This window comes from Ruegeria sp. CDSB086 (assembly GCF_059611065.1).
The window spans coordinates 113,385-169,092 of sequence record NZ_JBXWOV010000006.1 but is presented as its reverse complement, the minus strand read 5'-3'; the positions used below and the strand labels follow the sequence as shown (position 1 = coordinate 169,092).

Sequence of the window (55,708 nt, the reverse complement as noted above, 5' to 3'; positions counted from 1 at the left end):
CCCAGCACGCCGGTCACTGTGAAAGGCGCTTCGTCGTGAACATCAAAGGCGACTTCCCCTGAGCCATGGGCATTCACGATTTCAGTGCCTGACGTGTACCCGAAAGCCTGAGCAACTTTTGCTCCAATCACTGCGCCATCTGGAGACTTAAAGGGAACACCTTCAGCAAATATCAGTTGCTGGCCGCCACTATGACGAAAGTGGTCAAAATATTGCTCGGACGTACCAATCACTGGATATCCACGGTGGTTGTCACCCATCATAATCGGCACTGTCCAGCTTACTTGAGGCAAATCTTCGATCATCTCGTAGCTGTCCCAGCTGATACCAGCGCCAGTTGTGCCGACACCAAAAACCGTTGCCATCAGGATCTGCACATCGTTTCCGCGTGCCGCAATGATCAGGTCGATCCCTGATGCAGAATTGGCAAAACCCGCTCGTGCCTCTGTTCGCAGTCGTTCAACCCCAACAATCAAAGCCACGCTCAAGGCAATGCTAAGAACAGTTAACGCAGCGATAAAGCGGCGATTGAGAAGGCTTTTATAACAAAGATTGAACATCACGTTTTGCCCGCGTTCAGCATCGGCAAGTCAACGCTCCGATCGAAGTGTTTTTCTAGGCTGCGATCATGGCTGACAAATAACAAACTCGCCCCTGATGCTTTGCATTCCTTCAACAACAACTGGACAAACGTGTCTTTCGCTTCCTCATCCAAAGCCGAAGTGGGTTCATCCGCCAAAACTACTTCAGGCGCCCCTATCAGAGCACGCGCCGCCGCAACGCGTTGTTGCTGCCCAACACTCAGTGCGCTGGCAGGTCGATTGATCAGCTCAGCATCCTCGAGACCCAGCTCACTTAGCAACCGTGTTGCGGTAGCTTTGGGGTCTGGCCCCGACCGATTGCGCCGTTGCGCTGAAAACCGGCAGGGCAGCAACGTGTTTTCAAGCGCACTGAGCCAAGGCAAGAGATTAAAGACCTGGAAAACAATCCCCAAATGATCCACGCGAAAACAGTCACGATCACCTCCGGCCAAAGCCCCGACATCCGTGCCTGCAACGCGAACCGCGCTTTGCGGTACATCGATCACGCCAGCAATTGCCGAGAGCAACGTGGTCTTTCCGCTGCCACTGGGGCCTCTCATAAACACGCTTTCTCCGGCCTCAAGATCGAAGCTATCGACTGAGAGTACCGGGTCAGGTTGACCGGGCCACCGAAACACCAAGGATTTGAGTTCGACAGTTTTCATTGATGACACAGATGCTTTGGCTTGGTTTTTCAAAGATAATTGAGCTTTTTAGTGATCCAGAAAAGGATCTCTGCCAAAACACCAATGGCTCCGGCTTTGTCTGTCTTGACCAAAGCTGTTCCTGACGTTCCAAATTGCAAGGAATTACTGTCTGCATCTGCAGGTAGTTCAACCAATACGATGTAGCTGGATATCCCGGCTAGTTCGCGCAATGAGGGAAGACCTGATCTTAGATCAACAGTACCTTCGACAGTTCCGACCGGAAAATCGGAAATACGGCCGGTAATTTCTCCACCGGGTTCCGTTCTAAAAGCAAGCCGGATTTCATCACCGACCGAAACATTATCGCGACTAGATTGGGGCAGAGTAGCAATTACTGCATAGTCCTCAGGTTTGACAAAAGTTATTGCCCCTTGTAGCGGAGTGGCGCGGTTACCTGGTCGTAGTGATACAGCCGTGACAACGCCGTTTCCCGGCGCTTTTACAACTGTTTGCTCTAAATCCCAAAGAGCTTGCGCAAGTGTCTGTTCGGCCTCCACAACACCTGCGTCACGCCCGTCGATCTTCGCGGCGATACGCCGCTCAAGGCTTGTCTTCCGGGCTTCTGCTGCGCGGATATTCGCGGTCAACTGGTCGATGGTTGATACAGCTTCTTGCAGTTGGAACGTGGTTGATGCCCCGCGTTCTTCCAAACGGATGATGTCATCACGACGCTGAATTCCGAAAGTCAGCTGAGCAGTCAAGGATTCAATCTCGGCCTCGGCAGCTGATAAATCTGATACCAGTTGGTCGGCAGATGACTTTGCAGTTTCCAAAACAGCTTCGAGCCGGGAAACCTCGGCTTTGAAAACTTCATTATCTATCCGGAATAGGGTCTCGCCCTTTGCGACTTCCTGGTTTGGCTCCACAACGACTTCTGTAACCGTGCCCGCCACGTTCGGAGCAATATTCGTTGAAACACCCTGAATGGATACCGGGCCAGTCGGAGTTGTGTGGTTCAGCGCACCGATGACCACCAGAGCGATAACAGCAGCTACTCCGTAAACCAGAGTTTTCCAGAAACCATTCCAGGGGAGAAGGTGAAACTTGGAAAAGACCAGCCAGACTATTCCAAAGTAGAGGCCAAGTACGATTAACAAGACTTCATTCCTTCGTGATGTTTCCAGAAAGTTCGAACGACCACCCGAACTTACGGGTGATCGCCCTGTTTGTCATGATGGCTTAATTGTCACCTTGCTCTTCCAACACTTTGCGGTTGGCTTCACGATGGCGCCACGCCGCGCCCATACTCTCTTTCAGATTTTCGGGAAGCGCTTCCAAAGGAACAACAAGGTCGTCATCAACTGGCCACTCGGTCAGCAGCTCAGGATGATATCCCTCGGGATAGTACAGCTTAGGATCGATCTCCATATCGCGCACGTAGGGTTCTTGAATGTCTTCGCGCCGATGGGGTGGCTTCGGCACGATCAACTGACCATTGCTAAAGTCAAACTGCGGTGCTCGTGAGTTTGGGAACTCGGGCAATATGCCTTCGCGAACCCATATCTGATCTTTGGTGACGTTCACAACGATCCCGTCAGGCGCTCCAAAGTGATAGGGGCCTTTCCAGTGCTCTCGGATTTCCGCCACGGTTTCCTCGATCTGATAGGGGTCATAGCTCATGTGAGTGTTCATCAAAAGCCTGGGTTGCACCAGGTTGGCAATGTAGCCGGCCGCATAGCTGGGCGTGTGATGGGTATCGACGGTATAACGCCCGAGGAATGGCGGCACGCCTTGAACTCCGGATGAGATTTCGATGATTTCCTGCTGCTGTTCCGTGACGAAGACATCACAGCCTTTGGCAAAAGGAATATCGATCATGTTGGGTCGACCGTCACCTGTCCAGATGAAGCACATGCCATTCCAATCCATCCGGTATCCAGACGCACCGTCCTTGGCATGGCTTCTTTGCCAGTGTGTGACTTTGACCCCGTCTTCATCATAGATCACGCCGCCATTGTCACGGAAATCAAATTCGTTGACTTCGATGTCCCAACCTTTGCCAACTGGAAAGACGCTGAACGCATCCCGGTGCCAGCCGGTCATCATTTTCATGCCTTCTACCATAGTTGCGGTGCCGTACTCCTTGGTGCGGCCGGATGGGCCGTGGACCGTCAACTGCTCGTGCCATCCACCGGCCCAGGTTCCGAACATCCACAGGTACGGCAGCCCACCAAAGTGGTCTACGTGCAGGTGCGTGATGAATACATCGGTAATTTCATTCAGTGCATATCCACTGGCAATGATGTTCGCTGGTGAGCCCTCACCAATGTCAAACATGAAAATCTTACCGTTACCCAGCTCAACAAGAATCGCTGTGTTCATTTGCCCAGGGCGAATGAACGGAGCAGATCCCATGAAGATAATTCTCATCTCGTTGGGCTGTACATCCTCTGTGCGTGGGAACCAGTTTGCCGCGCTTTTCAACCACGGTTGCGGAGAGATGCCCTCAAAGGTCAGACCCTCTTTCCAACGTCCCATTGGGACGCCGCCAGTCAGTGCAGCCTCAATATCTTCTTGGGATGAGGGCTCCTGTACCGGAGGAGCCTGACCGAACGCATTTGTGGCGAACAATGTCGCTGCGACGGCGAGTGCGCTGAGTGACTTAATTGACTTCCTCTGTCTGTTTTGCAGCATATTTTCAGTCCTTTGTTCGAGCCTGGGTGAATATGGGAACCACTTCTGAAATGGCTTTCGGGACAATCTCTGAATTGGTAAATCGAGAGAGATGCTCGGCGATTTCCTCGGCTAGCCCGTCTAGGCTTTCGGTGACAGGATCGATCAGACATGGTGACGTCTGCTCATTGACCTTCCGGGCCCTCTCCAACTCGGCTGAGAGCAACTCGAAGTCACCGCAAAGTGCCTCGAATCCACGATGGTTCCTTCGCATGACGCGGATGCGGCTGATTTGGTCCGGAAAAGCGAGCTCTAGTAAGTTGATGTCCGTCATTGCCCTGGCGCCTAGTCCATCTCTAGTCACCAGGCTGAGGGCACATCGCGCAGCGCGGAAGGGTTACACCGTGAAATTAGGGTGACATTCAAATATTCATTTGACAGTATGGAGTTGAAAATACAGAGAAACTTGAAGTTTCAGATGCCCGACAGAGAATTGACCCTTGATCCGGAACGTCACGCGACCCGTGTGAAGTACGCGCTGGACCAGGTATTGGCGAGTGACATGTTTGGCAAGGCGGAACGCCTTCGGAATTTTCTGAGCTACGTTGTCGAAGAGGCCATTGCGGGTAGATCCGAGGCTATTCTTGGCAAAACAATCGCTCAGGATGTTTACTTCAAGAGTTTTGCCAGTGATGACGGCCACATTAACGTTGTTCGTGTGGATGCGGGGCGGTTACGGCGGAAACTTCAGCAGTACTATGAAACGGCAGGTGCTGAAGACGATCTGCGCATTCACATTGATAGCGGCGGCTACGCGCCTTGGTTCGAGGACCGCTCTGGTACAATTCAGAGCAATGTCGATCACACGCCATTCAGGCCAGGATTACCCTGGCTGATTGGCATCCCTGCTGTCACCATAGCGATCATTGCTCTTGCTTACATCTTGGGCGGGCGCATGGAACAGATTGTTGATCTAAACCCAAAGACATCCGCGCGCTCACTTGAGCGACAGGCTCTATCCGCTAAATCACCCGCTGCAGTACAGGCGTCAAACTACTGCGATCAAGCTCGGGGCCTGCTCTTTCCAATCGCAACTATCGATAACCAGATCCTGGCCAGCGACATATTTAGAATGGCAATAAATGAGGCTCCCGATTTTTACTGTGGATATGCCGGATTGGCCCATAGTCTGGGAACCCAGGCTCTACTAACGCGAAGCGAGGAAGAGCGTGACGCGCTGATACTGAATTCAGGACAAATGGCACAGAAAGCTGTGGACATTGCGCCCTCAAACGGCTGGAGCCAATCGGCAATGGCATGGGTATCTTATGTTTCTCGCGACTATGACAGAGCTTTGGAGTATTCAGCACTCGCCCAGTCGCTTCGACCCAATGACGGAAACGTTCTGGACTTTCGCGGCGTGATACTACTGGTTATGGGTCGCTTTGAAGAAGCGTATGACGTCAGCGACCCAAGCCACCCCAGAGAGATAGGAAGTCATCGGTTTGCCCACAGGAACATTCACGCGGTTGCAAGTTTTCACATCGGTGAGTTTAGGGAAGCAATCGCATCTTTGAAATTTGCGAGTGACAATGGTGACCCCGTCAGTGCACTGTCTTTGGTATTTTTGGCGGCTTCCTATCAAAGGTTGGGCGCGTCCAAAGAGGCACATGCAACCTTGAATAAACTGAAACAGTCGTGGCCAGAGTTCAGGCCAGATCTTGTTCTAGCAGCATTTTATTCCAGTCCAAATCTATCGGACGAAGTGATTTCAGCCTTAACAGATGCGGGATGGCGGTTTTAAGATATTCCTTTTCGAGCCATGGTTGGAGACAGGCCCACGTACGTAAAGTGTGTTTTACCGCCAACACAAGCGAACATACCTTGGTAGTGTTATTGAACGCTGAAAGCGGTCATTGGAATTTGTTGTAGCTAACGGCGGAATTGTCCGCATTGCGGTCTTCGTCGATCCGGATTTCGACTGACGGGTTTCGCGAGCGCTGCATGAATTGCAGCGTCATAACAAACCGCGTACGTCGCAGTATGGGTGTTATGTGAAGCGATCTCTGGTTGAATCTTTACCCACCCTGGCTCTCATCACTCCAACGACCCAAATCATAGATTCCGTGTTTCTTCATACGACGTATGAAAACAAGGTAGTTTCTGCGTTCGCCACGTGGCAGATTAGCGGCAACAGGCAGCTTCGCTGTCTGACTTGCAAATCAGCTCTGATTTTCCGAAAGGGAAGTCAGATCAAACCAAACTGTCTGCGGGAGTATGAAATGGTGCGGCGTGTTAGTTGATGACGCAAAGATCAAATTCAACTGATGTCCAACTTTGGGGGCGCCATCCGATGTCGAAAGTTCACTGCTTTTCTGGTCCAACTGTGGCGGTTGGGTCTGGTTCGTGCGACGTTCAACAGATATGTGGAACATCACTGATCTTTGACTCAATCGGCCGCCAAAACCTCAAGAAACGAACAAATCGCGTCATTCAATTCTAACCCAAACGTCAAGCATTTCTGACCCAGCACGAAGAGCGGCCACTCATCAACGCTGCGGCTTAGGCCTCAATTGAGCCCAAAGTGCAACTTGCTGCACTGTGCATCAATCTCGGCAGTGCACAGAAAGCTGACCTTTCAAACCTCGGCGGACGATCATAGCAAACATTTGCCGAGACCTTTTGGAGCAATCGCTATTAGGAACTGGCTGGACAAGCTATTGATCACAATTTGCTGTTCTGCCGAAATCTCGCGCCTGTTGCGGGTCGCTTTGATTGCAAAGTCAGGCGATGGTCACTGTCCCGAATTGGTTTTCGCGATACTGCAAAGCAGATCAACATGTCGATCCAACCATTCTTCGTCCAATGCCTCGTGACGTATGAGCTTGCGGAAATAGGGGGCAGCAACTGCTAGTTCTATGAGCTGGTCAACCGGAACGTCGGCGGCGATCTCACCGCGGTCTATTGCGGCTGCAAATACTGCTTCAACACTTGCGAACCTGTCTTTCATAAATTCAGTGATCACCAACCGCGCTTCTGCATCGTTGGACGCAGCAGCGACCACCTGGGGCGCGATTTGGCCCCATGGTGTGTCATTCAAAGCTCCCATCAGTACTCCGAGTAACCAGCGCAGGTCAGATCGCAACGGGCCATCGGTTTTGGGTGGTATGTTCGGCGGTGTTGCGATGCGCCTGAACGCTGCATCACGCAGACTGCGCGCATCTGGCCAGTGCCTGTAAAGCGTACTGCGGGAAATGCCCGTTGCCTTTGAAACTGCGCCATGTGTTACGTGTAGCACGCCTTCATCCATCAGTATCTTTTGCGCCGCATCAAGTGCGGCCTGTCGTGTGGCGATCAGCCTGGGATCTTCTTTCAACCACCCCTCCTATAGAACAATTTGTTGCACAATAGAACACTTTGTCCTAAAAGCATGGTCGACCAACACCTAAATCCCAATACTCAATTCCACAAACACGTCTTGTCAAAATGGGAGCGTATCAATGTTCAAAGTAGCAGCAACCCCGCTGGCGGTACTTTTATCGATGGGCGCGACACCCGCATTGTCCGAGAGTGGCACCTACGAGCTGGATCCTGGACACAGCCAGGTATTGTTCAGCTACAACCACATCGGATTCTCAGAAACATATGGAATGTTCTCAGGTTTTAGCGGTGAGATAGAGTTCAACGAAGATGATCCGTCTGCCTCGTCTGTCACAGTTTCTATGCCTGTAAAATCCATGATCACGGGCTGGGATGCCCGTTTGCAACACTTCATGTCCGATGACTTTTTTAGCGCGAGTGACGGTGACGTGGTCACATTCGCCTCAACCAGCATTGAAGTGACCGGGGACAATTCCGCGAATATTTCTGGCGACCTGACCATGAATGGCGTCACCAAACCTGTTGTTCTGGAAACAACGCTTAACAAGTCAGCGCCATACCCTTTTGGCGAAAAGGAGGGCACGCCGACCGTGGGGCTGGCAGCGACGGCGACTATCGTGCGGTCTGAATTCGGACTTGGGGCCTTTGCACCAGCGGTCAGCGACGAAATAGAGCTCTTGATCAATATCGAAGCGTTAAAAGCTGAATGATGTGTGCAGGGGCACCGATACGGCGCTGAGCACTCAATCTTTACTTTTGACGGGCTGACAACAAAATGAATGTGTTCCTGAGGCAACTGGCGGTTGCAACGACAGCACTGGCTTTAACGTGCCCTTTGGTATTCGCACAAGAGCGCTCCTTGCCGGAGCGCACCTCGCCCCGTCCCGAAACGACAAGCGGCGTACCGCATACTCAGATTGGTGTCGAAATTAATGCCGATTTGGCCCAGCTATTGCTGGAGCGTGTTGGACAATTCCCAGGGGTCACACTTGGACCGACACGCATTTCGCTACCTGGCGCGATTGGCTTTCAGCTTGATCCCGACATGTTGTTGTCTCAACCGAACTCTATCGTCGGTGGGTTTGAATTTGCGCATATGCATCCTGATGGCAGCTTGCACGCTTCGCTGCACCCCGCAATGGCGCTACAGGCAATTGAGGCTGGTTGGGCCGTTGCACACCCTTGGGCCAAGCAACGTCCTGGGTGGAGCGGCTTTGTGATGATATATACACCGACCACACCAGAAGAGTTGGATGTCGTCATCGATCTGGTCGAAAGTTCGTACACCTTCGTCACCGGCAACACCTTGGGTTAAGCCCGTTTTGCCCGAAAGTGTGCGGTGACGCCTGCTTCCTTTATGAGTGCTGTTTCAGCCGCCTTGCTATTAGCGGTCAAATTCTCTCTTACATTGTCGCCGTGGTGCAGCGCTCGATACGTTCAAGCCATTCGCATCAATGGTAGCTCCCGTCCCGCGCAGTTGAATTAGCAAAGCTCAGAGTCGAAGATCCGCTTCGGGCTGTACTGCTGACCTACGGACCAAAAATGCGAATGGCCGCAAAGTTTGCTTCTTGCTTGTTCATGCGGCGTTCAGCGAAAGTCGATCCATATCAGAGCCCCCCTTGGCGCAGATCGCGGCGAAGGTGCCAGGAGAGCCCAAAATACCTCATGCTGCGCAAGCGCTGAATGACGGGTTTCTCGCGATCATTTACCGGGGCTGCAGTTGGGCAAATTGTCGAAATTCTCTGGTGACAAATTCACCTAGCGAGCAACACGACACACTATCCGCAGCAGCCATCGCCCAGTTGAATTGGTGGGCAGGGAATGGTGGCAAAGGAACAGTAGACACAACAGTCGCCTTCCAACGGCTTCAAGACTGTTCTGCATGACTTGCATTCATAGAACCACTGGCAGGCATCCGTAGGCATTTCTTCAGTTTCGCTGTGCCCACAGTTTGGGCAAGTCAGCGTGCTTTCAAGCACAACAGTTTGTTCCGTCATTGTCTCACATCTGCATAATCAGAAAATCGTTGATCCGAGCCTCATAGAATACGACGACCCAAGCCAAGCCGGTCATCACGGTCGTCCCCAAAAGCCACCATTTCAACTGCTTTTGGGAACCGTGTTGGTAAGATACCAGCCAAGATACCGCGACGAGCGCGGTCGAAATTGCCAACACGTAGTAGCTAGCCGCTGCGACCTTCCCAAAGATTGCCAGCCAACTGCCGCCCAATCCCAGCAGCATCATCGTTATGGGTAATACACAGCAAGTCGCCACGCCAAGTGCTGACAACGATCCTATGTAACTAAGTTTGAGCACCCTCTGCATTTTCGTTTTCAACAGTCCTTTTGCGCGGAGTTGTCTAAGCGACCCTGTCTCGTATAACTTCTGTAGCCACTACAGGATCAAGGTGGGAAGTCTCACATGTTTGCGATTGGGGAAGCATCCCGGCAAAGCGGTGTCGGCATTGAAACGATCCGCTACTACGAACGCGAAGGGATCGTTCCTAAACCGGAGCGCGCTTCAAATAATCGGCGGATGTACTCCAGGCAGGATATTGGACGGCTTCGGTTCCTAAAGAAATGCCGTGAACTGGGCTTTCCGCTTGCCGATGCGAGGACGCTCCTCGAGCTATCTGAAAGCGATGGCGATGATTGCCAATCTGTTAAGGACTTGGCTGAACAGCACGTCCTGAATGTTCGCGAAAAGATAAAGGAACTTGAGCGTTTGGAAGCGGCGTTGACTGAACTCACAGCCAATTGCGACAGCGGGAATGTTTCCTGCCCTTTGCTTTCTCAATTGCGTACCGGGTAGTGGAACATCGGGTGTTGCGCGACCCTTTGGTACGCGCATTGTCTTCGCTCAGCATCCGGGGTAGCCTCGCCACGTGAAGTACCTTCGGCCAATAACCACGACACTTCTTACGGTTTGTCTGATCCTTGTTATGGGGCTTGGGAACGTCGCGCATGCGCTAGCTAGTGAGTGCGTTGGCGGGCATTGTATTGATCACATGGCCACAAGTGTTGAGGTGCAACACGCTAACCACGAGTTGGTCGCTCCTAGCGAAGACAGACAGCATGAATCGGACAGTACAGCACATGAAGGATGCAATCCTTTCCTGTGCAATGTTCTCGCGCTCATGGCGCAGGATTTCCAAACCACACCTAACCGATCCGTGATTGTAGCGGTATGGCAGGCCTCAAACCTCTCCACGCTTAATGAACCGGGCAACCCGGACAGACCACCTAACTCTTGAAACAGGTTTCCGACGTTGTTCACGGCAGTGAAAACGTTCCGGTGTGCTGCGATTTGTTTGCGGCACCACTCTGTTACATAAGGTTAGGACCAGTATATGAACCGAAAATATCTCCTGATTGGCACATGCGCCGTGGTAGCCATCGCTGCCTATATCACTCTTCGACCCGCCCCTGTTGAGGACGCAGCGCAATCGGCACCTACCGAGGGCAAAGCAATGGTGGCAATTCAGATGCCGCCTATCGAAGGAAATGCGGCCATCGGGCAGCGCATATTCGAAAACGCGTGTTCCGCATGCCACGGCAGCAACGCGGTAGGCGTTGAAGGCGCAGGGCCACCGCTGATCCATGTAATCTATGAACCCAGCCATCATGCAGACGAGTCCTTTCAACGCGCGGTCGCAATGGGCGTCAGAAGCCACCACTGGCAGTTTGGCAACATGCCTCCGGTTGAAGGCTTAACCCGCGGTGACGTGGCTATGGTCATCGACTATCTCCGCGAAATCCAGCGCGCTAATGGAATAAACTGAGGAATACCCCAATGAAAACGCTCAGCATAGTTGCATTGATCTCCACGCTTGTCACAAGCGCTTTTGCCCATTCGAGCGTGGACACCACCACACCCGAAAACGGCGCGACAGTTGCCGAAGTGCCCTCTGAGATCAGTTTCAATTTCGCGGATGATATTCGCCTGACAAAAGTCAACATGATCCACCAAGAGGCACATACCGTCGCACTCGATCTTGGAGGCCAGACAAGTTTTGGCCGCGCATTCGCGCTCCCGCTTCAAGGCATGGGCGAAGGCACGTATCGCATTGAATGGCGGGGCTTGGGTGCGGATGGGCACGCCATGCAGGGCGAATTCACCTTCACAGTGGACTGAGCATGCCCGATATCTGGGGAATAGGCGCGATTTTGTCCAAGCTGATGCTGTATGTCGGCATTAGTGGTGCGACCGGTCTTTTGATCATTCGGGCTGCTTTTGCCGAATTGGTGTCGCCTCTGGGTGATAGAATGCGTGGTCAGATTGCTCTGTTGGCGGGGCTTGCGCTTGCGGGCTCTTTCCTGGGGTTTATGCTGCGCGGTGCAGCCTTGACGGGCGGAGCTGATGGTATGACCGATCCAGAAATGCTCGGTCTGCTGTGGCAGACCTCGGTTGGCGACGTTCTCTTCTACCGGGTTGTCGGGACGGTATTGATGATCTTCGGGATATTCACACCCCTAGTCGGCCAATGGATCGCGCTTGCCGGTGGAATGATCGCCCTGTGGTCATTCGCCCAGATCGGGCATGTCCCCGAATTAGAGATAACTGGCGTCCGTTTGCTATTGCTTTTGCACCTTCTGGGAGTTGCGTTTTGGGTCGGTATCCTTGGACCGTTGCGTACCCTGTCGCAACGGCAAGAGTATTTGAACAACGCGGCCATGTTGGGGCATCGGTTTGGACAGGTAGCTTCGATCATTGTCCCTGCGTTGATTTTGGCGGGACTGCTGATGGCCTGGATGTTGCTGGGCGATATGCGGGCGTTAATGACAACGAGTTATGGGCAAACCCTGCTGATCAAACTTGCACTTGTGGGCGTGGCCCTGACGTTGGCAGCCGCAAATAAGCTCCGCTTCGTTCCGGCCATGCAGTCCGGGGATAATAATGCCGCCCGCCACTTGGCGCGCTCCATTGAAATCGAAACTGTGATCATTCTGATGGTACTTGCAGCAACCGCAACACTCACCAGCGTTTTGACCCTACCGAACTGAGGTATCCCATGAACGTGCGGGACTTTTTGATCATCCCATTTTTCAGCTTAGCAACGGGTGCAACTGCTGGTCACGAAATGGACGACCGGGACTTGACCAATGGGCAGACCCTCTACGCCGAACAGTGCGCTTCTTGTCATGGCGTCAATCTCGAAGGGCAGCCGGATTGGCAGACGCCTGACAACAACGGCATTCTGCCTGCGCCGCCCCATGACGAGACTGGGCATACATGGCACCACGACAACCAGCTTCTGTTCGAGTACACCCAGTTGGGTGGCGAGGCGGCGCTGGCAGCGCGTGGCGTCGACGGCTTTGCAAGTGGCATGCCCGGCTTTGGTGATACCCTCACCGATGACGATATTTGGGATATTCTTGCCTATATCCGTTCCACTTGGCCTGAACGTGTTCAGGAAATTCAAGCAGGCCGCAACCCACCGCATGACTAAGAAAGGCAACCTTCGCCACGTGGCGGTAAGGACATTGCGCCCATGTCGGGTTTTCGTGAAAAAGCCTTGCGCGCAAGTCTTTGAGTGAAGGTCGGTGATGCGCGATGCAATCGAAAGCGATACTGACAAGACCACTAACCTGCACATCTGGCAGGTCGGCCCGAGATATTATTCAGTCATCGTCTAGGTCGCTTCAACAGCTCCAAGATCACCAGACGAATGCAAGAGCCTGATAGGTGGATTTGACCACGTGGCAAACACTACGGTAGAAGTGAACAAATTCGTGGCAGCCGCATAGAGGCTGCAATCACCGGGCTGACAGATGTGATGAAACAGGCTTACGTGCACATTCAAAGAGTTGGCTTGGCTGCCCTCTTTCTGGCGTTGGTCGTTTGGTCCGTAACACCATCATTCTCGCATGCTCCGGCGATTATTGAGACGATCCAAGACCATCTTGAAATGGTCGAGGATCATGGCCATTCGCACGGGTTCAAAAAAGACCTCTTTTGGGCGATGCACGGCCATAGCCACGACGTGGCGGATCATGACCACAAGCAGCCGTTTCTCGCCAGTGTTTCAGGCACCGCACCTGAATGGCACAGGGACGAGGCATGGCGAAGGCTTAACTCAGACCGCGGCCCTAATCGTCAGTTCCGAATAGATCGACCTCCGCGAACTTGATCGGCACCGCGCGGCTCACGCGCATCACCGATCAATCCAAATATTTAGCGGAGTTACTCCATGAGAACCTTCCATAAAGGCGTCAGACGCAATTCTAAACGTCTCGCGTTCTTCGTCCTGTCCATGTTGCTGCTATCGCCCAGCGCAGCATTGGCGCATGATGTTACGCCCGGCGATGCTGGATACATCCAAGAAATCTGGGGCGTGCACATCATCCCCTTCATGTATCTCGGGGCTAAACATATGGTCACGGGCTACGACCACATCTTGTTCCTCCTTGGTGTCGTCTTCTTCCTCTATCGGTCGAAAGACGTTGCAGTCTACGTGAGCCTCTTTGCTATTGGCCACTCTATAACGATGCTCGCGGGAGTATGGTTCGGCTGGGGTATCAGCTCCTACATTGTGGATGCCATCATCGGGCTGTCCGTTGTCTACAAGGCGCTCGACAACCTAGGGGCCTATCAACGGTGGTTCGGCTTCCAGCCTACCACCAAGGCAGCGACTTTCATCTTCGGCCTGTTTCACGGCACCGGCTTAGCCACGAAAATACTGGACTACCAGATCGCACCAGACGGGCTGCTACCCAACCTCCTGGCCTTCAATGTTGGCGTCGAGATCGGCCAACTTCTGGCACTCGCAGCGATCCTCATCGTCATGGGGTACTGGCGAAAGAGCGCCAAATTTTTCGAACAAGCCTACACCGTCAATGTCGTCATGATGACCATCGGTTTTGTGCTGATGGGATACCAACTGACCGGCTATTTCGTGGCCGCATAAGGAAAACCTCAAATGTTTAACGCAAAGAAACCGAGCCTCGAAGAATTACCGAGCTCAGCCCAGCTTCTTCGATCCACGACAATCGCTGCTATCAGCGCCGTGGCGATACTCGTTGTGGTCGTTTTGCCTGCTGAATACGGGATTGACCCAACGGGCGCAGGCCGCGTGCTTGGCCTGACTGAGATGGGCGAAATCAAGCAGGAACTGGCAGATGAAGCCGAGCAGGATCAGCAAGTTCACGGGGCGGATCAGTCATCGAACTTACTCGATGACATCTTCGGTCAGTTCGTTGGCACAGCACACGCTCAGGAGGCGTGGCAGGATACAATCACGTTCACGCTCGAACCGGGTGAGTTCACCGAGATCAAGGCAACCATGGAAGAGGGAGCGACCCTATTCTACGCGTGGGTGGCCGAAGGTGGTCGGGTCAACTTCGACCTCCATGCACACGCGGGCGACCAAAACGTGACCTATGAGAAAGGGCGCGGTCAAACCGAAGGCGAAGGTAGTCTTGAAACTCCTTTCGCCGGAGATCACGGCTGGTTCTGGCGCAACAGGGACGATGAGGCGGTAACGGTGACGCTTCAATTGCGCGGCGACTACAGTGCTATAGTCCGGTAGGATTAGGTCGGAGAACTGGGCGCGCCTAAAACTCTAGGCGCGCTGGTGAAAGCCGACCTTGGCGCAAGCGCAGCGAATTGGTGCTTTGTCCGCATTGCGGTCTTCGTCGATCCGGATTTCGATTGGCGGGTTTCGCGAGCGCCGCATGAATTGCAGCGTCATAACAAACCGCGTACGTCGCAGTAGGGGTGTTATGTGAAGCGATCTCTGGTTGTATTATTGCCCATCTGAGTCCTCATCACTCCAGTGCCCCAATTCATAAATGCCCTGTTTTTTCATACGACGTATAAAAGCAAGGTAGTTTATCACCTGATCGACCTTATCCATGTCTCCGGTGGCATAGGCGACTGCAATCATCTTGAACTGAGCTTCAGGATCCTCCGCTACTTTTTCGTCACACCGATCCGCACTATTTTCAGTCCCAAATGAAGCGGTCCGTGCTTTGTACACTTCACCCCTCATCTCATTGAGGTAGGCCTTCTTACTGAGTTCGGGGGTGTTCTCGCCCAACTTAACCACGGCCTCCCAAATTGGATTGAGGCGTTCAAAAAGATCATTTCGACCATCAGTCATGTCTCTTCACCTCGCAGTTTAACAAATGCTTGTAGTTTGCCTTTAGGAAAAACTGACAGCGGCCTCCCGCGTTCGCCACGTGGCAGATCAGCACGAACAGGCGCCTTCGGCTTCTGATCTGCAAATCAGCCCTGATTTTCCCAATAGGGAAGTCAGGATCATTGAAATCGGTCTAGGTGCTTGGTGAAGGAAGTGAGGCAAAAATGGCAAGGTTCTGTAGCTGGTGGCGGAACTATGTGTCGTTTCACAAAAGCACTGTGGAACGTCACTGATCTTTGACTCTATCGACAGCCAAAACCTCAATAAATCGGTCAATCACGTCATTCAATTCTGACCCAAACATCAAGCATTTCTGTCCCAGCTATAACGGCATCCATCGATGGACGATACCGACAAGAACAATGACAGGCATAATTAACTACCGCTACGCTTACAAACCAGTGCTAGTTATTGGATTGATATTCCCGGCATAATGTTTCCAATTTTTAGGCGCTTGATGCGAAACTATTTTGGAAACTATCGATTGTTTCCAACGGCTATTATTAGGTCATCTGGTCGTCCACGGCGTTGCGAAACCGTCGCGCCAGATAGTCTACGAACGCTCGAGTTTTCGGTGCTAAATTGCGCCTTTCGGCAAACATTACGACAATATCTGTGCTGGGTGGCGCGTATTTCGGCATGACATGGATGAGTTCCCCGGATTCGAACTTCCGGTTTGCAATGTAGCTAGGTAGTCGCGCGATACCGATGCCAGCCAGTGCCGCTCGAAAAACGACATCAGTGCTGTTCCCCTCAAAACTTCCCGTTGCTTCAAATTTTTCGCCCACCTTCGGTTTGATGCTGTTCCAAGCGTTCCGTTGGCTTCTCCCGGCAACCCGCAAGCAATTGTGCTCAGCCAATTCGGCAAAATTCGACGGTGTTCCAGAACGCTCAAGGTATTCAGGTGAGGCACATAGCACCCTTCGACTCTGCATAATTCGCCTGATGACCATATCTGGGTTTTTGCGTTGTTCAGCAAAGCAGATCGCCACGTCAAACCCTTCACTGCGAAGATCAATCTCCCGGTCGGTTAAATCCAACGATACTTGAACTTCAGGATTCTCCTCCATGAATTCAGGCAAGGCGGGGATCAGCTGTGACTTTCCAAAGGCAACCGTGGATGCGACTCTGAGCACTCCGCGCGGGACACCATCAAAGCTAAGGATCATCGCCTCGGCTTCTTTGAATTTGTCAGCCATCGCTTTGCATTTTTCGTAGAATGCTAGGCCTTCCAGTGTTGGAGAGATACCCGTTCTGGTGCGATTCAGAAGGCGGTAGTGAACCTGATCTTCAAGCAACCCGATCTGCTTGCTCACAGCCGACGGGGTTTGCCCCATTGATCGTGCAGCCGCAGATATGCTTCCTTGCTCGACCACTGTCGCAAAAATTAACATTTGCGCAGAAATATCCATGTCATGACCCTTGCTGTTCCAATCTGGCATGGGGCCTATGCCAGATTGCCAAATTGTGAGCGCTACCAAACAGACGTATCTCTGCAGTGCAGCATAAATACTGCACTGCAGCAACGGACGAGGCAATATCATGGCAATTACACGATCAAACAGCGCGCTGGATGTCGTATTCGAAGCTGGCCGCACATTCTTTCATCAAAAACTGGACGCGATGCGAAAGGCACAGGCCAAACGCAGGGTTTATCGCGCAACGTATTATGAGCTCTCGGTGCTATCTGACCGCGACCTAACAGATCTGGGCATTCCGCGCAGTAGCATCAAAAGACTTGCTATGGAGGCTGCATATGGCTGCTAACGCCCAAACGGCTGGTACAGATCGTGTTCACGCCATCGCCCTATCAATCAGCTTCCTGGCGAGGATCGGAGCCACGGCAAATGCGGCCTTTAAGGCGCTTCAAACGGCCCGGATGCTCTCCACACTTTCGAATATGAACGACCATCAGCTCGCTCAGATCGGAATCTCGCGATCCGATATCCCAGAATATGCCGCAAAATTGATGGCTAACGAATAGAGAAATAGACCCTCAGAACAAACGATTGAACGGAATTTGCTGGTCCTCGCTCCTCCCAGAGTAAGCCAGCAAGAGCGGCGGCGAAAAAGCCAACAGGGAGCGCCAACGCAAAGGGCCAGCATTTTCATCTCCTCCCGAAAATGCTGGCCCAAACCAATCTGCCAAGCAGGAGCTCCGAAAAATGAGAGGTAGGAGAGACATCATAACAGTCTGGATTACCGTCACCATCGAGATGAAGATGTGAAGCTGGAATGCGTATGTGACGCCGCAAAAGATCCCGCTGCGTGCCCACAATTTGTTAAATTCAGTGGTTGTCTCGAGGCAGTGACTTGCGCGCGATGTCGCGATAGGCGTCAGCATTGCGTAGGTTCATACCCTTGTCAAAAGGTTGCACGAGATCACGGAAATACTGTTGCCAAGGAGATTGGCTTTCGGGCACGGGATATCCACCGTTTTGGATTAATTGGTCTTTGCGCCATTCAAGTTCCGCGTCGGAAATCAGAATGTTGACTGTGCAGGTGTTAAGATCAACGCGGATCCGATCCCCTGTTTGCAGGACTGCTAGGCCACCATTGTCGGCGGCCTCTGGTGCAGCGTTCAGAATTGAGGGCGAGCCAGAAGTGCCAGATTGGCGCCCATCACCTATGCAGGGTAACTCCTGAACGCCTTGCTTCAAGAGATAGGATGGCGCACGCATATTCACGACTTCTGCACCGCCGGGATACCCTTTGGGGCCGGTTCCTCGCATTACGAGAATACAACTGGTGTCGATATCCTGAGAAGGGTCGTCAATGCGCTTGTGAAAATCTTCGGGTCCATCAAAAACAACCGCACGACCCTCAAACGCGTTGGGATCATCGGGATTGGTAAGATAGGCTTTTGCAAATTCTGACCCGATGACACTGGTTTTCATCAACGCGCTGTCAAATAGATTGCCCTTTAGGTTGATGAACCCTGCCTTGTCTTTCAGCGGGGCATCAACGGATTTAATGACGTTGGAATTTGTGCTGCGCCAGCACGTGCAGTTGTTGGCTATGCTATGCCCGTTGACAGTTTTGGCCTCTTCATGAGGTAGGCGACCAGCTGCAATCAGCTCTGCGATCACGGCAGGAACACCGCCGGCTCGGTGGTAATCTTCGCCGAGATATTCTCCTGCGGGCTGTAGATTGACCAAAAGTGGTACATTGTGCCCCAAAGCCTGCCAGTCATCATTGTCAAGCGGCACACCTAGATGGCGCGCAATAGCATTTAGGTGAATAGGCGCATTGGTGGATCCACCAATGGCGGAGTTAACCACGATAGCATTCTCAAAAGCCGCGCGCGTCATGATGTCAGACGGGCGCAGGTCCTCCCACACCATTTCAATGATGCGTTGTCCGGTCTCATAGCTGATCTGACCGCGTTCGCGGTACGGGGCCGGAATGGCCGCCGCGCCTGGCAGCTGCATACCGAGTGCTTCGGCCAAGCTGTTCATGGTGGTGGCGGTTCCCATGGTGTTGCAGTACCCCACCGAGGGAGCAGATGCTGCGGCGGCTTCCATGAATTCATCAGCGGAAATTTCCCCAGCAGCAAGGCGTTCGCGAGCTTTCCAAATCACAGTGCCAGACCCTGCACGCTTCCCCTCGTGCCAACCATTGAGCATCGGCCCCACAGACAGAGCGATGGCTGGAATGTTGACCGTTGAAGCTGCCATCAGAAGTGCCGGTGTCGTCTTGTCACAGCCAATCATCAATACCACGCCATCAATCGGGTAGCCGTACAGCGTTTCAACCAAACTGAGATACGCCAGATTGCGGTCGAGCATGGCTGTGGGTCGTTTGCCAGTTTCCTGAATGGGATGGACCGGCACTTCGATGGCTGTGCCTCCTGCTGCGATGATTCCGTCGCGTACCCGTTTGGCGAGCTCCAGATGGTGGCGGTTGCAGGGGCTTAGGTCGCTGCCCGTCTGTGCAATTGCGATGATAGGTTTACCGGATTGCAGTTCTTCGCGCGTGAGCCCGTAGTTGAGATAACGTTCCAAATAGAGCGCGGTCATTTCCGGATCGCTCGGATTGGCGAACCATTGACGTGATCTGAGGTTCTCGGGCTTCATACGCGACATGCGTGCCTCCTAAGTCTTGGTCGTGTGTCGGTTAGATCTTTCGACTTTTGAACATACCAAACAGCGCAAAGGCGGATCCTGATATTGGAGCCGCGCACAGTAGCGGAAATTTGTCTGGCTCCACGTTTTTGAAACGCGCTTCCCAAAATTCACCGCCAACAGACTATGACAGTCCACCACGCACCTGGGCCAAAGCGTCTTTCGAAGCAGCAGCCATCAAACGGGCATCCGACGCGATTGTGACGAACTGGAACCCCATTTCGATGCGCTTCAAAGCGTATTCCGGTGTTCCGTTATGGCAGCCAGCGAATTTCCCATACTCTTTTGCCTTGGCGGCTATCAGTTCAATGGCCTCGGCCACGGGGGGCTCGACCTCATCGAATGCCGGGCGGCAACCTAAAGCCAGGGAAAGATCGGAAGGTCCGATGTACACGGCGTCAAGACCCGGAACCGACAGTATTTCTTCAAGGTTGTCGAGACCTTCCAGCGTCTCGATCATTGCGAAGACGACAATCGTGTCATTGGCATGCTCTGGGTAGTCTGAACCACCGTACAAGAGGCCCCGGATCGGCCCAAAGCTCCTTGTTCCTTTGGGAGGGTAGTGCGTCCAGGCCACAAGGTTCTCAGCATCTTCGCGGCTATTGATCATTGGACAAATAACACCGTACGCTCCGGCATCTAGCACTTTCATCAAAATACCGGGCTCGAGCCACGGCACGCGCGTTACTGGGACGGTATCGGTTGTCGAAATCGCAGTGAACATCTCGACCGCCTTCTGGTAGTCGATTACGCCATGTTGGATATCAACAGTAAGTGTGTCCCATCCTTGATGCGCCATGGTTTCGGCTGAAAAACCGCTTGGGATCGACAGCCATCCGTTGACTACAGGCCGCCCAGCGGCCCAATGCTCTCTAATTTTGTTTGGTCGCATCGGTTTACCTTTTCAGAGTATCCACACATATGGCCTGATCGTATCTGTTCTATTCCTCAAGAATGCCCTGACCACAAAAATCCCCGCCCTGAAAAACTACGGATACGTGGTCGATTGCAGGTTGGATGCATTCGGCATCGATACGGGCGCGAAACGCCTCAGAGTTGTCTTTTGGCTTCCATCCCAAAAAGCCTGTCTCTCGATTGTCCCACCAGGATGCATCGTTGTTCGAGGCACCGTAGATAATCGGACATCCCAAACGCGGAATAGCGAAAACACTCTCGATAAGAGATTTCAGATCATCGTAACTCAACCACGTTGCAAGCATGCGATGGTTCTTTGGTTCCGGAAACGATGAACCAATGCGGACAATTGCTGTCTCTATATTAAATTTCTCGAAGTAAAGCCGTGCGAGAGCTTCTCCGAAGACTTTTGACACTCCATAAAGACTATCGGGCCTTACCTGTGCATTGGCATCAAGCCGTGTTGTCTGTTCATGAAAGCCAATCGCGTGATTTGAACTGGCAAAAAATATCCTCGGCGTTACCGACGATTTTCGGGCCGCTTCGTAGAGATTGAATACACCGTCGATATTGGATTGTTTTATAGTTTCCCAGGGTGCTTCAATCGATTGCCCCCCCATGTGAACAATCCCATCGCACCCTTCAACCATGGCCTCAACCGCATCTTTGTCGCCCAAGTCACAATACACAATTTCTTCATTTTCACCGGCAGGGCCCACATCCTCTCGCGCGCCAAGGCGAATGGTTGTGGCAAGGCCCTGCAAGCGAGACCGACAAACCGACCCAAGGTTGCCATCAGCACCCGTTATCAAAAGTTTGTTTAGCATTTTGTATATCTCACTTTTTGCAGGCAGCGTTTAATTCGCTATAGATTGGAAGCCGTAGAGTTTTTCGGCGTTTTCTACGAGAGCGAGGTGACGCGCGCGGTCATCAGGAAACCAGTTTAGAACAGTATCGAGCAATGCGGCGTCGTTGGGGTAGTCTGTGGTTCTAGTCGCTGTGTTGTGAGGAAAATTTGTCCCCCATACAATGCGTTCGGGGGCATGGGTTGCCATGACCTTCGAAACCTCGGCTACGTCTGAATAATCAGATCCACCTTCAAAGGAAGACTCATAGCAACCGGCAAACTTGAACCAGCATCTACCGCCGTCGACAAGGCGTTTGAGCATGGCGACTTCATCGCCATCAGGCACGACGCCCCTTAAGAATTTGCCATGGTGGTCAAGCACCCATCTGGATCGCAGTTTTGAGAGCCTATCGACATGGTCCGAAATGTCCGAGCCATCGAACTGAATTGCAATCATCCAGCCCGCGGCAAAAGCACGGGCGTCGACCTCTTCGAGCTGACTGAGCCCAACCGCGCCCCCTGGCAGATCCACGATACGTGTTCCAACGACCCCTCCATCCTTGAGGATTTCAAGTTCTGCGTCAGAGGTTTCACCGTCAATGGCGGCCACGCCACGTGCCACGTCCCTGGTTTCTTTGAGCGCCGCCAGCAAATTCGCATGGTTGGCGTGATGTGCATTTCCTTGTGTGATGACAAACCTGTCAATGCCAAGCCAGCCCATGACTTGTCTGTACTCTGATAACCCAGGCTGGCCCTCTGGCAGATCAGGACCTCCTGGCAGTGCTGGAAACCCGGAAAGATAGACGTGAAGGTGTGTATCAATGGCGCCTGCAGGCAGCTTGGTCTCAGGGGCACGGCCAGAGAAGCTGCGTTCGATCATTCGGGTTCTCCCATGGCGAACTCTGCCAATGCATCACGATTGATCTCAATACCCAGACCCGGTTTGTTTGGAATTGCGATCACGCCGTTTTCATGTTCGATCGGGTGGGTGATTATCGCCTGCCTGAATGGGTTATGCGTCCGATCAAACTCAAAAATCGGTTCGATTGGATCACGCCGTGGTGGGTCTGGTAACAGGGCCGAAACAAACTGGAGGCTCGCAGCGATTTGCACTGCCGTTCCCCAAACATGCGGAACAACACGTACGCCGTGAAGAGCCGCCATATCAACGACCCGGCGCATCTCCGAAAAACCGCCAGTGCCACACAAGTCTGGCTGGGCGATATCGATACATCCTGTTTCCAGGGGCTCGCGGAACGCGAACCTGCCATGCCAAGTCTCGCCACCAGCAACCGGAATAGGTTGACCGTCGCGTACACGACGGTACGCGTCAAGTTGTTCCGGAATGACCGGTTCCTCGAACCAATCGATATCGAACTCTGCCGCTCGGTTGCCCAGAGTGATCGCTTCTTGGATCGAGTACCCGTGATTTGCGTCTATCATCAGACGAGTATGCGTTCCGATCGCTTCACGCACCGCCTTGATGACTGCAACATCCTCTTCCACCCCAAAGCCAATCTTGATTTTAACTGCGTGGAACCCTGCAGCGACATGGGCTGCGCATTCCTCGGCATTGTCCGAAATACGATCGACCCCGTCGCGCCGGAAAGACCCGGTGGCATATGCCTTTACTTTGTCCCGAACACGTCCTCCGAGAAGCACCGAAACCGGAACGCCAAAGTGGTGACCCTTGATATCCCACAAAGCGACATCAATTCCTGAAAGTGCGGTCATTGTGAGACCGCGCTGCCCTTGGTCTCGAAGGAGATTATACAGGCCTTGCCAGAGAACTTCCGTATCCAGCGGATTGCGGCCAATCAAATAGGGCGCATAGGCCTTTACGATCGCAGCGTTTGGCTGAGCTGGCCCCAGGCATTCTCCCCAACCCGTTGTTCCGTCGTCACAGATAATCTCGACCAAAACATGTTGGCGTCGCGTGAAACGAGTTGCTGCGCTCTCGAAGGCGGTCTCAAGCTTGTAGTCAAGAAGATGTGTATGGACCTCGGAAATCTTCATTTACACACCTCCAACTGGGCAGCGTCCCGAGCAAGGGTCTCGATACCCGCCCAATCGGTCGCTGCGATAAGATCTTTGGGCGCCACCCAACTGCCTCCAGCGCAAACCACATTCTGCTGCGCCAGATATGAGCCTGCATTGGCCGCGCTGACCCCACCTGTAGGACAGAAGGAAACCTGCGGCAAAGGCGCGCCAATAGCCTTGAGTGCCGATACTCCGCCCGAGGCCTCGGCTGGAAAGAACTTGAGCATATCATAGCCGCGCGCCAAAAGACGCATCGCCTCAGACGCAGTCGCGGCCCCGGGCAGGAGCGGCAATCCTTCGGCTTCACAAGCCGCCAGCAGTTCATCGGTTGCCCCCGGAGAGACACCGAAGGTAGCGCCCGCCTCTTTGGCAGCCCGAACATCTTCGGGGGTTATCAGTGTGCCAGCCCCCACATGCCCACCCGGGACGCCGCTCATGACCCGAATAACCTCGAGAGCGGCAGGAGTGCGCAATGTGACCTCCAGCGTGGGTAAACCGCCTGCGATAAGCGCCTCGGCCAATGGTCGGGCTGTTGTGACATCATCAACCATCAAAACCGGCACAATTGGCGCGAGCGCACAGATTTCTCGGGCCCGTAAACTCGCTGCCTTTGGAGAAATAGTCATCTGGATCGATCATCCTTTTGGTGGGTACATCGTTTTTCCGATCCGGTTGTGATGCGGAAAGACTTGAAAAGCGCGTTTTCTAAACGGGACGAAGTATTAAAAAGTTTGACGGTGGTAGCCGGGTTGTCAAGCAAGCCGGTTTCCATAGCGTTAAATGCTCCCAAAGCTGTCATGCGCGGCGGTTTGATTTGTCTGTCGATCCGTTTCTGTGCTAGTTCCCTGCTGTTCTTTAAACCCAAGGCGATAGTCCTCTTAGTGAGTGAGCCCTATAGGGAAATGAGTTCGTCCCAGAATTGGACAAAACATGGCAGCGGTTCAGACATCAGTCAGAGAGCCGTGCGCGCCAGACCTCAAATCGTTTAAGAACGTCTGGGTCGGTTGCAGGATAGAGTCCGATCACTGGGGTGTTTTTGCGCACCTCTTCCAGAACGAAGCGTTCGAACAGCTCCATTGGGCCGGCCTCGATCGCAATATCATCGGCGAGGTGACGTGGGATAATCATGACACCATCGCTGTCACCCAGAACGATGTCACCAGGATAGACCGCCACGCCGCCGCATCCGATTGGCAAACCTATATCAACTGCATGATGTTTCGTAAGGTTGGTTGGGGCAGACGGTTTCGCAGCAAAGACTGGCATCTCAAGTGCTGCGGCACCGTCGGCGTCGCGAATGCCACCATCCGTGACAACGCCCGCCGCTCCGCGCATTTCCAGTCGCGTCAAAAGGATCGAACCGGCCGAGGCCGCCGAGGCATCCTGCCGACAATCCATGACCAATACCGCGCCTTCCGGACATGTCTCCACGGCCACGCGCTGCGGGTGATCTGGCTCACGAAACGCCTCGATTGGGTCGGTATCAGGTCGCGTCGGAATGTAGCGCAGCGTAAAGGCCGGGCCGACAAGAGTGGACTTGCCCTTGCCCAATGGGGCAACGCCTTGAACATAGGCGTTTTGGTAACCGCGTTTGTAAAGCAGCGTGGCCACAGTCGCTGTGCTGACCTTCGACAAGCGATCAAGCGTATCCGGACGCAGTTTGATCGTTTCGGCAGGCTGAGGGTTCGGCATGGACTGGATCCTTCTGCTAAGGCCGTGGGCAACTGTCGAGCAGGCTTTGGTTGATGGGAACAAGTGCACCTTTGCCTTGCACGACATGCCCTGCCAGTTTGCAAGCCAGTGCTATGCTGTCAGGTAAGGGTGTATCTGTTGCCAGCCCCGCCAGAATGCCAGCGTTGAAACTGTCGCCGGCAGCCGTCGTATCCACAACCGAGGCCAGAGGCGGAACATGGACAGAGCCCTCTGCGCCGCGGGTACGATAAAAGACCGTTTCTGCGCCATTCTTGACAACGATCGTTTCCGCACCGGCCCTTGCATAGCGCTGCAAAGTGGCCGCGGGGTTCATGTCGCTGAACCAACGTGCCTCGTCCTCGAACGATGGCAAAGCGATATCGCTAACGGCGGCCGCTTGCATGATGTTCTCGGTCATCTCAGACGGGCTGTCCCAAAGATGCGGGCGCAGATTGGGGTCGAAGGCAATCCGTTTTCCGGCACGCCGCGCAGACCGAGCAACGTCGAGCAAGGCGGCGCGCCCTTCAGGGTCCAAGATTGCCAGAGTGATACCCGAGAAATAGATGAAATCTGATTGCGTCATGGCATGGGCGAGTGCTTGCTTGTCTTGCGCCAACAGACGTGCGGCTGACTGACCACGCCAATAGGTGAAACTGCGCTCCCCGTTGTCCAGCGTGATAAGATACAACCCCACAGAACGGTTTGGCACGATCCGCACCTGCTGGGTATCCACCCCACTTTCGCGCATGGCACCCAGCATCCGGGACGAGATGGCGTCGTCTCCGACGGCGGTAAAATAGGACAAGGGCGTTTCGGGAGTGAGTTGGGCCAGATACCAAGCTGTATTGAACGTGTCTCCGGCGAACCCCATCTGATACGTGCTTGGCGCGTCAGTAGGGGCCATTTCGGCCATACATTCACCAATCGAGAGAATACGCATAGTCCGGTGTCCAGTACTTTGAAGGTTGACGAACAGTAGCGTTTGACACTTACGCCAACTGTGCTGCTGCGATCACGAGAACAGCATCCCACCATTGATATCAACATTGGTCCCGGTCAGATAAGCCGAGTCCTCGCTTGCCAGAAACGCCACGAGGTTCGCAACATCCTGAGACTGGCCTTGCCGCTTGAGCGGCGCAGCAGCTTCTAGCCCGCGACGGCCTGCATCGGGAGTATGGATGTTATGGAAATCCGTGTCGATCATGCCTGGGCAGATTGCATTGACACGGATATCGGGGCCCAGTTCCCTTGCAAGACTACGGGTGAACGTCATGACCCCGCCTTTTGACGTTGCATAAGCCGACGCACCCGGGCCACCACCGTCGCGACCCGCCTGACTGGCGATGTTTACAATGGCCCCGGATTTCATATGCAGCAGTGCCGCTTTGACCATAAGAAACGTGCTGGTCAGGTTGAGATCCATGACAGCCTGCCAATGCTCAAGCGACATCTCGGTGATTTTCTTGCGCGCGATCAAACCTCCGGCATTGTTCACCAGAATGTCCAGGCTGCCATAGGTATCGACCGTCTTGGCGATCAACGCATCGACCTCTTCGGGTTTGTTCAGGTCGCCTTGCATTGCAAACGCCTGTCCACCGATCTTTTTGATCTCGGCTACGGCTTCCTCGGCGCCAGCACTACTGGCGAAGTAGTTCACCGCGACATTCACCCCTTCGGAGGCGAGTTTGACAGCGCAGGCGCGCCCGATATCGCGGCCACCACCCGTGACAATTGCGGTCTTTCCCTGAAGTCTCATGGTTGCTCTTTCCCGTTCAATTGGTGCTGCTATGCGTGACTGATGGATCTGACGCTAAAGCTTGGCAAAATAGTCGAAGATTTCCGGCACGTTGCCGTCGCCCATGCCTGCGTCCGCGGCTGCCTGAAGGTTGTTCGCGGTTCCTTCAGCGATCTCGGCACGAGTGCCCACGTCCTCGGCCAGCTTCAGGAAGTAACCAAGATCCTTGTTGGCGTTGTTAATCGAAAACCCCAAATCGCTGACACCATCAACCGCGTAGTTCTTACAAAACTGCATAAAGGGGGAATTGGACGGTCCAGCTGACATGATGTCAAAAAGCTGCTGTTTGTTTACCCCTGAGCGTTCAGCCACAGCAAAGGCTTGGCTCATGGTGCAAGCTGTCGTCATGCCCATATAATTGTTGATGAGCTTGGTCACATGGCCCGCACCCAGTTCGCCGAGGTGAAAGACATTTTCCCCCAGTACATCCAGGACAGGTTTCACCTTCTCAAAGGCGGCTATATCGCCCGCTGCCATGATGTTCAGCAAACCATCCTTGGCGTGCGCCGGTGTGCGTCCCAGCGGTGCATCAATCATACCAGCACCTTTTGCGGCCAAGTCTGTGCCGATTTTGCGTGTGGACGCTGGGATCGAGGTGCCAAAGTCAATGACCACAGCACTATCTTTGATGCCTGCCAGGATGCCGTCATCGCCGTAGATCAGGCTTTCGACGACATCCGATGTTGTTACACAAAGCATCACGATATCGCTGTTTTCAGCAAGCTCTCGTGGCGTTGTAATCTCTACAGCACCGCGGTTGACTGTTGCTGCGACAGCTTCCTTGTTCCGACCCATAACAACCAGATCAAAACCGTTGTTTTGCAGGCACTCTGCCATGTTGCCGCCCATAAGACCGAGGCCGATGAAACCGATGACGGGTTTTGTCATATCTGACTCCTTAAACTCTTTCTAATTAGGCTTCGCAGAGCGCCGTGACCCCTGCCTGTGCAACTTTGAGATCCTGAGCTGGTGAGCCCGAGCTGACACCAATCCCGCCAACCACCTGTCCGTCGACCGTCACGGGAAGGCCACCTGCAACGGTCACCATTCGTCCGCCGAGCGTTGAGGATATTCCGTGTGCGGCCATGCCAGGCTGATTTGCTTCACCAAGAGCATCGGTTCCTTTTTGGATACCGGTTGCAGTGAAACTCTTGTCGATGGCCAAAATGATGCTGGTAATCTTGCCACCATCCATCCGTTCAAACGCGATGAGGTTGCCGCTTTCATCTGTGACGGCAATACACATCGGCACGCCGATTTCCTGCGCTTTGGCTCGCGCTCCTGCGATCAACTTGCCCGCGTCATCGATGTCCAGGCGTCTTATTGTCAGCATCGCCACATTCTCCTTTGATTTACGGGCCAATGATCAGGTTCGGCAGCGTCAGCGATATTGCCGGTACAAAAGTGATCAGCATGAGCGCGGCAAAGATGGCGAGGTAGAAAGGCCAAATCGTTTTGACCGCTTTCTCCATCGGTAGTTTTCCAACCGCACACCCCACAAAGAGACATGTCCCGACAGGTGGCGTGCAAAGACCAAGACCGAGGTTCACCAAAAGGATCATGCCGAACTGCAGCGGGTCGATACCCAGCATGTTCATCACCGGCAGGAAAATCGGTGTGCAGATCAGGATCAACGCGGCCATGTCCATGATCATCCCCAAAAGCAACAGGACAGCATTGATCATTAACAAGATCAGGATCGGGTTTTCTGTGATACCCAACAGGAATTCGACCGTTTTCGTCGGCACCCGGTTGAACGTCAGCATATAGGCAAAAGCACCGGCACAGGCGATCAGAATCATCACCATAGAAGTTGTGCGTACCGAAGAGATAACGGCAGTTTTAAAGTTTTCCCAGGACAGGCTACGATAGACAACAAGCGTCACGACAAAGGCATACATTGCCCCGAACGCGCCGGATTCAGTCACCGTAAAGACGCCTGACAAGACCCCTCCGACAATAATCACGGCCGTCAATAAACCCGGAATCGAACCCACAAAAGCAATGGCAAGTGCGGTCCAACCTGGAAACTGCTCGGCCTGATAGCCACGCTTGACCGCTACGACGTACGCTGCAATTGCAAGGCAGCAACACATAAGGACGCCGGGCACAACGCCAGCCAGAAACAGTTTTGAGATTGAAACAGCACCGCCCGTTGCAAGGGCAAAGATGATCATGTTGTGGCTGGGCGGAATGATGATCCCGGCAATTGATGACGTCACTGTGACGTTCACGGCATAGTCGGCATCATAACCTTTGTCTTTCATCACCGGGATCAGGATCGACCCAAGGGCCGAGATATCGGCAATCGCCGATCCGGAAATGCCACCAAACAACATGGACGAGAAGACATTGACGATGCCAAGTCCACCGCGCACAGCGCCTACGGCGGCCTGCGCAAACCGAACCAACCGGATCGCGATACCACCGTGAAACATAAGCTCGCCCGCAAAGATGAAGAACGGGATCGCCATTAGGGAAAAGACGTTGATCCCCGACACGATACGCTGGAATCCAACAAACAGCGGTAATCCTTCAAACCAAAAGGAAGCCAATGCAGCGATACCAAGGGCGTATGCCACTGGCGCACCGATGATGACACAAAGGGCAAAAACCCCCAACAGAATCATGAGTCCCATGACTATCCCTGATCTATGTTGTCTTGGCGTTCGTCTCGGCCCAGAAACAGGCGGATCAGATGGCCAGTGGAAAAAAGGAACACCAACGCGCCGCTGATTGTCAGTGGCAAGGAACGCAAGCCCTCTGACCATTGGATGAGCGGGATCAGCGTGTTCCATTTGAATTTGGTCAACTCGATTCCGTACCAAAACATCATGCCACCGAAACCTGCCATCAGGACATCAGAGACCACGACGAAAACCGTTCGCACAGAGGGCGGAACTATATTGCGGAACACGACAACAGAGAGGTGCGTGTGATTGTGCACGCCCGCAGCCGCACCGAGGAACGCGATGACCATGACCAACAGCAGTGAAACCTGCTCGACCCACGTGGGCGTGTTGTTCAGAACGTAGCGGCCAAATACCAGCCAGGCAAAGATCGCCGTCATTACAACAATGGCAACGCCAGACAGCAACATGCAAGCTCGTGCAAGCAGATCAAGAATCCTGTCCATGTTGCGCATGGCGGCAGGTGGGGTATCGGGCTCTTGCATTGGGATTCCTCTGAGACAAAACGCCCGGCATCCAATTGGTGGAGCCGGGCGCTCAAAGTTGGACTGTTACGACAACTTATTCAGTGGCTTGCGCCATTTCTACCAACGCTTTCATGTCAGGATTTGCAGCCAAGTAGTCTGCATAAACCGAATCCATTGCGGACTGGAATGGGCCTTTGTCAGCGATTTCATTGACTGTGATACCAGCCGCTTCGACATCTTTACGCGCTTGCTCAGAGCCGATTGCCCAAAGCTCACGCTGGACCAATGCGGCTTCTTCTGCTGCACCGCGCACAGCGGCCTGCAGTTCAGGAGACAGCGCATTGAATTTGGCCGTGTTCACGCAGATGCACTCGGGAATAATCAGGTGCTCGGATAAAGAATAATTTGTGGTCACTTCAAAGTGGCCGACATTTTTGAATGACGGGAAGTTGTTTTCCGCACCATCAACGACGCCGGTTTTCAGCGCTTGCTGAACTTCGGAGAAAGCCATTGGAGACGGGTTCCCGCCCATAGCTGAAATCATCGATGTATAAAGATCGTTGTTCATCACACGGATTTTCAGACCTTCGACATCTGCGGGAGTATTGATCGGCTTTTGGCTGTAGAATGAACGCGCACCAGCATCAAACCATGCCAGTGGCAGAACACCTGCTTCACCCATCGCAGCTGAAACAACTTCACCGGCGTCGCCATCCAGCACACGGAACATGTGCGGCACATCTTTGAAGATGAAAGGAAGCGATACAAGATTAGCTTCTTTCACCATTGGGCCAATGGGACCGAGGTTGAAGTTACCGACCTCGATTGCGCCGATACGAACCTGTTCAAGGGCATCCGGTTGGGAACCAAGAACACCACCGTGGAACACATCGACGGTAACCTCGCCGTCCGTAGCAGCGTCAACCAGTTCAGCAAACTTGTCCATCGCAGCCGTGTTGGGATGGCCGTCGTTGTGGATGTTCCAGGCCCGCCAGTTTTCGGCTGAAGCTGACGTTGCGATGAATGCCACAGCGGTCGCAGTTGCAAAGAACGATTTCGTGAAAGTCATGGGTTCTCCTCCCCGATTAATTTTGGACAGGATTTGGCTTTCATGGAATTTCAGAGACCGTAAGCTACGTAGCTTTCGATTTCCCCCAAGAACCAGAATCGCTGCTGCCCCTAAAGGGACACTAGTATCCAAGTTATGTCAACTGTAGGCTTTTAGTATGTCAGATTGCTTGACAGTCGAAAGCGCAGGGCATTTGATAGGTGACAGGCCTACATTGGTTCACTCAAGCAAAATAAAGTAGAATAATTATTTTATTTCAATGCTCTAACAGTGGACCATTAAATTGAAACGTGACTAAGATAGAGGGCGCGAGCAACATACCGTGGAAAATATTGTCAGACGAACCACAACCGATGCGGTCTATGAAGCGCTACACGACGAGATCGTTTCGCTTGAAATTCTTCCCGGTACAAAACTATCCGAAACTGAGGTAGCCAGCCGATTCGGCGTATCACGCCAACCTGTTCGCAACGCATTCACAAGGCTCGGCAACGAAGATCTGCTCTTAATACGACCACAAAAGGCAACCGTAGTTCGAGGATTTTCTATGGAGCGTGTGGCTCTCGCTCGATTGGTTCGAATGGCGGTGGAGCTGGAGATCATCCATCGAGCAATGGAAGTCTGGGACGCAACACGTGAAGCAAAGCTTGCAGAAAACCTCGCCTTACAAGAGCAGGCAATCAATGACGGTGATCTATCTGCGTTTCACGCGCTGGACTATGATTTTCACAAACTGATCTACGTGCTCAGCGGCAATCCTATGGCATTTGACGTGATGCTGGAATCAAAGCAAAAGGTTGACCGGCTTTGTATGCTCAGCCTTGAAAAGGGCAGTGCCGCAGACGCCATCCTCGCCGATCACCGAGAGATTGCACAGGCCATGGCGGCAGGAGACCATGACCAAGCGCAAGCCGCTGTCAGAAAACACCTGTCCCGCCTCGACGAAACCATCGACTTCATCCACAAGACGCACCCAGGCTACTTTGAGTAACCGAGGCCATGCGATCTGGTGGTCTCAGGCCGTTCCTCGTTCCGGACGATCATTATCAATATTGAATTTCATGCCGTCCAAAAGCTCTTCCAAATCGGGACGTGCCGCAGGGCCGTTAGAGATATCGGCCAGCATCAGTGTTCCATTCGGACGGATAGCAAACGCGCCAGGTTCGGCGAACAGACCCGTCGTTTCTGCATCAGACAGAGGCGATGACACGTAAAGACCAAGCGCGCGCATTTGCGCTTCAGTCATTCCATAGCAAAGATCAAAATCCCAGCCGAATTCTGCTTTGTCTGCCGCAGCTTTTTCTTTGGTGTCGGCAGAGACAACAATAACGTCCATAACGTCAGCCCATGCCGACAGCGCCGCATTCAACTTGTTCAAAAAACGCTTGCAGCGCGGACAATGCTTGCCTCGATAGACAAACAGCATGGTCCAGCGGTCTTTTTGTTGACCGATCGAAACCTTGTCCTCAGACCCTAGCATTGAAAAGTACATTTGCTCGATTTGCGCGCCGACATTTGGTTTGGCTGAGGTCATAAGTTGTTCCTTTGCTCCGTAAATCATGGCTTGGCGCAGATACCGTTAGTTTATCTCATGTCACGTCAAGGCAACGATTGAAACCCAGATCGCGGTATCATTCGGTGCTTGAAAGGCACGCTCGGTCTAAGATCGCCGTTGGTTAACGAGGAATCAACGATACCTACCCGCCGTCACTCTACGGCCCTCATTGCAGCCGGGCTTCTAATGCCGCAACAGGTGTGAGCGCAACCAGCTACCTGTATAGATTCAACGCGACCTGATCACCTGTAGCCCTCAAGAAACCTTTACAATCGAGACAAGAACGATCAAACGACCAGCCTGGTGAAATCCACCACGTCACCGATACCACTTAACTGCAAGCGCGAAGAACTGCTGCGTAAGCACTACCTGCAACCGAAAAAGTCCGCATAGTCGGCATTGCGGCTGCCGCAGAGCCGCGTTTCGAATGGCAAGTTTTTCGCAACCGTTGGGTGATTGGCGGCAAAATTACAAACCACAAACGTCGCAGTTGGGGTATTATTTGAAGCGATCTCTGGTTGTATCATCGCCCACCTGGGCCCTCATCACTCCAGTGCCCCAATTCATAAATGCCCTGTTTTTCATACGACGTATAAAAGCAAGGTAGTTTATCACCTGATCGACCTTATCCATGTCTCCGGTGGCATAGGCGACTGCAATCATCTTGAACTGAGCTTCAGGATCCTCCGCTACTTTTTCGTCACACCGATCCGCACTATTTTCAGTCCCAAATGAAGCGGTCCGTGCTTTGTACACTTCACCCCTCATCTCATTGAGGTAGGCCTTCTTACTGAGTTCGGGGGTGTTCTCGCCCAACTTAACCACGGCCTCCCAAATTGGAATGAGGCGTTCAAAAAGATCATTTCTACCATCAGTCATGTCTCTGCACCTCGCAGTTTAACAAATGCTTGTAGTTTGCCTTTAGGAAAAACTGGCAACGGCCTACGCACATGAAATACTTGTAACGTTCCGTTGCCTGTAAACTGCCCTGACTAAAGGGCCTCTCCGGTTGCCAGAGCCGATGCACAAATTCTTTTGCAAAGCCGTCCTATTCCCTTCGATTGATTTTGAAGACCCAGTCCGATATCCAGTCCGGCTGCGTGTTCAGTGTCAAAGCAGAGCCCAGCCCAAGACCAGCAAACCAAACGATGGAGGGTGCCATGTAGTTCTGAAACTGCATGAAAGGCCAAAGACATGGCCCACTACAAACGCAAACGTCCCCGCACCGTGCCTGGGAACGGGTACTCGCTCTTGGGTCTGAGCCGTCGTCTCGGAAAAGACCTGGATGATGTCCGGTGGCTCGGCAATTGGTCGCGCGGCCACGACATCATCTTTCACACACGTCCAACAAGACTCAAATCCAAGGCCCTTGCGCTTGGCATCCTGAAAGGCGCTGATCCTAATGACATTGCTTGGCCGGATAGCCGCAAAACCCATCACTACTACTGGTGAGCATGCACGGCGGAGCATCAGCTTGGCTCCGCCACTTGCTTTTCTTGGTTCAAACAGTCGTTGGTATTTTCGGGTTGGTCTGACGTGTAACCCCTCATCGTCAATTCCCGAACAATATCTCGTATCTCTTTCGGATACGCGCGAACAAACCCGGCCTCACAGCGGATAGTCTCGATTTCTCTTCGGTCCAACGCCCGAGCCAGATGGATCGCGGCAAGTTCAAACTGCTCAGCCATTTGACCCAGTGTTACATAACGCGCCTCAAACGCTTGCAGGCTTTGGGCCATGATATAACACCGGTTGTGCTGCGTGTCCGGGTTTCGCACCGTGACCTGACTAAGAAAGCCACCATCCCGCAACCGTCGGATCGATATCACATTCATTTTCAATCGTGCCGCCGCATCCAAGAGCGGCAGGTCACCAGAAAATGCACGCTCCTGCCTCTCTAAGCCTTCAGCTTGATCGATCAGCATCCCAGCCAAACCTTCGACTTCTGGATCACGCGACACGCCGGTCAATCGACCTGCCGCCCAATCGGCGACAACGCGTGCCAAAGGAACCCGGCTCTTTCGGCTGAATTCCTTGAGTGGCAACCTACGACGTGTCGATGATGCTAACTGCAGATTCTCAAGACGGGTCATCTAGGTTTGCACAGAAGACGATGTCACGTAGCGCAGAGACGTTCCGAAACGATGAGCTTTCAAAACGTCCTGCCGGATCAGCGCTTTCACCTGGACCGGATGGATATTCAGCTAGGTCGCGGTGGATTTGATATTCTGCAGTCCAGACCAGAAATCGAGCACGGCGGCCAGATCCTCATGGCTGACATCTTTCATATCTGACAGCTCGCTCGCGTTTTGACCGCGAAAGTGGGCGAGAATGCCTCGCACCCGAACCTCGCCGACCCCATGTAGCTCCCGCGCGCGTTCTAGCGTGATGAGTTTGGGTGCTGAGATTTCCGTACCCAGAACTTTCGCACCGGTCTGCAGCGGATAATTCTCCCGCACAAAATCCTGCACCCAAGCCCTGAGGACTACTGTCGCCGGGTCCTCTTCAGTGTCTTTCAGCCAGGTATAGCATTCGCCCATATCTGTCGTGAAATAAGATCGCTTGGAGGAAGACCGACGCCTGGCACGGTCCAACTCAGATATCAGGGCTTCCGGCCCACTCTTCAAAACCTCGAACCCGGCCGACATGGCAGCACGCTCCTGTTCGAAGTCCAAGTCCAAACGACCGACGCCTCGAACCAGGGCGATTGACATTCCCAGTGTCAAACACGCCTGATGAAGATGCGTCAGGTCCAGTGGGTCCAACCAATCATCCGCGACCTCAAACTCGATACGGCGGCTTAAGTAAGTTTCAAACAAAGAACGTCGAAGCGTCTTTGCGTCTTGTGCGGCCTCAAAGATCAGATCCTTGTGGCGGGCCACCTGTTCAATCACGTCGTAGGTGAGATGCGCATGCGCCGCGTTGGGAAGCAGGAGCAACGGTACGCCATGTTTGGCACAGGTCCCAATCGGCAGCACCAACCACTCAAGAAGTTGAAACGCGTTCTCGGAGCCAGAAGCCTCCATGGTCTCCAAAATACATCGTGGACAAATGCGGATGGCCTCCTATTGCTTTTTGCAGTTTGACAGAATGGTACAATCGCAAATGGCGGCGGGCGCTCTTTCCCCTTACTTTCCCTTCGTGGGCCAGCGGCATTTGGACAAGCCAAACGCCCCTGGCCGTCAGGGTGAGGGCGCTGCCCTCCCCCTCGGGCAACCCTTTTAGTCAGGGCCGTGTCCTCGGCTTTGCCTGCGGGCCGCACCGCCCCTGTCGAATAACGTTGTCTCGCCCCCTCCCGCGTTCGTGTGGAACGTCACTGATTCCTGCCTAAATCGGCGTCAATAACCTCAACAAATGGGTAAATCGCGTCACTCAATTCCGACCCAAACGTCAAGCATTTCAAACCCAAAACGAGGAGCGAAATGACATCGAAGGTGCAGGAATACTCCCAAAGACGCTGTGTGACACGTTCGAACCAGCCCCCGTTACCCGCCTCAAGCATGCGCGCGGTACAAGGCCCACAGAGACTTTAATAGAGACCTGCGACCTTTGCCCTCAGTTTGATCAGTGATGCGACGGTATCGATTGTGGGCGTTGAGATACCCGTAAGGTGCCCCAGTTCTTGCACTGAAGTGACCAAGGCATCAATTTCCATCGGTCGGTGCAACTCCAAATCCTGCCACATAGAGGTTTTGTGCGCACCGACAGCCGCTCCACCGTCGAGGCGTTTTTCAACGTCTATCGGGAACTTTACACCAAGTTTTTCACCGACTTCCTGAGCCTCGAGCATCATTCCGCGTGCCACGGAGCGTGTGCCTTCGTCGGCACACAGGACATCAAGTGTTGAGTGGGTAAGAGCGGAAATCGGGTTGAACGACAAGTTACCCCACAGTTTCAACCAAATTTCATCCCGGATTCTTGGTCTGACGGGCGCACGCAGTCCGGCGGCGGATAGAGCAGCCGAAAGCTTGGCAGCACGGTCTGATTTAGTACCATCGGGCTCGCCCAACGAAAAACGATTGCCTTCGATATGCTTGATTGATCCTGGAGCTATGACCTCGGCGGCAGGATAGACAACACATCCGAGGACGCGATCTGGTCCAAAACCGTCCCACTGCACATTTCCCGGATCGACTGAAGCCAACCTCGTTCCCTCGTACGGGCCGCCCAGTTTGTGGAAGTACCACCAGGGCACGCCGTTCACTCCACTTACCACGGTTGTCTCGTCTGCAATCAACGGCTGCATTGAGTCTACGACCGCTGGGACGGAATGCGCTTTCAGTGTGATGAAGACATAATCTTGTGGGCCGAGATCGGCAGCATTGTCTGAAGCGCGTATTGGAACGCTGACCGGATCCTGCCCTTCCTCAAGAAGGGTCAGTCCTTTTTCCTGCATTGCCGCCAAGTGGGGCCCACGCGCGACGACACTGACTTCGGTATCGGTTTGTGCAAGTTTCGCGGCAACGTAACCTCCGATAGCTCCGGCACCAAAGATACAAACTTTCATGTGTCTAAGCCTTTGCCAGTCCCAATTTAGCAGCTAGTCCGATCCTTTGTATCTTGCCAGTCGCGCCTTTTGGAATTTCTTCAAGAATAACCACTGAATTCGGCACCTTGAATTTTGCGAGCCGCGCGCCAACAAAAGCCCTGACCTCCTGACCTTGGATCGTCGCGCCTTCTGAAAGCACCACAGCGGCCGCTATGTCTTCACCCAGTTTTTCGTGGGGAACAGCAAAACAAACTGCCTGAGCAACGTCTGGGTGGCTTAAGAGTACAGCGTCAACCTCAAGTGGGCTGATTTTCTCTCCACCGCGATTGATAAGCTCTTTAAGTCGACCGGTCAGTCGCAGATAATTCTCTTCGTCGAATGAACCCTGGTCACCAGTGCGAAACCAAGTTTTTCCGTCCACTTCAAAGAAATTGGCGGCATTTGCCTGCGGGTTGCTTTCGTATCCCGGCGTCACGTTCGGACCGCTGATAACGATTTCTCCGACGTCCCGCGAAGAGATCAGATTATTTTCGTTTTCGTCTGCAATTCTGACTTCGGGGCCTGCTGCTATTCCAACAGATCCGGGTTTTTGCGTTTGGGGAGTAAGAGGGTTGCAACACATTTGATGTGTCGCCTCAGTCATGCCGTAGGCTTCGATGACGGGCGCATTAAAAGTTGCCACCAACTCTTCCATTACCGGGCCCGGCAACGAAGCAGAAGAAGACCGAAGAAAGCGCAACCGCGACTGCTCTATGATCGATTGGTTTCGTGCAGCTCGGGCGAGGATAGCTTGGTGCATTGTCGGAACCGCGGTGTACCAGGTCGGGTCGACTTCAGCGACTTGAGAGAAAAAGCTAAGAGCGTTGAATCCGGGGGCGCAGCTAATTTGAGATCCAGCACCTAAAGACGCGGCAACAGCCGCAATCAACCCGTGGATATGAAACAGCGGCATAATACTCAGACAGCGATCGTCGATTGTCAGTTTCAAAGATGAAGCCACATTTCGCGCGGATGCGTAGATATTAGCCTGCGTCAGAGGAACGATTTTGGGACGCGACGTAGTTCCTGACGTGTGCAGTATCAGGGCGACATCGTCTTTACCCGGAGCGGATGTGTCAGCCGGGCCAATTGAGTCACAGGGCAAAATAGAAAACTGACCGGCCGAAAGTAAGCGATCTTGAGATGCCCTCAAGATAACAATGCCAAGGTCCCTAGCAGCTTTTACGGCAGGTCCATCTTCGTCTTCGTTTACGAGAAGGGCCTTGGCATTCAGATCCTTGAGGTAGAAAACGTATTCTTCGTAAGTGTACGCCGGGTTCAAAGGTGCCGTCGTCGCCACTTGGGCGACGGATATGAAGGCCGTCGCCATTTCGGGGCCATTGGGCAACACAATTGCCACTCGGTCGCCGCGACCTACTCCGATCTGATGGAGATCTTTTTTGACCTTTGCGCAAAGCTCTCGCAGCCCGAGGTAGTTCAACCAAGATCGACCTGGGGCACCTATAGCATTTGCTGTGCCAGAATGGGGTGCGATCAATTCGGCGACTAAGTGGGGCATCTGGGATCCGTTTACAAAAGCATTGGCCAATTTCGCGGAGAGGGTTCGGTCTGGGTGCTAAGTTACCTTGACAGTTAGGCTACCCAATTTGTCGACCGACAGCACCAATACATCGCCGCGGTTTACTGGACCAACTCCAGAGGGCGTGCCAGACAGGATAATATCGCCGGCAGCAAGTTCGAAGTAATCGCTCAGGTAAGAGATCATTTCAGGGACTTTCCAGATCATCTGGTTCAAATCACCTTCCTGCCGAATTTCTCCGTTCACCGATAGGCGAATTGCGCCTTCGTCGAGCGGTCCAACATCTTCTGCTTTGTGCACCGGTCCACATGGAGCTGAGCGCTCAAATGCCTTCCCGATTTCCCAAGGACGACCCATTTTCTTCATTTCGCCCTGTAAATCTCGTCGGGTCATATCCAGTGAAAGCCCGTAGCCGTAGACGTGATCCAGAGCATCTTCGACAGAAATTTTCGTGCCGCCGGATTTAAGCGCCACATACATTTCAGCTTCATGATGTACGTCCGAGCTGTGAGCCGGATATGGAAATTCTCCGGATGGATCGAGGTTGTCAGGGTTCTTTTGGAAAAAAAATGGCGGTTCACGATTTGGATCGTGGCCCATTTCTATGGCGTGCGCCGCGTAGTTTCGACCAATGCAATAAACCCGACGTACCGGGAATATGCCACCGCCTTCTACCGGTATTTCGTGAACCTTCACCGCGGGAATTACAAGATCGTGCATCGCTATCCTCCTGAACACATCGTTGCCAAAGATCGGTTTGCCAATCTGTGGCCTTGTTCCGATCGATGCTGTGCCACACCCGAAAAGACGTAGCTCTTGTCTCAGTCATCGCCAATGTGACCGTCGATTTGCAAGAGGTTCAGCCGCTGCTTAGCCCAACCATTTCCCAAATTGGTCGGGCGCTAGTTTAGTGGTCGGCCTCAAGACTAGCTGGCAACACGCGGGAGTAAACGGACCTCAGATGCGCCAACATGGCCTGCGCCGCCTGTTCTCCGTCTCCACTCGATATCGCCGACAGGATTAAGTCATGCTCTCGAAAGCTGGAATAATCATCGGGGGGTTTATAGGTTTTACGAGGTTGTCCCCACACAATGGACCTTCGAACGGAATTCAGAGTCTCGAAGAAGTACAGGAAAAGCTGGTTACGAGTTGCCCGGGCTATCGCGTGATGCAAATTATTGTCCCATGCTTCATATGTGCGCCAGTCTTCTGCGGCTCGGCACCTCTCAACGCAGAGCCTCATTTGCTCGCGGTCCGAACGCGTAGAATGAAGCGCGGCAAGGCGGCTAAGCTGCGGCTCGATGGTAAACCGAACACCCACAACCTGTTCAGGCTTAATCTGTGCACCCAAATAGGTCACGTCCGTCAGATTTAGAACCGGTCGGGCACCAACGAACGTGCCTCGACCCACATGCCGCCAGATAAGGCCCTGCGCCTCTAGTTCGGCCAATACGCGCCTCAGCTGATTTCTGGTTGTGCCGAGCCATTGGCACAGTTCCCTTTCAGGTGGAAGTCTATCGTTGTGCCGGTATCCCGCATTGTCGATCAGGTCCCGGACACGTTGCGAAAGTTCTGAAGGCTCACTCACATTGCCACCCAATTTGCTGATTGGTTGATTGATTGAAACGCCAAGTCGGCAAAAACTCAAGGGCAAGTGACAACCAAATCTGAGTCGCCGGCCAAGATCGGTGACCTAAGTGGGCGCCAGAATGTAGGAGGAGAGCCGAGTGCGTTTAGCGACTGTTTCAGTAGATAGCCACGCCGTTTGCGTCGCATTGCTTGCTAACGGAAGCAGGGTGGATATTTCGCGTGCGATTAAGATGCTCATGCCGGATACGTCTATTGATGTAAGCACAATGCAGCTGATTATCGAAGGCGGTCAGACCGCGCTGGAGGCGTTGAGTGCAGTTGTTGCCGCGGGTGAGGCAGGCGAACTCAAGGACTTGCTCGTCCCCGAAGACGCGCCTCTTCTGTCGCCCATTCCCACGCCACGTAAGAACGTTTTCTGCGTGGGCCGAAACTACGCTGAACACATCGCAGAAGGCGAACGGGCACAAAAAGAGAAAATCGGCATCACCGAACATCCGGTTTTCTTTACCAAGCCGCCGACCTCGGTCGTTGCGCCAGACGCCGACATCCTACTTTTCCCTTCGGTGTCGCAGTCCATCGACTACGAAGTCGAGTTGGCAGTCGTGATAGGGAAGCGCGGGCGTAACATCACCAAGGCAGATGCGTTTAATCATGTCTTTGGGTATTCTATTCTGAATGACATAACCGCCCGTGACATACAGCGCCGCCATGGCGGCCAGTACTTCAAAGGCAAAGGGCTTGATGGATCTTGCCCAATTGGTCCCTATATCGTGACCGCCGATGCCATCAGCGATCCGCAGGCTCTGTCGATCGGACTGACAGTTAACGGTGAGCAGCGCCAAAACGGGATGACGTCGGACATGATATTCGACATTCCAACGTTGATCGCATCCTTGTCAGAAGGCCTGACACTAGAACCGGGAGACATCATTGCGACAGGTACGCCATCAGGCGTCGGATACGCAATGGAACCGCCGCAGTTTTTGAAAAACGGGGACGTCGTAGTTTGCGAGGTTTCCGAAATCGGCACGCTAAGGAACACAGTGCGCGCCGTATAATGGCTCCTACGCAGCAATCGCTGTGAGGCGTCAACATTCAAGGGAGGAAGACTACAATGATGAACAGAAGGACTTTCACAGCGTCCCTGCTTACTGCTGTTCCAGTAGCAGGAGCACTAGGAACAATGGGTTTTGCGCAAGACTTGCGTGAAATCACCTTCGTGCAACCAAGCCCTTCGGCAATCAACTCATTTCCTGTGTTTGTCGCCATTGGAGAAGGGTACTTCGCAGATGAAGGATTGAACGTGACCGTCGAGGCTATCAACGGCTCAGGCGCCGTGCTTCAGGCGTTGTCTGCTGGGCAAGCGCATTTCGGTCGCCCTGGACCCGGGCCTCTGATTGCAGCGCGGTCGCGCGATGTGGATGCCGTCCATATCTACAACGTTGCTGCACGCAGCAACTTCGGCATCGCGGTGCCGGAAGACTCTGAAGTCCAAAGCGTTGAGGAACTGCGCGGAAAGGTCATCGGAACCGGCACCGCAGACGGTGCCGAAGTGGGTTTTGCACGAAACGTCTTGACCGGTGCAGGTATGAAAGAAGGTGAGGATTTCACATTTCTTACTGTTGGCGACGGCGGTCCTGCGACTGCAGCTTTCCTGAATGGTGAAATCGACGCTTATTCTGCTTCGACGGCAGATACAGCAATCCTGAACCAGCGCGGAATGAAGGTGCGTGACATTACGCCTGCGGAATTCGGGCGTTTCTTCGGAAACGGTATCGCCACAATGGCTGACACAATCGCCAACGATCGCGAATTGGTCGAGGCCTGGAGCCGCGCGTTCGCACGTGGCCATGCCTTTGCTCTCGATGACGCTAACCGTGAAGCTGTACTGAAGCATCTGGCGGACGGCAACCCGCAGGAAGGCGAAGACAAAGAATTCCAGGCCGCGCTGTTCGATGCCGTACGCTCGAAGACCATAGCAGCGGATCCAAGCAATGGTCTGGGATGGTACCCCGCCGAGGTTTGGCAAGAATGGCAAGACGCACTTGTCGCAGGGGGCGAAATTCCGGGACCGCTTGATGACTTGAGCGCCGCCTGGACCAATGAGTTTGCCGCCATTGGCAACGAGGCCGCCAGCAAATGAACGCTGCAGCCGCACAAGAGTTTTCCGGCGCGCCCTTGGGCACGCCGGTCTACGAATTGACCCATTTAAGCAAGACCTATGCACGCAACCTTGTTGTTGCGCTTGAGGACATTAATCTGACGCTTCGGAAAGGAAGCTTCACATCTGTCATTGGGTCCAGCGGGTGCGGGAAATCCACTCTGCTCAAGATCATGGCGGGTCTGATCCCTCCCACCAAAGGGCGTGTGATCCTACAAGGTCTGCCAGTGACCGGTCCCCGGCGAGACATTGGTATGATGTTCCAGCAGGCGACACTATTTCCCTGGAAAACTGCCGTGGAAAACATCGTGTTGCCAATCGAGATCCGCGATGGCAAGGCAGCCGCCAAGCAAGCAATGGGCAAGGCTCACGAACTTTTGGACATCGTGGGTTTGAAGGGATTCGAAAACGTATACCCGAATGAATTGTCGGGCGGCATGGCACAGCGCGCCTCAATCTGCCGTATGTTGATCACTGAACCAGCTGTGCTTTTGTTAGACGAACCATTCAGCGCGCTGGACGAGCTGTCACGCGACATGATGAATATGGAACTGCAGCGGATTTGCCATGAACAGGATGCGACTGCTTTTCTTGTTACGCACTCTATTCAGGAAGCCGTGATTTTGTCCGACGAAATCGTCGTGTTGAAACCACGCCCGGGCAGGATTGCCGAGATCGTGAAGGTCGACCTGCCACGCCCACGCACGTTGGATATGATGACCACGCCCAAGTTTGGCGCTATTGTAGACTACATTCGCAGCCTCCTGGATAAGGGAGAAGAAATGTGAGCGACGTTCATAACCACTCACCTTCCCTAAAGGATTCTGACGCCGCAGAAGACACTGTATGGGAACAGAAAATTCACTTTATCGACTCGGTTCCACGCTGGCTGGCGATGACCTTTGTCTTCGTGGTTTTCGTGGGCACATGGCAAAGTGTCACGAGCCTTGGGCTGGTTTCCCCAATCATTTTGCCGACACCGATGGAAACCCTAAAAGATATGATCTTCGTGGGACAAAATCTATTGTCTGGCGGCTACATGCTTGGGGCGCTGTGGATCACAATCAAAGAAGTTATCTATGGTTTTGCGCTGGCAATCGCGATCGGTTTTTCGCTGGGCGTATTAGTGGGGGAAACGGCATTTGGTGAAAAGGCAGTGATGCCTTACCTGGTGGCCATAGATACCATGCCAAAGGTGGCGTTTGCCCCACTCTTTGTAGCGTGGTTAGGCTTTGGTATTGAATCAAAGGTCGCACTTGCTGCCTTTATCGCGACATTTCCAATCGTGGTTGGTACTGCGGCTGGGCTTCACGCTGCCGACGAAAACGCGCGTATGCTTTTCAAGACAATGGGCGCAAGTCGGATGCAGACATTGTTCAAGATGAAACTGCCGACTGGCCTGCCGCAGATTTTTACCGGTCTCAAGATCGGAGCAGTCGGCGTAATGGCTGGTGCGATCACAGGAGAATTCCTTGGCGGTGGCAAGGGATTTGGCGAACTTATCCGAGTCGCGGCCTCGCAGCTCAACACGCCGCGCGTCTTCTCGTTGATCCTGTATCTCAGCCTTGTTGGTCTGGTGGTTTTTGCGTCGGTGGTTTGGACACAGCGTAAATTGGTGTTCTGGCACAAGGAACAGGTGGGAAGAGATGACTTCTGAGCCTGTGAAAATAGACTGCCACACCCTGCGTGAATTTGTGGCGACCGCGCTCGAAACTCGAGGTGTGCCAAAAACAGATGCGGACAAGGTGGCCTCGTTGATGGTCGAGGCCGACATTTATGGCTACGGTACGCACGGTGTCTTTCGCCTGCGCCAGTACCTTGCCCGGCTGGCGGGAGGTGGCTCCAATCCTACGCCAAAAGTAACTGTAGAACATGAGACTGTCGCAACCGCTTTGATCGACGGAGACGATGGCCTCGGCCATCTGGCTATGTCGGCGGCGCGGGATCTTGCAATTGAAAAGGCAAAAGCGACCGGTATCGGGTGGGTTGGTGTTCGGCGCGGCAATCACGCGGGACCACTCGCACTTTATGTACGTCCGCAAGCCGAGGCAGGGCTGCTTGGTATGGCCGCGGCAGTGGGCAGCGCGAACCACGTCCCGCCTTATGGCGGTAGCGATTTGCTTCTTGGCACCAATCCCATTGCTTTTTCCGCCCCTGCCGATGGTCCCGACCCGTTTGTGTTTGATATGGCGACGACCGTAGCCGCGATGGGCAAGATCAAAACCCTGTTGCAGCAAGGCAAGCCTATGCCCGAAGGCTGGATGGTTGGGCGTGATGGAAATCCATTGACGGACCCCGCCCTCAAGTCAGAAGGATTTCTGTTGCCGATTGGGGGTCCGAAAGGGTTCGGTCTTTCCGTAGCTATCGGGTTGATGGCCGGGGTCTTAAACCGCGCGGCCTTCGGTTCCGATGTGGTCAATTTCACCTCGGACACAACTTCATCCACAAACACCGGCCAGTTCGTTATGGCGCTCAATCCGGCAGCCTTTGGGATGGGCAATGACTTTGCTTCTAACGCAGCCCGCGTCTTCTCTGAAATGCGCGCATCCGCCCCCCTGCCCGGTCATGACCCGGTGCGCTTGCCCGGAGACGGCAAAACGGCTGCCGCAGAGGCCCGCCGCAAAGACGGTGTGAGGCTGAATCCCGCTCTTTGTCGAGACCTCAACAAACTTGCTGAGGACTGTGGGTTATCCCCTCTGTTTCCTAGTCTCAGCGCCGACTAGCAGCGCATCCGTGGGAAGCTGGTAGGCGCTTTTTACTAGGGTTTAGCGAGGTGTCTCGTCCTCTGCCTCCAGCGCTTTCACAAGAGCAGAAAGTTTGTTCATCATGTGAAGCTTCATGGATTTCCCAAGCCCATCTGCATTACGGGCCCTGAGTAACTCCATCATGGCTTTGTGTTCGTAAATGGCCTGCGCCCAGCGCTCGTCCGACAAGTTGGCCATAAAACGTGCGCGGCGGACCCGTGCGGCCAACAGCTTGTGGTGGCTCGCAAGGATATCGTTTCGCGCGCCACGTATCAGTGCCTGATGAATGTCCTGATTGGCCTTAAAATATGCCTGTCGGTCATGTGACTTATAGGCTTTCAGCATATCGGCGTGGCGACGTTCGATTAGTTCAATTTCAGCGGAATCCAGGTGCTGACATGCCAACTCTCCCGCCAGTTGCTCAAGCGTCGCAAGCACTGGAAATGTATTCTCCAATTCCTCTCGCGTGACACTTGCGACGCGGGCCCCCCGGTTGGCTTGAAGTACCACAAAGCCTTCTGATGCAAGCACCTTTAAAGCTTCTCGCAAAGGTGTCCGCGAGACCCCCAACGAGTCACAAAGCTGCTTCTCGGGCACTTTTTCACCCGGCTTTAGCACATCTTCGACAACCAGGTTACGCAGCCTTTCGACCAGTTCTTCATGAAGGGTCGGGCGATTAATGCTGTCCGTCAGGTTCATTTCCATTTCCTAAACATCAAGAACCAGATCCAACAGGCGCGCGACGTGCATGGGCTTCCGCTGCGTACCTTCGGCGATTTGATGGCGGCAAGATGTCCCATCGGCCACGATAACTGCATCTATAGGTGCTGCTTCCAACGCCGGGAACAAGTCAAGTTGTGCCATCTTTATCGAAACATCGATAGTGTCGGGCGCATACCCAAAAGCCCCGGCCATTCCGCAACAACCGCTTTCTATCATGTGAACCTGTGCCTCCGGAATACGCTTCAAAAGGTTGAGCATCGGTGTGACGGCATCGTGTGCTTTCTGGTGGCAATGCCCATGCACATAGATCGGGCGATCCAACGGCTTCAGGGCCAAGTCCGGCTGATCGGCCAGAAATTCCTCAAAGGTACGCGTTGCATTCGACAACATCTCCGTTTCCGGCCCCGGGCAAAGCGCCAAAAACTCATCCCGGAACGTGAGGATAGAGGAAGGTTCGAGCCCGACTACTGGAACACCTTTTGCAACCGCCTCTCGCGTCGCGTCAATCACGCGTTGTGCCTCGTGACGCGCTTCGTCGACGCAGCCCATAGCTAAAAGAGTACGTCCGCAATCCAATGCCCTGTCGGATTGATCGTCTCGCGCCACGGCCACCCGAAGTCCGTTTGCCCGCAAAACCCGGACAGCGGCGCGTAAATTTTCCGGTTCGAAATACCGGTTGAACACGTCGGCAAACAGCAACACCTGCGGATCATTGTCCTGAGCCTCGGCATCACGGAACGGAGCAGAAGACCACACTGGCAGATCACGTCGCGCTGAAATACCAGTCGGTCCCTCCAATAGCTTACGCGAGGGTGCAATTTTGTTTCGTAGATTCACAAGCCACGCGACTTTCGCGGCTTTTGGCGCATATCGGGGCAGGTAAGCTATCAATTTGTCTGCCAACGTCAGCCCATCTTTTTTACGTTTTGCTGACATTACTTCGATTTTCATTCGCGCCATGTCGACGCCGGTCGGACATTCCCGAGCGCAAGCTTTGCAGGACACGCAGTACTTCATTGTGTCCAACATGGCATCGGACGACAAACCGCCCGGCATCTGCCCGCTGATCGCAAACCGCAGCGTATTTGCCCGTCCACGCGTAACATCACGCTCGTTTCGGGTCGCTCGGAAAGATGGGCACATAACCCCACCCTTGAGCTTGCGGCATGCACCATTGTTGTTGCACATCTCGACGGCGCCCTGAAACCCTCCTCCGGCACCCGGCCAAGCAGACCAGTCCAGCGTCGTTTCGAATTCAGGAACCGAATAGTCCTGGCCGTAGCGGAACAGTCGGCGGTCATCCATGGCGGGCGCGTTCACGATCTTGCCGGGATTCATCACTCCGTCGGGATCAAACCGGTTCTTAACCTGCTCAAACGCAGAAACGATACGCTGACCGAACATCTTTTCATGAAATTCTGATCTTACGATCCCGTCACCATGTTCCCCTGAATGAGATCCTTTGTATTTTTTGACCAGATCAAATGTTTCTTCAGCGATCGCCCTCATTGTCCGGACGTCTTTGTCCTGCCGCATGTTCAGCACAGGTCGCACGTGTAAACACCCCACCGAGGCATGCGCGTACCATGTTCCCTTTGTGCCATGTTTTGCAAAGATTTCGGTCAGGCCAGCGGTGTATTCGGCGAGGTCGGGTAGCGGGACAGCGCAATCTTCGACAAAAGAGATTGGTTTTCCCGCCTCTTTCATCGACATCATGACATTCAACCCGGATTTTCGGTACTCGGCGATAGAATTCTGCAAAGAGTTGTCCGTAACAGAGACAACGCCGCCCCACCGGTTTTCCGCACCGCTGAAAGCAAACCCGAGATCTCCCATCAGTTGCGAAAGCTCGACTAGTTTTGCAGCATTGGCCTCGGCGCTGCCCTCGGCGAATTCCACCAGCAGCAGGGCTTCGGGATTGCCTTCAACAAATGCATTTATCGTTTCGCGAAACATTGGGATTTCACGCCCTAATGCAATCATGGTGTCGTCGACCAACTCTACCGCCAGGGGGTTGAGTGTCACGATGTGCTGAGTGGCCTCCATTGCAGCACGGAATGTCGGGAAATGGCACACACCAGTAACTTTCGCACCCGGCAACTGTGCCAAGCTTAATTCCAGTTCTGTGAAATAGGCCAATGTGCCTTCTGACCCCACCAATAAATGGGACATGTTGATGTCGTTACCGATGAGGGCGTCGATATTGTACCCGCCCACACGGCGTTGGACTTTGGGAAAACGAGCGTCAATTTCAGCAGCCTCGCGACGCCCAAGAGCGCGCATATCACCAACAAGATCCGCATAATCGCCTGATGCGGCCGTATCAGCGCTGAACCGCGCTTCCGGGCCGTCAACCATGATTGCGTTTATCGCACGGACGTTGTCTCGCATGATCCCGTATCGCAGAGATTTTCCACCTGAAGAATTGTTTGCCGCCATCCCCCCAAGAGTGCAACGAGACGCTGTTGAGGGATCCACGGGAAACCAAAGGCCATGCTGCTTCAACGCTTGGTTCAATTGATCCAGAACAACACCGGGCTGAACGCGCGCAATACGTTTCTCAACGTCTACGTCAAGAATACGATTCAAGTGTTTTGTGCTGTCCAGCACAACACCCTGATTGACTGTTTGCCCGCATTGCGACGTGCCGCCGCCGCGAGGCAGAACCGAACATCCTTCGTCCCGCGCAATGGACATTACAGCTTGGACATCTTCTGTGGACCGGGGGATCACCACAGCGTCCGGTATCATCTGATAGATTGAGGCATCGGTCGAGTATCGAGCAAGCGATGCCGGATCTGACATCACTTCCCCCCGTACATCAGACAACAGTCGGCGGTACAACGATCCATTCTCTACCATCAGGTTCGCCTTCCCTTCCCTGTAAGCCTAATTAGACCTTTCACTTCATCGTTGACTGAATAATGAATTCATAATTAACTTTTGCAATAGGTAATAGCGCCACTTTTTTGGCACCAGCGTAAGGATCAGTTCAAATGCGTCAGGCGGGTAGACACTTTTTGCAGATTCCAGGGCCAAGTGCTGTGCCAGATCGAATCCTGAGAGCCATAAGCACGCAGACCATTGATCATCGAGGACCCAATTTTGCAGAAGTCGGGAATAAGGCCCTCAATGGTATGAAGACGATTTTCAGGACAAAACAGAACGTCTTTATCTATCCTTCATCCGGCACCGGTGCGTGGGAAGCCGCACTTGTGAACACGGTTTCGCCTGGCGAAAAAGTTCTGATGTTCGAAACAGGGCATTTCGCCTTCATGTGGTGCAACTTGGCTGGTAAACTAGGGTTGCAACCAGAGCTGATTGAAGGAGATTGGCGCGGCGGCGCGGACCCCAATCAGATTGAAGACCGTCTACGTGCGGACAAGCAGCACGACATCAAGGCGGTTTGCGTCGTTCACAACGAAACGTCCACCGGGTCAGTTTCATCAATTGAGGAAGTGCGCAGGGCCATAGACGCTGCAAAACACCCCGCACTTCTAATCGTGGACTCCATCTCCGGCCTTGCGTCGATTGACTTTCGGTTCGATGACTGGGGGGTAGATGTGTGTGTCTCCGGCTCGCAAAAAGGACTGATGTTACCGCCTGGTCTGAGCTTCAACGCCGTGAGCGATCGGGCGCTAAAACACTCAAAATCCGTGACCACGCCGCGAAGTTACTGGGATTGGCAAGATATGGTCGGACCAAATCAGAAGGGGTTCTTTCCCTACACCCCCGGCACCAATCTTCTCTATGGATTAAATGAGGCCATAGACATGTTGCACGAGGAAGGGTTGGACAACGTTTTTGCCCGTCACTCCCGACACGGAGCCGCGACACGGGCTGCCGTGCGCGCCTGGGGTCTTGAGGTTTTGTGCACACATCAAGGTCAGGAATCGGGCGTCTTGACTGCGGTTAAGGTCCCAGAAGGTCACTCCGCCGATGCGTTTCGTGCTACGGCGCTTGAGCACTATGACATCTCACTAGGAAATGGTCTGTCCAAGGTAGCCGACAAGGTGTTCCGCATTGGTCATTTGGGCGATTTCAACGACCTAATGTTGATGGCCACCCTTTCTGGCGTAGAAATGGGGCTAGCCAAGAGCGGTATGCCTCATCACGGAGGCGGCACTCAGGCTGCCTCGGAACATCTCAAGGCTGCGTAGCGCCGGATAGACGGATACACTTTCATCAGCGCTCGCACGAATTCCAGCAGTTGGGCGGAAAGCGATCATTCGCTGCGATTGCGGAGTCACGTGGTTCTTGCTGTCAAAGTGGACCTTCGATTTCGCATCGTCGATGGAAGTACATTTGGCCTCCCAAACCAAAGATTAGACCAAATGAAAATTCAAAGAGTCGATCCAATGCGCCACGCCAGGGCTCAAAGCAGATTTCTTTGATAACATGCAGAAAAACTGTGCAGACATTCCGCTGCATGTAAAAATATGCTGATAAAATAGGCAAACTGGCAGCCTGATGAAACGCTTAGTGGCCTTGGAATTGCGATCGATGAAGCTTGGGCTCACTTGGGTGCCTATGAAACAACACCTTACTGTCGTTGTCGTCGAGCAGAACCAAGAACGTGCCTTTGCAATTGTGGATGCCTTAAAAGAGTCTGGAGACGTAGACGTTTCTGTAATCGGCAATGTTTCCGGGCTGGCACGTAGAATTGCAATGCATAGCCCAGACATCGTTCTGATCGACATAGACAATCCATCGCGGGATATGCTGGAAGAGTTGACCGTCGCCTCCGGTCCGATGGAGCGTCCGGTGGCCATGTTCGTCTCGGGCGCTGCGGGTGGATTGGCGAAAGCAGCCGTTGAGGCAGGGGTATCAGCCTATGTAGTCGATGGCCTGCAAGCCGAGCGCATCAAACCTGTGATCGATACCGCCATCGCCCGGTTTCAGGTATTACGCCAGATGAGGACCGAACTGGCCGAGACCCGCCGTGCGTTGGAAGAACGCAAAGTGATTGATCGCGCCAAAGGGTTGTTGATGAAAGCCAAGGGTGTGTCTGAAGACGAGGCCTACGCCCTGCTGCGCAAAACAGCGATGAACCAGAACCGCCGGGTTGCAGAAGTGGCCGAAGCCCTGGTCACGGCCTCGGGTTTGTTGTCATGAGAACCGTGACCTTGCCTGTCGCCTATATGCCTTTGGTCGACGCGGCCCCGTTGATTGTCGCGCGCGAGATGGGATTTGACCATGCCGAAGGCGTGTCTCTGGATCTGCGACCGGCCCCGTCATGGTCATCTCTGCGCGATATGCTGGCTTTTGGGCATGTGGACGCAGCGCATCTGCTGTCACCTGTACCCGTTGCGATGGCCTTGGGTTTGGGCGGTATCTCGACGCCGCTGTCCGCAGTGTCTGTCCTATCCCTGAATGGCAACGTCATAGGCGTTGGAACCCAATTGGCAGGGCGTCTGACCGATCAGGGCTATGACTTCGATTTCACTGATGCCGTTGCGGCTGGGGCTGCACTGGCAAAGGCTGCCGGTGAGGTTTTGGTGTTCGGAGTGCCTTTTCCGTTTTCGATGCATGTTGAACTGCTGCGCTATTGGGTTGCGGGAACCGAACTGGCTTCGAAGCAGGTCGAAATCCGCACTGTCCCGCCCCCTCTCATGGCGCAGGCGCTTGCAGGTGGCGAGATCGATGCCTTCTGCGTGGGCGAGCCTTGGGGCTCATTCGCCGTGGATGACAATGTTGGTGCCTTGCTGCTGCCCGGTAAGGCAATCTGGACCTGCGCACCTGAAAAGGTGTTGGCGGTTAGAAACAACTGGGCCGAAACTGAGCCGCATTTGCTGGGTAGCCTTATGCGGGCCGTTTGGCGCGCGGGACGTTGGCTTTCAAACACGGACAGCCGAACAACCGCGTCCGAGATGCTATCGCGCAAAACCTACCTCAATGTCTCACCCGAACTAATCGACCGTGCATTGATGGGCGAATTCACAATCTCGGCGCGCGGCGAGCAACGCCATGTGGATGGGTTTGTCGAGTTCTTTGATGGCGCTGCCACCTTCCCATGGCGCAGTCAGGCCAAGTGGATCGCGCATCACCTAGCGCAACGGAACGGGATCGATGTCAGCACAGCCGAACGTCAGGCCGCCCGTGTCTTTCGCAGCGATCTCTATCGGCGCGAGTTGTTCGGGCTGGGTGTCGAAACCCCCGGAGCGTCAGAAAAGCTGGAAGGGGCGCTTCCTGAGTCGACCACCGTAGCCTCGACAAACGGAAGCTTGATTCTGGCGCCGAACGTCTTCTTCGATCGTCGCATTTTCGAGCCAACGGGGTGAGAGTGCCCAAAATTTTTGCAGCGCAGCATCAAATCACGCTGCAGCGCAGAAAAATCACACTTTGACGCTCAAAACCGGATGACGGCCCAGATCAAGGATGTCTTAATCGGGACATCGGAAGGCAACGACGCCCACCGACGGAATTCGCCCACTATCCAGGGCACCTTACAAGAGCAAAGCCGCTCGACCATCCGCCACCTCCTCCCGGCGGACTGTGTCGGCGGCTTTTTTGTTTGCCCAAGAGGTTGGGCTGAACCGAAAGGGATCGAGATGAAAAAGCTTCTTTTAGGCCTCGTCGCAACGACGGCGCTTGTGTCTCCGGCACTGGCCGAGCTGGAACTGGAAAAAGACGAGCTGACTTTTGGCTTTATCAAACTGACCGATATGGCGCCGCTGGCTGTCGCTTACGAGAATGGGTACTTTCTGGACGAAGGCCTGTTCGTGACGCTGGAAGCACAAGCCAATTGGAAGGTCCTATTGGATGGCGTGATCGACGGGCAGCTTGACGGCGCACACATGCTGGCCGGACAGCCTTTGGCCGCCACCATCGGATACGGAACCGAAGCGCACATCGTAACGCCCTTCTCAATGGACCTGAACGGCAACGGCATCACCGTGTCCAAGGAGATTTGGGAAGAGATGAAGCCGAACATCCCGGTGATGGAGGATGGTCGTCCCCAACACCCTATCAGCGCAGAGGCGCTTGCTCCGGTCGTTGAGAAATACAAATCTGAAGGCAAGCCCTTTAACATGGGCATGGTCTTCCCAGTCTCGACCCACAATTACGAACTGCGCTATTGGCTGGCCGCTGGTGGGCTGCATCCGGGGTTCTACAGCCCAGACAACGTGACCGGTCAAATCGGTGCGGATGTGTTCCTCTCGGTGACACCTCCGCCGCAAATGCCAGCCACGTTGGAGGCCGGAACGATCTATGGCTACTGCGTGGGTGAGCCGTGGAACCAGCAAGCGGTGTTCAAGGGCATCGGCGTTCCAGTAATTACCGATTACGAACTGTGGAAGAACAACCCCGAGAAGGTCTTTGGCATCACAGCCGAGTTTGCCGAGGAGTATCCGAATACCACTCTGGCAGTGACCAAAGCCCTGATCCGCGCGGCACAGTGGTTGGATGAAAATGACAACGCCAACCGCCCCGAAGCGGTCGAAATCCTGAGCCGCGCAGAATATGTGGGCGCGGATTATGACGTGATCGCCAATTCGATGACTGGCACTTTCGAATATGAAAAAGGCGACAAGCGTGAGGTTCCAGATTTCAACGTGTTCTTCCGCTACAACGCGACCTATCCGTTCTATTCGGACGCGGTTTGGTACCTGACCCAGATGCGTCGTTGGGGTCAGATCGCCGATGCGAAGCCGGACAGTTGGTATGACGAAGTGGCCAAGTCGGTCTACAAGCCCAAAATCTACCTGGAGGCCGCCCGTCTGCTGGTTGACGAAGGTCTGGCGGATGAGGCCGATTTCCCCTGGAACAGTGACGGCTACAAGGCACCAACGCCTGCCGAGGATATCATTGACGGGATCGCCTATGACGGCCGCACACCCAACGCCTATCTCGAAAGCATGTCCATTGGCCTGAAGGGCGAGCAGAAGATCGTCGGCTCGGACGTTCAAGGCTAATTCCTCAGCTCCACGTCCGGCCAAGGTCGGGCGTGGGCTTCACAAGTGCCCCGCCATCGCAAGGACACATCAGATGACGACCGTCGATCCCGAATTCAACGCAGACGCTGCACGCCAGGAGCGTCGCGCCCGCCTTTTCACCCGCATCAATGCAGCCGACAAATGGTTCCAGGTGTTGGGTCTCAGCTGGGCCACGCCTGTTCTGAAAGCCGCCGCCGGAGACAATCCCCGCGCTCAGATGGCCGAGATTTGGCGTTTGCTGATCGTGCCGTTGCTGTCGATCTTCGCCTTTTTGCTTCTGTGGGGCACGCTGGCGCCCAAGGTACAGACCTCGCTGGGCGCGGTCCCCGGGCCAGCGCAGGTTTGGGCGGAGATGGTCAGCCTGAATGAGGACGCCAAAGCTAAAGCGGCAAAACGCGCCAAGTTCGAAGCCATGGTCGACACGCGCAATCAAAAGTTTATTGATGCTGGCCAGCCGGAGAAGGTGAAAGACGTCGCTTTCACCGGGGCTCCGACCTACTACCAACAGATCTGGACCTCGATCAAAACTGTGTTTTTCGGCTTTCTGATCGCTACTGCCCTTGCGGTCCCGCTGGGCATCGCCGCAGGTCTTTCGCCTACGGCAAATGCCGCGCTGAACCCGCTGATCCAGATATTCAAACCGGTCTCGCCACTGGCGTGGCTACCGATTGTGACCATGATCGTCTCGGCCGTTTACGTCACCAATGATGGCTGGTTCGCGAAATCCTTTTTGATCTCCGCCATCACCGTAACTTTGTGTTCGCTATGGCCCACATTAATCAACACGGCGCTGGGTGTGGCATCTATCGACAAGGATTTGGTGAACGTCTCCAAGGTTCTGAAAATGAACACCTATACCAAGATCACCAAACTGGTGTTGCCTTCGGCCCTGCCGCTGATCTTCACTGGTCTGCGCCTGTCGCTTGGTGTTGGCTGGATGGTCCTGATCGCCGCGGAAATGCTGGCGCAGAACCCCGGCCTGGGCAAGTTTGTCTGGGATGAGTTCCAAAACGGTTCCTCCAGCTCATTGGCCAAGATCATGGTTGCGGTCTTTACCATCGGCATCATCGGCTTCCTGCTGGACCGTGTGATGTATGCCCTGCAATCCCTTTTCACCTTCACGAATAACCGGTGAACGCGATGAGCATTCTAAGCTTCAAGGACACCTCTAAATCCTTCGGTGAAGGCACTGCGCGCGCCGATGTGCTGAAAGGCATCGATCTGGACGTGCAAGAGGGCGAGTTTCTGGTGATCCTTGGTTTCTCAGGCACCGGCAAGACGACCCTGATCAACCTGATGGCCGGGCTGGATCGCCCGACCAGCGGAGAGGTCACGTTCAAAGGCGCTCCGATAAAGGGCCCCGGCCCGGAACGCGGGGTGATCTTCCAGAACTACTCGCTGATGCCTTGGCTGACGGTCGGCGGCAATGTCGGGCTGGCGGTTGATACGGTTTTCCCGGATCTCAGCAAGACCGAGAAAGCCGAAAAAGTCGCGCATTACGTCAAGATGGTGGGCCTCAGCCATGCCGCGACGCGCCGCCCGGCGGAACTGTCCGGCGGGATGCGCCAGCGGGTCAACGTGGCGAGGGCGCTGTCGATGAGCCCTGAGGTATTGCTGCTGGATGAACCTCTGTCGGCGCTCGACGCTTTGACCCGTGCCAATCTGGCGGACGAGATCGAACACATCTGGGAAGCCGACAAGAAGACTTGCGTGCTGATTACCAACGACGTCGATGAAGCAATCATTCTTGCCGACCGGATCATTGCACTGAACCCAGATGGCACGCTGGGGCAGGAGTTCCACGTGTCGATCCCGCGACCGCGCGAACGCGGTGCCATGAACAACGATGAGACGTTCAAACGCTTGCGG

At 53.9% G+C, this 55,708-nt stretch carries 62 protein-coding genes (2 of these 62 only partly in view); 26 read left to right on the top strand and 36 right to left on the bottom strand.

What is annotated here, in order from left to right:
* The 5 genes from AC2FIO_RS13825 to AC2FIO_RS13805 form a co-directional block, all read right to left on the bottom strand.
* Positions 1-560, bottom strand: the beginning of a protein-coding gene (locus AC2FIO_RS13825) for an ABC transporter permease (RefSeq protein ID WP_496698326.1). It extends 934 nt beyond the left edge of the window; the window shows 560 of its 1,494 coding nt (coding positions 1-560); the start codon lies at positions 558-560; the stop codon falls past the left edge of the window.
* Positions 560-1,246, bottom strand: a complete 687-nt coding sequence (locus AC2FIO_RS13820; protein ID WP_496698324.1) for an ABC transporter ATP-binding protein — start codon at positions 1,244-1,246, stop codon at positions 560-562. Before AC2FIO_RS13820 ends, AC2FIO_RS13825 begins: the two co-directional genes overlap by 1 nt.
* A 29-nt stretch (positions 1,247-1,275) precedes the next feature.
* Complete coding sequence (locus AC2FIO_RS13815; protein WP_496698323.1) at positions 1,276-2,385, bottom strand: HlyD family secretion protein; 1,110 nt, start codon at positions 2,383-2,385, stop codon at positions 1,276-1,278.
* Positions 2,386-2,467: 82 nt separating this feature from the next.
* A complete protein-coding gene (gntH, locus tag AC2FIO_RS13810; protein ID WP_282170052.1) occupies positions 2,468-3,922 on the bottom strand; it encodes a guanitoxin biosynthesis MBL fold metallo-hydrolase GntH in 1,455 nt (484 codons plus the stop codon).
* A 4-nt stretch (positions 3,923-3,926) separates the two neighbouring features.
* The gene (locus AC2FIO_RS13805; protein WP_496698320.1) at positions 3,927-4,235 is read right to left on the bottom strand and encodes a hypothetical protein; all 309 of its coding nucleotides are present in this window, start codon (positions 4,233-4,235) and stop codon (positions 3,927-3,929) included.
* 132 nt (positions 4,236-4,367) lie between these two features.
* On the opposite strand from AC2FIO_RS13805, the gene AC2FIO_RS13800 reads away from it, so the two are divergent.
* Positions 4,368-5,705, top strand: coding sequence for a tetratricopeptide repeat protein (locus tag AC2FIO_RS13800; protein ID WP_496698319.1), 1,338 nt, complete (start codon positions 4,368-4,370; stop codon positions 5,703-5,705).
* Between the two features lie 990 nt (positions 5,706-6,695).
* Here AC2FIO_RS13800 and AC2FIO_RS13795 read toward each other — a convergent pair.
* Positions 6,696-7,277: a TetR/AcrR family transcriptional regulator gene (locus AC2FIO_RS13795; protein WP_496698317.1), complete on the bottom strand. Its 582-nt coding sequence runs from the start codon at positions 7,275-7,277 to the stop codon at positions 6,696-6,698.
* A gap of 124 nt (positions 7,278-7,401) precedes the next feature.
* Between AC2FIO_RS13795 and AC2FIO_RS13790 the strand changes: the two genes are divergently transcribed.
* A complete protein-coding gene (locus tag AC2FIO_RS13790; RefSeq protein WP_496698315.1) occupies positions 7,402-7,992 on the top strand; it encodes a YceI family protein in 591 nt (196 codons plus the stop codon).
* Positions 7,993-8,141: 149 nt separating this feature from the next.
* A complete protein-coding gene (locus AC2FIO_RS13785) occupies positions 8,142-8,597 on the top strand; it encodes a luciferase domain-containing protein (RefSeq protein WP_496698313.1) in 456 nt (151 codons plus the stop codon).
* Positions 8,598-9,060: 463 nt separating this feature from the next.
* On the opposite strand, the gene AC2FIO_RS13780 is transcribed toward AC2FIO_RS13785, so the two are convergent.
* Both AC2FIO_RS13780 and AC2FIO_RS13775 read right to left on the bottom strand, forming a co-directional pair.
* Positions 9,061-9,279, bottom strand: a complete 219-nt coding sequence (locus tag AC2FIO_RS13780) for a GDCCVxC domain-containing (seleno)protein (RefSeq protein WP_282170058.1) — start codon at positions 9,277-9,279, stop codon at positions 9,061-9,063.
* Between the two features lie 4 nt (positions 9,280-9,283).
* Entirely contained in the window at positions 9,284-9,526 is a 243-nt protein-coding gene (locus AC2FIO_RS13775; protein ID WP_496698311.1) for a hypothetical protein, read from the bottom strand.
* Between the two features lie 177 nt (positions 9,527-9,703).
* Here AC2FIO_RS13775 and AC2FIO_RS13770 point away from each other — a divergent pair, with 177 nt between their 5' ends.
* The 8 genes from AC2FIO_RS13770 to AC2FIO_RS13735 all read left to right on the top strand — a co-directional run bounded on the left by AC2FIO_RS13770 (position 9,704) and on the right by AC2FIO_RS13735 (position 14,810).
* Positions 9,704-10,093, top strand: a complete 390-nt coding sequence (locus AC2FIO_RS13770) for a MerR family transcriptional regulator (RefSeq protein ID WP_282120584.1) — start codon at positions 9,704-9,706, stop codon at positions 10,091-10,093.
* A gap of 538 nt (positions 10,094-10,631) precedes the next feature.
* The gene (locus AC2FIO_RS13765) at positions 10,632-11,063 is read left to right on the top strand and encodes a c-type cytochrome (protein ID WP_496698309.1); all 432 of its coding nucleotides are present in this window, start codon (positions 10,632-10,634) and stop codon (positions 11,061-11,063) included.
* Positions 11,064-11,074: 11 nt separating this feature from the next.
* The gene (locus tag AC2FIO_RS13760) at positions 11,075-11,416 is read left to right on the top strand and encodes a copper resistance CopC family protein (RefSeq protein ID WP_282120582.1); all 342 of its coding nucleotides are present in this window, start codon (positions 11,075-11,077) and stop codon (positions 11,414-11,416) included.
* Positions 11,417-11,418: 2 nt separating this feature from the next.
* On the top strand, positions 11,419-12,285 hold the full coding sequence (locus AC2FIO_RS13755; protein WP_282120581.1) for a CopD family protein: 867 nt from the start codon (positions 11,419-11,421) through the stop codon (positions 12,283-12,285).
* 77 nt (positions 12,286-12,362) lie between these two features.
* Entirely contained in the window at positions 12,363-12,731 is a 369-nt protein-coding gene (locus tag AC2FIO_RS13750; protein WP_282120658.1) for a c-type cytochrome, read from the top strand.
* Between the two features lie 363 nt (positions 12,732-13,094).
* Positions 13,095-13,412, top strand: a complete 318-nt coding sequence (locus tag AC2FIO_RS13745) for a hypothetical protein (protein ID WP_496698306.1) — start codon at positions 13,095-13,097, stop codon at positions 13,410-13,412.
* 123 nt (positions 13,413-13,535) lie between these two features.
* Positions 13,536-14,189, top strand: coding sequence for a HupE/UreJ family protein (locus AC2FIO_RS13740; RefSeq protein ID WP_496698599.1), 654 nt, complete (start codon positions 13,536-13,538; stop codon positions 14,187-14,189).
* 12 nt (positions 14,190-14,201) lie between these two features.
* Complete coding sequence (locus AC2FIO_RS13735; protein WP_496698304.1) at positions 14,202-14,810, top strand: transmembrane anchor protein; 609 nt, start codon at positions 14,202-14,204, stop codon at positions 14,808-14,810.
* A 33-nt stretch (positions 14,811-14,843) separates the two neighbouring features.
* Here AC2FIO_RS13735 and AC2FIO_RS13730 read toward each other — a convergent pair whose 3' ends face one another.
* The 3 genes from AC2FIO_RS13730 to AC2FIO_RS13720 form a co-directional block, all read right to left on the bottom strand.
* Entirely contained in the window at positions 14,844-14,972 is a 129-nt protein-coding gene (locus tag AC2FIO_RS13730; protein WP_496698302.1) for a hypothetical protein, read from the bottom strand.
* A gap of 54 nt (positions 14,973-15,026) precedes the next feature.
* Positions 15,027-15,383: a hypothetical protein gene (locus AC2FIO_RS13725; RefSeq protein ID WP_496698301.1), complete on the bottom strand. Its 357-nt coding sequence runs from the start codon at positions 15,381-15,383 to the stop codon at positions 15,027-15,029.
* A 542-nt stretch (positions 15,384-15,925) separates the two neighbouring features.
* Entirely contained in the window at positions 15,926-16,864 is a 939-nt protein-coding gene (locus tag AC2FIO_RS13720) for a LysR family transcriptional regulator (RefSeq protein WP_496698299.1), read from the bottom strand.
* Positions 16,865-16,964: 100 nt separating this feature from the next.
* Here AC2FIO_RS13720 and AC2FIO_RS13715 point away from each other — a divergent pair, with 100 nt between their 5' ends.
* Together AC2FIO_RS13715 and AC2FIO_RS13710 are read left to right on the top strand one after the other, a co-directional pair.
* Positions 16,965-17,189: a DUF1127 domain-containing protein gene (locus tag AC2FIO_RS13715; protein WP_496698297.1), complete on the top strand. Its 225-nt coding sequence runs from the start codon at positions 16,965-16,967 to the stop codon at positions 17,187-17,189.
* The gene (locus tag AC2FIO_RS13710; protein ID WP_496698295.1) at positions 17,179-17,406 is read left to right on the top strand and encodes a DUF1127 domain-containing protein; all 228 of its coding nucleotides are present in this window, start codon (positions 17,179-17,181) and stop codon (positions 17,404-17,406) included. Before AC2FIO_RS13715 ends, AC2FIO_RS13710 begins: the two co-directional genes overlap by 11 nt.
* Positions 17,407-17,710: 304 nt before the next feature.
* Here AC2FIO_RS13710 and AC2FIO_RS13705 read toward each other — a convergent pair whose 3' ends face one another.
* The 14 genes from AC2FIO_RS13705 to AC2FIO_RS13640 form a co-directional block, all read right to left on the bottom strand.
* Complete coding sequence (locus AC2FIO_RS13705) at positions 17,711-19,507, bottom strand: IlvD/Edd family dehydratase (protein WP_496698293.1); 1,797 nt, start codon at positions 19,505-19,507, stop codon at positions 17,711-17,713.
* A gap of 163 nt (positions 19,508-19,670) precedes the next feature.
* Entirely contained in the window at positions 19,671-20,438 is a 768-nt protein-coding gene (locus AC2FIO_RS13700) for an HpcH/HpaI aldolase family protein (RefSeq protein WP_496698291.1), read from the bottom strand.
* 49 nt (positions 20,439-20,487) lie between these two features.
* Positions 20,488-21,288: an NAD-dependent epimerase/dehydratase family protein gene (locus AC2FIO_RS13695; RefSeq protein ID WP_282170071.1), complete on the bottom strand. Its 801-nt coding sequence runs from the start codon at positions 21,286-21,288 to the stop codon at positions 20,488-20,490.
* A gap of 30 nt (positions 21,289-21,318) precedes the next feature.
* Positions 21,319-22,188, bottom strand: coding sequence for an amidohydrolase family protein (locus tag AC2FIO_RS13690; protein ID WP_496698289.1), 870 nt, complete (start codon positions 22,186-22,188; stop codon positions 21,319-21,321).
* Positions 22,185-23,324, bottom strand: coding sequence for a mandelate racemase/muconate lactonizing enzyme family protein (locus tag AC2FIO_RS13685; RefSeq protein WP_496698287.1), 1,140 nt, complete (start codon positions 23,322-23,324; stop codon positions 22,185-22,187). Before AC2FIO_RS13685 ends, AC2FIO_RS13690 begins: the two co-directional genes overlap by 4 nt.
* Complete coding sequence (eda, locus tag AC2FIO_RS13680; RefSeq protein ID WP_496698285.1) at positions 23,321-23,974, bottom strand: bifunctional 4-hydroxy-2-oxoglutarate aldolase/2-dehydro-3-deoxy-phosphogluconate aldolase; 654 nt, start codon at positions 23,972-23,974, stop codon at positions 23,321-23,323. Before eda ends, AC2FIO_RS13685 begins: the two co-directional genes overlap by 4 nt.
* 322 nt (positions 23,975-24,296) lie before the next feature.
* On the bottom strand, positions 24,297-25,040 hold the full coding sequence (locus AC2FIO_RS13675; RefSeq protein ID WP_496698283.1) for a ribonuclease activity regulator RraA: 744 nt from the start codon (positions 25,038-25,040) through the stop codon (positions 24,297-24,299).
* Between the two features lie 16 nt (positions 25,041-25,056).
* Positions 25,057-25,980 (bottom strand): sugar kinase, encoded by a 924-nt coding sequence (locus AC2FIO_RS13670; protein ID WP_496698281.1) that lies wholly within the window; start codon positions 25,978-25,980, stop codon positions 25,057-25,059.
* Positions 25,981-26,052: 72 nt separating this feature from the next.
* Positions 26,053-26,796 carry an SDR family NAD(P)-dependent oxidoreductase gene (locus AC2FIO_RS13665; protein ID WP_496698279.1) on the bottom strand — a complete coding sequence of 248 codons (744 nt, stop codon included), beginning with the start codon at positions 26,794-26,796 and terminating at the stop codon, positions 26,053-26,055.
* 54 nt (positions 26,797-26,850) lie between these two features.
* Positions 26,851-27,723, bottom strand: coding sequence for an NAD(P)-dependent oxidoreductase (locus tag AC2FIO_RS13660; protein WP_282170077.1), 873 nt, complete (start codon positions 27,721-27,723; stop codon positions 26,851-26,853).
* A gap of 25 nt (positions 27,724-27,748) precedes the next feature.
* Positions 27,749-28,168, bottom strand: coding sequence for a GlcG/HbpS family heme-binding protein (locus tag AC2FIO_RS13655; RefSeq protein ID WP_058272448.1), 420 nt, complete (start codon positions 28,166-28,168; stop codon positions 27,749-27,751).
* A 19-nt stretch (positions 28,169-28,187) separates the two neighbouring features.
* Entirely contained in the window at positions 28,188-29,474 is a 1,287-nt protein-coding gene (locus AC2FIO_RS13650; protein ID WP_058272447.1) for a TRAP transporter large permease, read from the bottom strand.
* 2 nt (positions 29,475-29,476) lie between these two features.
* A complete protein-coding gene (locus tag AC2FIO_RS13645; protein ID WP_058272446.1) occupies positions 29,477-30,010 on the bottom strand; it encodes a TRAP transporter small permease in 534 nt (177 codons plus the stop codon).
* 76 nt (positions 30,011-30,086) lie between these two features.
* Positions 30,087-31,061 (bottom strand): TRAP transporter substrate-binding protein, encoded by a 975-nt coding sequence (locus AC2FIO_RS13640; protein WP_108862003.1) that lies wholly within the window; start codon positions 31,059-31,061, stop codon positions 30,087-30,089.
* 322 nt (positions 31,062-31,383) lie between these two features.
* Here AC2FIO_RS13640 and AC2FIO_RS13635 point away from each other — a divergent pair, with 322 nt between their 5' ends.
* Positions 31,384-32,052, top strand: coding sequence for a GntR family transcriptional regulator (locus AC2FIO_RS13635; RefSeq protein WP_282120601.1), 669 nt, complete (start codon positions 31,384-31,386; stop codon positions 32,050-32,052).
* A gap of 24 nt (positions 32,053-32,076) precedes the next feature.
* Here the strand turns inward: AC2FIO_RS13635 and AC2FIO_RS13630 are convergent, their stop codons facing one another.
* The 3 genes from AC2FIO_RS13630 to AC2FIO_RS13620 all read right to left on the bottom strand — a co-directional run bounded on the left by AC2FIO_RS13630 (position 32,077) and on the right by AC2FIO_RS13620 (position 33,796).
* A complete protein-coding gene (locus AC2FIO_RS13630) occupies positions 32,077-32,595 on the bottom strand; it encodes a redoxin domain-containing protein (RefSeq protein WP_496698275.1) in 519 nt (172 codons plus the stop codon).
* 519 nt (positions 32,596-33,114) lie between these two features.
* The gene (locus AC2FIO_RS13625; protein ID WP_496698273.1) at positions 33,115-33,495 is read right to left on the bottom strand and encodes a hypothetical protein; all 381 of its coding nucleotides are present in this window, start codon (positions 33,493-33,495) and stop codon (positions 33,115-33,117) included.
* 169 nt (positions 33,496-33,664) lie between these two features.
* Positions 33,665-33,796, bottom strand: a complete 132-nt coding sequence (locus AC2FIO_RS13620) for a hypothetical protein (protein WP_496698271.1) — start codon at positions 33,794-33,796, stop codon at positions 33,665-33,667.
* Positions 33,797-33,810: 14 nt separating this feature from the next.
* On the opposite strand from AC2FIO_RS13620, the gene AC2FIO_RS13615 reads away from it, so the two are divergent.
* Positions 33,811-34,068 carry a hypothetical protein gene (locus tag AC2FIO_RS13615; RefSeq protein ID WP_496698269.1) on the top strand — a complete coding sequence of 86 codons (258 nt, stop codon included), beginning with the start codon at positions 33,811-33,813 and terminating at the stop codon, positions 34,066-34,068.
* A 17-nt stretch (positions 34,069-34,085) separates the two neighbouring features.
* Here AC2FIO_RS13615 and AC2FIO_RS13610 read toward each other — a convergent pair whose 3' ends face one another.
* From AC2FIO_RS13610 to AC2FIO_RS13585, 6 genes are all read right to left on the bottom strand, one after another.
* On the bottom strand, positions 34,086-34,622 hold the full coding sequence (locus AC2FIO_RS13610) for a hypothetical protein (RefSeq protein WP_496698268.1): 537 nt from the start codon (positions 34,620-34,622) through the stop codon (positions 34,086-34,088).
* A 198-nt stretch (positions 34,623-34,820) separates the two neighbouring features.
* Positions 34,821-35,642, bottom strand: a complete 822-nt coding sequence (locus AC2FIO_RS13605; RefSeq protein WP_496698266.1) for a hypothetical protein — start codon at positions 35,640-35,642, stop codon at positions 34,821-34,823.
* Between the two features lie 503 nt (positions 35,643-36,145).
* Positions 36,146-37,123, bottom strand: a complete 978-nt coding sequence (locus AC2FIO_RS13600; protein ID WP_496698264.1) for a 2-dehydropantoate 2-reductase — start codon at positions 37,121-37,123, stop codon at positions 36,146-36,148.
* A gap of 4 nt (positions 37,124-37,127) precedes the next feature.
* Positions 37,128-38,663: an acyl--CoA ligase gene (locus tag AC2FIO_RS13595; protein ID WP_496698597.1), complete on the bottom strand. Its 1,536-nt coding sequence runs from the start codon at positions 38,661-38,663 to the stop codon at positions 37,128-37,130.
* A 57-nt stretch (positions 38,664-38,720) separates the two neighbouring features.
* Positions 38,721-39,404, bottom strand: coding sequence for a fumarylacetoacetate hydrolase family protein (locus AC2FIO_RS13590; RefSeq protein ID WP_496698262.1), 684 nt, complete (start codon positions 39,402-39,404; stop codon positions 38,721-38,723).
* Between the two features lie 187 nt (positions 39,405-39,591).
* On the bottom strand, positions 39,592-40,272 hold the full coding sequence (locus AC2FIO_RS13585) for a FadR/GntR family transcriptional regulator (RefSeq protein ID WP_108859904.1): 681 nt from the start codon (positions 40,270-40,272) through the stop codon (positions 39,592-39,594).
* A 268-nt stretch (positions 40,273-40,540) separates the two neighbouring features.
* On the opposite strand from AC2FIO_RS13585, the gene AC2FIO_RS13580 reads away from it, so the two are divergent.
* The 5 genes from AC2FIO_RS13580 (at position 40,541) to AC2FIO_RS13560 (ending at position 45,158) form a co-directional block, all read left to right on the top strand.
* Complete coding sequence (locus AC2FIO_RS13580) at positions 40,541-41,332, top strand: fumarylacetoacetate hydrolase family protein (RefSeq protein ID WP_496698259.1); 792 nt, start codon at positions 40,541-40,543, stop codon at positions 41,330-41,332.
* Positions 41,333-41,457: 125 nt separating this feature from the next.
* Positions 41,458-42,417 (top strand): ABC transporter substrate-binding protein, encoded by a 960-nt coding sequence (locus AC2FIO_RS13575; RefSeq protein ID WP_234416594.1) that lies wholly within the window; start codon positions 41,458-41,460, stop codon positions 42,415-42,417.
* Positions 42,414-43,223, top strand: coding sequence for an ABC transporter ATP-binding protein (locus AC2FIO_RS13570; protein ID WP_058275284.1), 810 nt, complete (start codon positions 42,414-42,416; stop codon positions 43,221-43,223). The genes AC2FIO_RS13575 and AC2FIO_RS13570 overlap by 4 nt, the downstream gene beginning before the upstream one ends.
* On the top strand, positions 43,220-44,092 hold the full coding sequence (locus tag AC2FIO_RS13565; protein WP_496698258.1) for an ABC transporter permease: 873 nt from the start codon (positions 43,220-43,222) through the stop codon (positions 44,090-44,092). The genes AC2FIO_RS13570 and AC2FIO_RS13565 overlap by 4 nt, the downstream gene beginning before the upstream one ends.
* Positions 44,082-45,158, top strand: coding sequence for an Ldh family oxidoreductase (locus AC2FIO_RS13560; RefSeq protein WP_496698256.1), 1,077 nt, complete (start codon positions 44,082-44,084; stop codon positions 45,156-45,158). The genes AC2FIO_RS13565 and AC2FIO_RS13560 overlap by 11 nt, the downstream gene beginning before the upstream one ends.
* 42 nt (positions 45,159-45,200) lie before the next feature.
* On the opposite strand, the gene AC2FIO_RS13555 is transcribed toward AC2FIO_RS13560, so the two are convergent.
* On the bottom strand, positions 45,201-45,878 hold the full coding sequence (locus AC2FIO_RS13555) for a GntR family transcriptional regulator (protein WP_496698254.1): 678 nt from the start codon (positions 45,876-45,878) through the stop codon (positions 45,201-45,203).
* Positions 45,879-45,887: 9 nt separating this feature from the next.
* Positions 45,888-48,707: an FAD-binding and (Fe-S)-binding domain-containing protein gene (locus tag AC2FIO_RS13550; protein WP_496698252.1), complete on the bottom strand. Its 2,820-nt coding sequence runs from the start codon at positions 48,705-48,707 to the stop codon at positions 45,888-45,890.
* Positions 48,708-48,898: 191 nt separating this feature from the next.
* Between AC2FIO_RS13550 and AC2FIO_RS13545 the strand changes: the two genes are divergently transcribed.
* From AC2FIO_RS13545 to AC2FIO_RS13520, 6 genes are all read left to right on the top strand, one after another.
* Positions 48,899-50,062 (top strand): pyridoxal-phosphate-dependent aminotransferase family protein, encoded by a 1,164-nt coding sequence (locus tag AC2FIO_RS13545; RefSeq protein WP_496698250.1) that lies wholly within the window; start codon positions 48,899-48,901, stop codon positions 50,060-50,062.
* Between the two features lie 370 nt (positions 50,063-50,432).
* Complete coding sequence (locus tag AC2FIO_RS13540) at positions 50,433-51,017, top strand: ANTAR domain-containing response regulator (protein WP_282120623.1); 585 nt, start codon at positions 50,433-50,435, stop codon at positions 51,015-51,017.
* On the top strand, positions 51,014-52,183 hold the full coding sequence (locus tag AC2FIO_RS13535; RefSeq protein ID WP_496698247.1) for an ABC transporter substrate-binding protein: 1,170 nt from the start codon (positions 51,014-51,016) through the stop codon (positions 52,181-52,183). Before AC2FIO_RS13540 ends, AC2FIO_RS13535 begins: the two co-directional genes overlap by 4 nt.
* A gap of 270 nt (positions 52,184-52,453) precedes the next feature.
* The gene (locus AC2FIO_RS13530) at positions 52,454-53,818 is read left to right on the top strand and encodes a CmpA/NrtA family ABC transporter substrate-binding protein (RefSeq protein WP_496698245.1); all 1,365 of its coding nucleotides are present in this window, start codon (positions 52,454-52,456) and stop codon (positions 53,816-53,818) included.
* A gap of 73 nt (positions 53,819-53,891) precedes the next feature.
* Positions 53,892-54,974, top strand: a complete 1,083-nt coding sequence (locus tag AC2FIO_RS13525) for an ABC transporter permease (RefSeq protein ID WP_496698243.1) — start codon at positions 53,892-53,894, stop codon at positions 54,972-54,974.
* Between the two features lie 5 nt (positions 54,975-54,979).
* Positions 54,980-55,708, top strand: the 5' end (the start) of a protein-coding gene (locus AC2FIO_RS13520) for an ABC transporter ATP-binding protein (protein ID WP_496698241.1). The gene runs 951 nt beyond the window's last position; 729 of the gene's 1,680 nt are visible here — the first part of the coding sequence; it begins with the start codon at positions 54,980-54,982; its stop codon lies beyond the right edge, outside the window.

Excerpts from the sequence above, each read along its gene's own strand:
- AC2FIO_RS13820 (WP_496698324.1), bottom strand. The coding sequence starts at position 1,246 with ATGAAAACTGTCGAACTCAAATCCTTGGTGTTTCGGTGGCCCGGTCAA.
- AC2FIO_RS13750 (WP_282120658.1), top strand. The coding sequence starts at position 12,363 with ATGGACGACCGGGACTTGACCAATGGGCAGACCCTCTACGCCGAACAG.
- AC2FIO_RS13600 (WP_496698264.1), bottom strand. The coding sequence starts at position 37,123 with ATGAAAGTTTGTATCTTTGGTGCCGGAGCTATCGGAGGTTACGTTGCC.
- AC2FIO_RS13730 (WP_496698302.1), bottom strand. The coding sequence starts at position 14,972 with ATGACGCTGCAATTCATGCGGCGCTCGCGAAACCCGCCAATCGAAATC.
- AC2FIO_RS13555 (WP_496698254.1), bottom strand. The coding sequence starts at position 45,878 with ATGAACCTGACGGACAGCATTAATCGCCCGACCCTTCATGAAGAACTG.
- AC2FIO_RS13545 (WP_496698250.1), top strand. The coding sequence starts at position 48,899 with ATGCGTCAGGCGGGTAGACACTTTTTGCAGATTCCAGGGCCAAGTGCT.
- AC2FIO_RS13655 (WP_058272448.1), bottom strand. The coding sequence starts at position 28,168 with ATGCTGACAATAAGACGCCTGGACATCGATGACGCGGGCAAGTTGATC.
- AC2FIO_RS13575 (WP_234416594.1), top strand. The coding sequence starts at position 41,458 with ATGGGTTTTGCGCAAGACTTGCGTGAAATCACCTTCGTGCAACCAAGC.
- AC2FIO_RS13805 (WP_496698320.1), bottom strand. The coding sequence starts at position 4,235 with ATGACGGACATCAACTTACTAGAGCTCGCTTTTCCGGACCAAATCAGC.
- AC2FIO_RS13535 (WP_496698247.1), top strand. The coding sequence starts at position 51,014 with ATGAGAACCGTGACCTTGCCTGTCGCCTATATGCCTTTGGTCGACGCG.
- AC2FIO_RS13590 (WP_496698262.1), bottom strand. The coding sequence starts at position 39,404 with ATGCACGATCTTGTAATTCCCGCGGTGAAGGTTCACGAAATACCGGTA.
- AC2FIO_RS13630 (WP_496698275.1), bottom strand. The coding sequence starts at position 32,595 with ATGACCTCAGCCAAACCAAATGTCGGCGCGCAAATCGAGCAAATGTAC.
- AC2FIO_RS13660 (WP_282170077.1), bottom strand. The coding sequence starts at position 27,723 with ATGACAAAACCCGTCATCGGTTTCATCGGCCTCGGTCTTATGGGCGGC.
- AC2FIO_RS13735 (WP_496698304.1), top strand. The coding sequence starts at position 14,202 with ATGTTTAACGCAAAGAAACCGAGCCTCGAAGAATTACCGAGCTCAGCC.
- AC2FIO_RS13525 (WP_496698243.1), top strand. The coding sequence starts at position 53,892 with ATGACGACCGTCGATCCCGAATTCAACGCAGACGCTGCACGCCAGGAG.
- AC2FIO_RS13760 (WP_282120582.1), top strand. The coding sequence starts at position 11,075 with ATGAAAACGCTCAGCATAGTTGCATTGATCTCCACGCTTGTCACAAGC.
- AC2FIO_RS13640 (WP_108862003.1), bottom strand. The coding sequence starts at position 31,061 with ATGACTTTCACGAAATCGTTCTTTGCAACTGCGACCGCTGTGGCATTC.
- AC2FIO_RS13755 (WP_282120581.1), top strand. The coding sequence starts at position 11,419 with ATGCCCGATATCTGGGGAATAGGCGCGATTTTGTCCAAGCTGATGCTG.
- AC2FIO_RS13770 (WP_282120584.1), top strand. The coding sequence starts at position 9,704 with ATGTTTGCGATTGGGGAAGCATCCCGGCAAAGCGGTGTCGGCATTGAA.
- AC2FIO_RS13595 (WP_496698597.1), bottom strand. The coding sequence starts at position 38,663 with ATGCCCCACTTAGTCGCCGAATTGATCGCACCCCATTCTGGCACAGCA.
- AC2FIO_RS13710 (WP_496698295.1), top strand. The coding sequence starts at position 17,179 with ATGGCTGCTAACGCCCAAACGGCTGGTACAGATCGTGTTCACGCCATC.
- AC2FIO_RS13765 (WP_496698309.1), top strand. The coding sequence starts at position 10,632 with ATGAACCGAAAATATCTCCTGATTGGCACATGCGCCGTGGTAGCCATC.
- AC2FIO_RS13625 (WP_496698273.1), bottom strand. The coding sequence starts at position 33,495 with ATGACTGATGGTAGAAATGATCTTTTTGAACGCCTCATTCCAATTTGG.
- AC2FIO_RS13650 (WP_058272447.1), bottom strand. The coding sequence starts at position 29,474 with ATGGGACTCATGATTCTGTTGGGGGTTTTTGCCCTTTGTGTCATCATC.
- AC2FIO_RS13685 (WP_496698287.1), bottom strand. The coding sequence starts at position 23,324 with ATGAAGATTTCCGAGGTCCATACACATCTTCTTGACTACAAGCTTGAG.
- AC2FIO_RS13550 (WP_496698252.1), bottom strand. The coding sequence starts at position 48,707 with ATGTCAGATCCGGCATCGCTTGCTCGATACTCGACCGATGCCTCAATC.
- eda (WP_496698285.1), bottom strand. The coding sequence starts at position 23,974 with ATGACTATTTCTCCAAAGGCAGCGAGTTTACGGGCCCGAGAAATCTGT.
- AC2FIO_RS13675 (WP_496698283.1), bottom strand. The coding sequence starts at position 25,040 with ATGCCGAACCCTCAGCCTGCCGAAACGATCAAACTGCGTCCGGATACG.
- AC2FIO_RS13605 (WP_496698266.1), bottom strand. The coding sequence starts at position 35,642 with ATGGAGGCTTCTGGCTCCGAGAACGCGTTTCAACTTCTTGAGTGGTTG.
- AC2FIO_RS13615 (WP_496698269.1), top strand. The coding sequence starts at position 33,811 with ATGGCCCACTACAAACGCAAACGTCCCCGCACCGTGCCTGGGAACGGG.
- AC2FIO_RS13790 (WP_496698315.1), top strand. The coding sequence starts at position 7,402 with ATGTTCAAAGTAGCAGCAACCCCGCTGGCGGTACTTTTATCGATGGGC.
- gntH (WP_282170052.1), bottom strand. The coding sequence starts at position 3,922 with ATGCTGCAAAACAGACAGAGGAAGTCAATTAAGTCACTCAGCGCACTC.
- AC2FIO_RS13530 (WP_496698245.1), top strand. The coding sequence starts at position 52,454 with ATGAAAAAGCTTCTTTTAGGCCTCGTCGCAACGACGGCGCTTGTGTCT.
- AC2FIO_RS13780 (WP_282170058.1), bottom strand. The coding sequence starts at position 9,279 with ATGACGGAACAAACTGTTGTGCTTGAAAGCACGCTGACTTGCCCAAAC.
- AC2FIO_RS13695 (WP_282170071.1), bottom strand. The coding sequence starts at position 21,288 with ATGCTAAACAAACTTTTGATAACGGGTGCTGATGGCAACCTTGGGTCG.
- AC2FIO_RS13540 (WP_282120623.1), top strand. The coding sequence starts at position 50,433 with ATGAAACAACACCTTACTGTCGTTGTCGTCGAGCAGAACCAAGAACGT.
- AC2FIO_RS13720 (WP_496698299.1), bottom strand. The coding sequence starts at position 16,864 with ATGCCAGATTGGAACAGCAAGGGTCATGACATGGATATTTCTGCGCAA.
- AC2FIO_RS13665 (WP_496698279.1), bottom strand. The coding sequence starts at position 26,796 with ATGAGACTTCAGGGAAAGACCGCAATTGTCACGGGTGGTGGCCGCGAT.
- AC2FIO_RS13705 (WP_496698293.1), bottom strand. The coding sequence starts at position 19,507 with ATGTCGCGTATGAAGCCCGAGAACCTCAGATCACGTCAATGGTTCGCC.
- AC2FIO_RS13700 (WP_496698291.1), bottom strand. The coding sequence starts at position 20,438 with ATGCGACCAAACAAAATTAGAGAGCATTGGGCCGCTGGGCGGCCTGTA.
- AC2FIO_RS13775 (WP_496698311.1), bottom strand. The coding sequence starts at position 9,526 with ATGATGCTGCTGGGATTGGGCGGCAGTTGGCTGGCAATCTTTGGGAAG.
- AC2FIO_RS13580 (WP_496698259.1), top strand. The coding sequence starts at position 40,541 with ATGCAGCTGATTATCGAAGGCGGTCAGACCGCGCTGGAGGCGTTGAGT.
- AC2FIO_RS13560 (WP_496698256.1), top strand. The coding sequence starts at position 44,082 with ATGACTTCTGAGCCTGTGAAAATAGACTGCCACACCCTGCGTGAATTT.
- AC2FIO_RS13570 (WP_058275284.1), top strand. The coding sequence starts at position 42,414 with ATGAACGCTGCAGCCGCACAAGAGTTTTCCGGCGCGCCCTTGGGCACG.
- AC2FIO_RS13690 (WP_496698289.1), bottom strand. The coding sequence starts at position 22,188 with ATGATCGAACGCAGCTTCTCTGGCCGTGCCCCTGAGACCAAGCTGCCT.
- AC2FIO_RS13645 (WP_058272446.1), bottom strand. The coding sequence starts at position 30,010 with ATGCAAGAGCCCGATACCCCACCTGCCGCCATGCGCAACATGGACAGG.
- AC2FIO_RS13740 (WP_496698599.1), top strand. The coding sequence starts at position 13,536 with ATGTTGCTGCTATCGCCCAGCGCAGCATTGGCGCATGATGTTACGCCC.
- AC2FIO_RS13725 (WP_496698301.1), bottom strand. The coding sequence starts at position 15,383 with ATGACTGATGGTCGAAATGATCTTTTTGAACGCCTCAATCCAATTTGG.
- AC2FIO_RS13670 (WP_496698281.1), bottom strand. The coding sequence starts at position 25,980 with ATGCGTATTCTCTCGATTGGTGAATGTATGGCCGAAATGGCCCCTACT.
- AC2FIO_RS13620 (WP_496698271.1), bottom strand. The coding sequence starts at position 33,796 with ATGCAGTTTCAGAACTACATGGCACCCTCCATCGTTTGGTTTGCTGGT.
- AC2FIO_RS13715 (WP_496698297.1), top strand. The coding sequence starts at position 16,965 with ATGGCAATTACACGATCAAACAGCGCGCTGGATGTCGTATTCGAAGCT.